The sequence below is a fragment of the Mesorhizobium sp. WSM4819 genome, from assembly GCF_055811215.1.
This window is the reverse complement of record NZ_JBVVQO010000017.1, coordinates 1-57,671: the sequence shown is the minus strand read 5'-3', so window position 1 is coordinate 57,671 and position 57,671 is coordinate 1. Positions and strand designations below refer to the sequence as shown.

The window sequence follows — 57,671 nt, the reverse complement described above, 5'->3', positions numbered from 1 at the left end:
CTGCTTCCGAACCGTGATGCAGAACATCGAGCGTCTTGGCTTCCATCAGCACCTTCTCGGTCTCTTCCACGTCTTCCGCCGCGCGCGGCCATGTTCCGGTTCGCAGGCAGACGACGCAGCGGAACACCTGGGCAATCCCCTGCACGAAGAGCAGGATGCCTGCCGCCACGATGACTGCCTTGAACTGAAAGATCGGAATCCCGGCCGGACTGTTCGAGCTTACCTCGAGATAGCGGAAGCTGCGCGCGGCATACTTCCAGCCGGCCAGAATCAGCGCCGTGACGCCTGGGAAGAAGAAGATGATGTAGAGGACAAGTTCGACCGCCGCTTGCACGCGCGGCCTCCACAGACGGTAGATGAAATCGCCGCGCACGTGCCCGTCCCGCGACAAGGTGTAGGCGCCGGCCATCATGAACATCGTGCCGTAGAGCATGTAGCTGAGGTCGAATGCCCATGCGGTCGGCGCGCTGAACAGGTATCGCACGACAACTTCATAGCTCACGCCGAGCGTCATGACGACGACGCTCCAGGCGAATACCTTGCCAAACCATGCCGAAAGTTCATCGGCGAATGCAATGTAACGGAGCATGTGCAGGGTTCCCGTCAGGTGCAATCCGGCGGTCCATAAGACCGCCGGATTGCCGAAGCGGAGGCGCGAATTAGAGCTTCAGCTTGCCGGGGAAGTGATGTTCGTAGGCCAGCGTCAAATCGGCTGAATTCATAAGCTCGTAGTAGACGACGCGTTCGACCCATTGGCGCTGGCTATCGAGCACCCGCTTCATGAACTCGTCCGCCTCCAGCGTCGGGATGATCTTGTCCCAGGCCTCGAGCTGCGCGTCGAGAATCTCCTTCGAGGTGCGGTGCACGGTGACACCGTGCTCGGTCTGCAGCTTCTGCAGGTCGGCCGAATAGCTGTCGAGGGCGAGCGCGGTGTTCGCGGTGCTGGCCGCCTCGACGCCATATTCGAGAATGGCCTTCAAATCGTCGTCGAGGTCGTCGAATACGTCCTTGTTGAACAGGAATTCGAACGACTCGCTCGCCTGATGGTAGGACGACAGGATGTAGTGCTTGGCGACGTCCTGCGAACCGAAGCGAAGGTCGGACGACGGATTGTTGAATTCGAAGGCGTCGATGACCCCACGTTCCATGGCCGGCACGATTTCACCGCCGGGCAGCTGTGCCACGCTGAGCCCAAGGTTCTGCATGAGATCGGCGGCAAGACCGACCGTCCGATACTTGAATCCCTGCAGTTCAGCCGTGGCCGTGACAGGATTCTTGAACCAGCCGAACGGCTGCGCCGGCATCGGGAAGCCATAGAAGCCGACCACGTTGAGGCCCATGATCTCCTGCGTCAGCTCGCGGTAGAGATCCTTGCCGCCGCCCTGGTGGAACCACGCGAGCATGGTGGTGGCGCTGCCGCCAAACACAGGTCCAGTTCCGAAAAGCGACGCGGCCTTGTGCTTGCCGTACCAGTAGACGGGGACGGTATGCGCGGCGTCGATGACGCCGTCATTGACGCCATCCAGCACCTGGAACGCGCCGACGACCGCACCCGCGGGCAGGAGCTCGAACTTCAGCCGGCCGCCCGACATCTTTTCGACGCGCTCTATGTACTGCCGCGCGAAATCCATCCAGATGTCCGAAGCAGGCCAGGAGGTCTGCATCTTGATGGTGACCGGCGCCTGCGCCAGCACGGCCGGGGCCGAGAGCGTCGTCGCTGCAGCCGCACCGGCGGTGATGGCGGTCGACTTTTCCAGGAACCCGCGACGCGAGATTTTCTTGTCGGACATTTACTCCTCCCATTGCTGTAAACGCTTCTGCCACAACCAGAATATGCGAACTCGCCCCTTGCGCAACCAGTTTCGCTGCCGGTGACATCGGGGCATCGGGCGCTCGGTCTGGCACAAGCGCCAATATGTTTCCGCATTCGACGATTTTTTGTAGTCGGCGCCTATCCTGTTCTGGCCTCCATAACGAATGTAGGACTGCTGCGCGGCATGCCAAGGCGGTCGGACCCTCTGGCCAATGTCCCCACCCTCACGCAGCCAGTACCGCCTCGTCCAGCCCGCGGATAATCTTGGCGAGTTCGACGCATTCGTCATGCCGGACTTTGTTGCGCCGCCAGGCGAGGCAGATCGTGCGCTGCGGCATCGGCTCCTGGAACGGAAGGATCTTCAAATCGCGCATGGCGCTGGCCGGCCCTGCCGCCATCTCCGGGATAAGCGTGACGCCGAGCCCGTGCGCCACCATCTGCAGCAGCGTCGTCAGGCTGGTCGCGCCATAGCTCGCCATTGCCACCGGCCGCACGCTGCCGCAGACGGCAAGCGCCTGTTCACGCAGGCAGTGGCCTTCCTCCAGCAGCATCAGCCTTTCCAATGCCGGGCTTTCCGGCGGCACCGGCGGCGAGGCGAAGGCTGAATCGCCGGCCGGCACGGCAAGGAAGAACCGGTCGGAGAAAAGCGGCTCGGTGATCAGTCCGGGCTGATCGAGGGGAAGGGCCGCAATGAAGGCGTCGAGCTTTCCCAGGGCGGTGTCCTCGACCAGCGAGGCGGTCATCGCTTCACGCAATTCGAGCTGCAAGGCCGGGAAATGCCGTTTTAGTTCCGGCAGCACATGCGGCAGCAGATAGGGCGCCACCGTCGGGATGATGCCGAGCCGGAAGCGCCCTTCCATGGCGGGGCGGCCGCGCCGGGCCGTGGTCTCGATCTCGCGGATGTCGGCAAGAATGCGATCGATACGTGGCAGCATGGCCAGTGCCTCGTCGGTCATCCGCACCGATTTGCCGCCGCGCTCGAACAGCCGGCAATTCAGCCGCAACTCCATTTCTGCAATCTGCGACGACAGCGCCGGCTGGCTGACGCCGGCGAGCTTCGCGGCACGGCCGAAATGCAGCGTCTGTGCTAGCGCCTCGAAATATTGCATCTGCCGGACGGTGAGACCTATCATAAGCAAAACCTATCGCAACAAACAGGAAAGGCAATTTGTTTTTATCGGCAAGGCGGCCTAGTCTGGAACCATTCCAGAATGGCGTGGCTCAGGGCCCGTCCGGAAAATCAACAATCCCGGAAATCAACAAATCCCGGAAATCAACAAGTCGGAGAGAACGATGGACGCAAAGACCGATGACACCAGCGCCGGCAAATGCCCGGTCGCGCATGGGTCGGCCGGCAGGACCAACCGTGACTGGTGGCCAAACCAGCTTGACCTTGCCGTTCTCCACCAGCAGTCGAGCGTCTCGGACCCGATGGGCGAGGACTTCGACTACGCCAAGGAGTTCAAGAGCCTCGATCTCGATGCGGTTATCAAGGACCTGCACCAGGTGATGACCGATTCGCAGGATTGGTGGCCGGCCGATTTCGGCCATTACGGCCCGCTCTTCATCCGCATGGCCTGGCACAGCGCCGGCACCTATCGTATCGGCGATGGCCGTGGCGGCGCCGGCGCCGGCCAGCAGCGTTTCGCGCCGCTCAACAGCTGGCCGGACAACGCCAATCTCGACAAGGCACGCCGGCTGCTGTGGCCAATCAAGCAGAAATACGGCAGGAAGATCTCCTGGGCCGACCTGTTGATCCTCACCGGCAACGTCGCGCTGGAATCGATGGGCTTCAAGACGTTCGGCTTCGCTGGCGGACGCGCCGATGTCTGGGAGCCCGAGCAGGACGTGGATTGGGGGTCGGAAACCAAGTGGCTCGGCGACGAGCGCTATTCCGGCGACCGCGAACTTCGGGGCCATCTCGGCGCCGTGCAGATGGGGCTGATCTACGTCAACCCGGAAGGGCCGAATGGCAAGCCCGACCCGTTGGCCTCTGCACGCGACATCCGTGAAACCTTCGCACGCATGGCCATGAACGACGAGGAAACCGTGGCGCTCATCGCCGGCGGTCACACCTTCGGCAAGACCCACGGCGCCGGCGATGCATCGCTGGTGGGGGCGGAGCCGGAAGGCGCCGGCATCGAGGCGCAGGGCCTCGGCTGGTCGAGCAAGCATGCCACCGGCATTGCCGGCGACGCCATCACCTCGGGCCTCGAGGTGACCTGGACCACGACGCCGACCAAGTGGAGCAACAACTTCTTCGATAATCTGTTCAACTACGAATGGGAACTGACCAAGAGCCCGGCCGGCGCCCATCAGTGGACGCCGAAGGGCGGCGCCGGTGCAGGCTCCGTGCCGGACGCGCACAATCCGTCGAAGCGCCGCGCGCCGGCGATGCTGACCACCGACCTCGCCCTGCGCGTCGACCCGGCCTATGAGAAGATCTCGCGGCGTTTCCATGAGAATCCGGATCACTTCGCCGATGCCTTCGCTCGCGCCTGGTTCAAGCTGACCCATCGCGACATGGGTCCGGTTGTCCGCTATCTCGGCCCGCTCGTGCCGAACGAAGAGCTGATCTGGCAGGACCCTGTCCCGGCCATCGATCACGAACTGATCAGCGAGCAGGACATCGCCTCGCTGAAGGCGAAGATCCTGGCCTCTGGCCTGTCTGTTTCCGAACTGGTCTCGACCGCCTGGGCCTCGGCCTCGACTTTCCGCGGCTCCGACAAGCGCGGCGGCTGCAACGGCGCACGCATCCGCCTGGCGCCGCAGAAGGACTGGGACGTCAATCAGCCGACCGAACTGTCGAAGGTGCTTGCACAGCTCGAAGGCGTCCAGAGCGAGTTCAACGCCGGGCAGACAGGCGACAAGAAGGTCTCGCTTGCCGACCTGATCGTTCTCGGCGGCGTCGCCGCGGTCGAGAAGGCAGCGAAGGACGGCGGCCATGACGTGGAGGTGCCTTTCACGCCAGGCCGCATGGACGCCTCGCAGGAACAGACGGATGTCCAGTCCTTCGCCGCGCTCGAGCCAAAAGTCGATGGCTTCCGCAATTATGTCCGGGGCAAGCAGCCGATGTCGGTCGAAGCGATGCTGGTCGATCGGGCGCAGCTGCTGACCTTGACGGCGCCGGAGATGACGGTGCTCGTCGGTGGGTTGCGGGTGCTCGGCGCCAACACCGGCAAGTCGAAGCACGGGGCGTTCACCGACAGGCCGGGCACGTTGACCAACGATTTTTTCGTCAACCTGCTCAGCATGGACACGGTCTGGGATCCGGCCGCCGGCTCCGATGAAGTCTACGAAGCGCGCGACCGCAAGAGCAAGGCGGTCAAGTGGACCGGCACCCGCGCAGATCTGATCTTCGGCTCGCACGCGCAGTTGCGTGCGCTTGCCGAGGTCTACGGGTCGGCGGACGCCGGGCAGAAGTTCGTTAGGGATTTCGTCGCTGCCTGGACCAAGGTGATGAACGCCGACCGCTTCGATCTTGCCCGATCCTGAGGCGGCAAGTGATTCTCTAACAAAAAGGCGCGGGCCGGGTCCCGCGCCTTTTTGTCAGACCAAAGCCTGTCAGTCCTTCTCGAAGATACGGGTCTTGGCGACCACGCCGGCGATGGCGCCGCCGATCAGGGGTGCGACGATGAACAGCCAGAGCTGGCCGATCGCCGCACTTCCCGAAAACAGCGCCGGGCCGATCGAGCGGGCCGGATTGAGCGATGTGCCGGTCACCGGAATGATGGCGAAGTGCAGTCCCGCCAGCGTCAGGCCGATGACGAGGCCAGCAAAGGCCGTCGCGTGGCTGCCGCTGGTGACGCCGAGGATCACCGTGACAAAGGTGAAGGTTCCGATCAGTTCCCACAGAAACGCCGAGCTGACACCCCATTTCGTCGCATCCCAGCCATTGGCGCCGAAGCCGCCGGTATGGCCGCCGACCTGCCCGGAGACGATGATCCACAGCGCCAGCGACGCAATGATGGCGCCGATGACCTGCGCGATCCAGTAGGGGATGACGTCCTTGGCCTCCATTCGGCCGGCGAGGAACACGCCGATCGTCACCGCCGGGTTGAGATGTGCGCCCGAGATCGGGCCGATGGCATAAGCCGCCGCGATCAGGCCGATGCCGAATGCCAGACCGATGCCTTCCTGGCCGAGCGGAAGCGCGCCGCCGAAGCCGCCCGTTACCACGGAAGCCGTGCCGATGAACACCAGTAGAAATGTGCCTAGAACTTCCGCCATGTAAGTCTTCATTGCCCTCTCCTTGTAATTTCCCGCCGATCCGCTTGCAGTTCTTGGCGAATCACGCAGCGGAAGACTATCGCAACTTCAAAAGTTTGAAAGCATAGCAATGCGAGGGTCGCTGAAATCAAGAGAGCTGCGTTTGATCTGGCGTTCTCACGGGGAGAGGGTCAGGGTGAGGGGGCAGCGCAAACCTGAAGCGAGCGCCCTCTGCCCGCAAGACTCTCCCCGCTTGTGTGCGCCGGTCGCGCGCTTTAGAGCAGGACCCCGGAATTGATTTGCTGAGTAACGGAATAACAAGATGCGACTGGGCGGACGGCTGGCAGCAGCCATCGAAGTGCTGGAGGACATCGGCCGGCGACACCGGCCGGTCGCCGATGCGCTGAAGGATTGGGGCCTGTCGCACCGCTTCGCCGGCGGCGGCGATCGCGCCGCGATCGGCAACATCGTCTACGACGCGCTGCGGCGAAAGCGCTCGGCCGGCTGGCCGTTGGGCGAAGATACGCCGCGCGCCATCGGTTTTGGCGCGCTGCTGCTCGAATGGAACCAGACGGCGCAGTCGTTGAACGAAGCGCTCGACGGTGACAAGTTTGCGCCGCCGCTGTTGAACGACGATGAGTTGAAGGCGGTTGCCGGCCGCCGGCTCGACGATGCGCCGCCGGCGGTGCGCGCCGATATTCCGGATTGGTGCGAACCGCTTTTCGAGCAGGCCTTCGGTGCCAGATGGGTCGATGAAGGTGCGGCGCTGGCGACCCGCCCGCCACTCGACCTCAGGGTCAACACGCTGAAGGCCGATCGCAACAAGGTGCTCGCCGAACTGGCCGAGACCGGCGCCAAGGCTGCACGAATTGCGCCGCACGGCATCCGCATCCCGCCGATCGCGGGCGACGGCAGGCACCCGAACGTGCAGGCCGAACCGGCCTTCCAGAAAGGCTGGTTCGAGGTTCAGGACGAAGGCTCGCAGATTGCCGCCACGCTGGCTGGCGCCGAGGCCGGGATGCAGGTTCTCGACTTTTGCGCCGGAGCCGGCGGCAAGACGCTGGCCTTGTCGGCGGCAATGGACAATCGCGGCCAGGTGTTTGCCCATGATTCCGAAAAAGCGCGGCTGGCGCCGATCTTCGACCGCATCCGCCGCTCGGAAAACCGCAACGTGCAAATCGTCACCAAGCCGACGGAACTAAGCCCCCTCGCGGGCCAAATCGACATCGTCGTGGTCGACGCGCCCTGCACCGGCAGCGGCACCTGGCGGCGCCGGCCCGATGCAAAATGGCGGCTGACGCAGAAGCAGCTTGATGCGCGCAAGGGCGAGCAATCGGCGATCCTCGATGTCGCCAAAACCTTCGTCAAACCGGGCGGGCTGCTGGTCTACATCACCTGCTCGGTGTTCGACGAGGAGAATGGCGAGCAGGTCGCTGCCTTCAGGGATCGTAACAGCGGCTTTGTCCCGGTCGATCACCGCCAGCTCTGGGACACCCGCTTTCCGGGCCACGAGGCAGCAGCGCGTATCGGCGCAGGCGGCATTTCGCTGTCGCCGGCGTTGAGCGGTACCGATGGGTTTTATGTCTGCGCACTGCGCAAGGATGGCTGAACCTTGCCGGCGGGCTGATTGCTGCAGTGCAGCAATAGCGATTGCCTGCCGCTCATACCTCTGCAATAAGCTTTTCTGACAGGAGCGTGACAAGCTATGGCAGCAGAGATCGTACCCGCCCCCAATTATGAGGATCGTGTCAGGACGTCCTTCGCGCGCCAGAACGCCATGATGACGATCGGCGCCGAGCTGACGTTGGTGACGCCGGGCATCATCGAGATCGAGATGCCCTATTCGGCGGCGCTGACTCAGCAGCATGGCTTCCTCCATGCCGGCGTCATTTCGACGGCCCTGGACTCGGCCTGCGGCTATGCCGCGTTTTCGCTGATGCCGGAAAGCTCCAGTGTGCTGACCATCGAGTTCAAGGTCAATCTGCTGGCGCCGGGCCGCGGCGAGCGTTTTCTGTTCCGCGGCTCGGTGACCAAGCCCGGCCGCACCATCATCGTTGCCGACGGCCAGGCCTATGCCTTCGCCGTCGACGGCGAGGCCAAGCTGATCGCCACCATGACTGGAACGATGATGACGGTGGTCGGTCGCGATGGCATCGAAGGCTGATCCGATGCGCAAGGCCGTCAGAATTGCCGGCAGGGGCGTCCTCTTCGTGATGGCGGCGCAGGCCGAATACGGGCCGCATCTGCAGCGGCTGTTCACCCCTGTCATGACAGGGGTGGGGCCGGTCGAAGCGGGTGTCAGGTTGGGCGCGGAACTGTCATGGCTCAAATCTGAAAAGGCGCTGCCGGATCTCGTCGTGTCGCTCGGTTCGGCCGGCAGCCGGACACTGGAACAAACGGAAATCTACCAGGCCGTTTCGGTCGCCTACCGCGACATCGACGCCTCGCCATTGGGCTTCGAGAAGGGCGCGACGCCGTTTCTCGACCTGCCGGTGACGGTGCCGCTGCCGTTCAGGATTCCAGGCATAGGCGAGGCGACGCTGTCGACGGGCGCGGCGATCATCTCCGGCAGCGCCTATGATGCGATTGGCGAGGACATGGTCGATATGGAGACCTTCGCCTGCCTGCGTGCCTGCCAATTGTTCGGCGTGCCGCTCGTCGGCCTGCGCGGCATTTCCGACGGGGCTGCCGATCTCAGGCATGTCGGCGACTGGAAGGAGTATCTCCATGTCATCGACGAGAGGCTGGCGGACGCGGTGACGCGGCTGGAACAGGCGATTGGCTCCGATGCGCTGCAGTTTGGACCATCGCATGACGCGGAAACGGAGTGAGGGAGACGCCTTCGCAACCCATTGCGCCGACTCGTTTCTTTCTCTAAACGCTCGCCATGAAGATAGCCAATCGTCCCGACACCGTCCTGCCCGACACCGTCCTGATTGTCGATTTCGGCAGCCAGTTCACGCAGCTCATCGCCAGGCGCATCCGCGAGGCCGGCGTCTTTTCCGAGATCGTGCCGTTCCAGTCGGCCGAAGCGGCGTTCAGGCGCATCAATCCGAAGGCGGTGATCCTCTCCGGCGGCCCGGCCTCGACCGGCGACATCGGCAGCCCGCGCGCGCCGCAGATTGTCTTCGACGCCGGCGTGCCGGTGCTCGGCATCTGCTATGGCCAGATGGCCATGTGCGTGCAGATGGGCGGCGTCGCCGAAAGCTCCGACCATCGCGAATTCGGCCGTGCCTTCGTCGAGATCCAGAAGGACAGCCCGCTGTTCGAGGGCCTGTGGGCGCCCGGTCAGCGCCATCAGGTGTGGATGAGCCATGGCGACCGCGTCATCTCGCTGCCCAAGGGATTCGAGGTGTTCGGCAAATCGGAAGGCTCGCCCTTCGCCATCTTCGGCAATGTCGAGCGCAAGATGTATGGCATCATGTTCCACCCCGAAGTGGTGCACACGCCGGACGGCGCCCGGCTGCTGCAAAACTTCGTCCACAAGATCGCCGGCATCGAAGGCGACTGGACGATGCGCGCCTACCGCGAGCACGCGGTCGAGACGATCCGCAAGCAGGTCGGCAAGGGCAAGGTCATCTGCGCTCTTTCGGGCGGCGTCGATTCCTCGGTCGCAGCACTCCTGATCCACGAGGCGGTCGGCGACCAGCTCACCTGCATCCTTGTCGACCACGGGCTGATGCGCAAGGACGAGGCATCAGGCGTGGTCGAGATGTTTCGCCAGCACTACAATCTGCCGCTCATCCTGGTCGACGCCTCGGATCGCTTTATCGGCGCGCTCGAGGGCGAGTCGGATCCGGAAAAGAAGCGCAAGACCATTGGCCGGCTGTTCATCGAGGTGTTCGAGGAAGAGGCCGAGAAACTCGGCGGCGCCGATTTCCTGGCGCAGGGCACGCTCTACCCCGACGTCATCGAAAGCGTCTCCTTCACCGGCGGCCCGTCGGTGACGATCAAGTCGCACCACAATGTCGGCGGCCTGCCCGAGCGCATGAACATGCAACTGGTCGAGCCGCTGCGCGAACTGTTCAAGGACGAGGTCAGGGTGCTCGGCAAGGAACTCGGCCTGCCCGACAGCTTCGTCGGCCGGCACCCGTTTCCCGGACCCGGTCTTGCCATCCGCTGCCCGGGCGGCATCACCCGCGAAAAGCTGGAGATCCTGCGCGAGGCCGATGCCATTTATCTCGACGAGATCCGCAAGGCCGGCCTCTATGACGCCATCTGGCAGGCCTTCGCCGTGCTGCTGCCGGTGCAGACCGTCGGCGTCATGGGCGACGGCCGCACCTATGAATTCGTCTGCGCGCTGCGCGCCGTCACCTCGGTCGACGGCATGACGGCGGATTTCTACCACTACGACATGGCGTTCCTGGGCGCCGCCGCCACCCGCATCATCAACGAGGTGCGCGGCATCAACCGCGTCGTCTACGACGTGACGAGCAAGCCGCCCGGCACAATCGAGTGGGAATAAAGGTGAACCATTCGCGAGCTTTCGGTAACCATCGAACAGAGTTGTATAAGCCTCTGAAACAACTTTAGTTTTCCTTACTCCATTTATCGCCATCTATCGCCTCGAAGCGGAATCAATTGGCGGTAAATTTGACGGCATGCGTTTCTGCCTTCTCTTTCATGCCATGCGATACCGTCGTCCCGCCGATTGCAAAGCGCACTCTCTTCTTGCCCATCAAAGCATTGAAATTCAAAGATTATTCCTAAACAGTTGACGGTAAAATCAATGACGGTAAAATTGGCGTCCGAGAAACCCAAGTTGTGATCCGATCCTCGTCATTATGTTAACAGATGTTGCCCTTAAGCGACTGAAACCAAAGCACAAAATGTACAAAGTTGCCGACCGTGACGGTATGTACGCGGCGGTGTCTCCGACTGGGCAGATTGCGTTTCGGTACGACTACCGGACGAATGGTCGGAGAGAGACTGTGACGCTGGGCCGATATGGGAACGGAGGCCTCACGCTGGCAGAGGCGCGCGACCGCTGCCTTGCCGCGCGAAAAATGGTGGCAGCCGGAAAGTCGCCGGCGCATGAAAAGCAGCGCGACAAGCGTCGCCTGTCAGCCACGGCGAGTTTCGGGGATGAAGGCAAGCGCTGGTTCAAGGAAGCGAAGATGGCGGATAGCACCCGCTCGATGCGCGAGGCCATTTTCGATCGCGACATTCTGCCGATTTGGGAGAAAAGACAATTAACCGAGATAACACCTGACGACTTGCGGGCGCTCTGCGCAAAGGTGAAGGACCGTGGTGCGCCGGCAACCGCTGTTCATATCCGCGATATCGTGAAGCAGATATATAGCTTTGCCATTCTGCACGGGGAGAAGATCGCCAACCCCGCGGACGAGGTGGGACCGGCCTCAATTGCCACGTTCGAGGCGAAAGACCGTGCTCTGTCGCCTACAGAAATCCGGATAATGCTGAAAGAGTTGGAAAGCGTGCCGACGCTGCCGACCATTCGGCTCGGCCTAAAGTTCATCCTGCTCACGATGGTCCGGAAGAGTGAACTACTCGAGGCGACTTGGGACGAGGTCGATTTCCAGAACGCCGTCTGGAGCATCCCAAAAGAGCGAATGAAACGGAAGAAGCCGCATAACGTCTACCTGTCACGCCAGTCCCTCGACATCATGATCGCGCTCAAGACTTGCGCGGCGAACTCCCGATATGTGCTGCCGTCCCGCTACGATGCCGACGAGCCCATGTCGCGCGCGACCTTCAATCGGGTAACCACGGCGATTGTCGAGCGGGCAAAGAAGCAAGACTTTCCGCTCGCGCATTTCACGGTGCACGACCTTCGGCGCACCGGTTCAACACTCCTGAATGAGATCGGATTTAATCGCGACTGGATTGAGAAATGCCTGGCCCACGACGACAGCCGGTCCTCTCGAGGTGTCTACAACAGAGCTGAATATGAGCTGCAGCGTCGTCATATGCTGCAGGAATGGGCGGACATGATCCATGCGTGGGCGGCAGGCAAAAAGCACACCCCCACACTTCAGCCCCCTGCGGAGGCAGCGATTATCCTTGATCCGACTTGACAGGTCGCGTCTTTCGGAGTCTTACGTCAGGAGCAGGGCTGGTCTCGATTTTTCCGGCAGATGACGCATTCCGCCGCTCCTCGATCCAAGCTTCGACTTCTGCCAAGTCCCAGACAACGCAGCGGGGAGTGAGATTGAAGCGTCGTGGGAACTCGCCACGCTGTTCCATCTCATAAACAGTCGTATCCGATAGCGGAACGATTTCTCGCAGCTGCGACCGGCGAACAGTTCGCACTACTCGACACGACCCGATGTGTGGCAGAACCGGAAGTGGGTCCGGCTGCCCAATTTCGATGCCCTTGAATTTATCGACTTCGGAAGACGGCTGCCGTTTGATCATTTGCGTGACCGGGATGGGTTGCCTTGCTGGCCAACAATCGCGCAACTTTTCGAGGTTTCGTACAGCCCTCAATTGCGACCACGTATCCTTGCCTACTGACGTGAAGACTCAAGGGCATTCCACTGCGGATTATGTCGGGACCGCACCACCAATGGGATCCATCGAGCAGGCTCTCCATAAGATCCGACAGGCGATCCTCGCTGCCGGCTTGTCGAGGCCCGAATATCTCAAGCTGCGCGCTTACAATGACCTTGCGCCAATTGACGCGTTAATCGGCCGGCGCGGATAGATCGCAGCGGAGGGGAAGCGCCGCGAGATTACGCTCACAGCCGCGAGAACGCGAAGGCCGCCGGCTTCGCAGTTATGCCGTCGCCGATCTCACCAATAATGAGAGATGCCGACATGGACAGCGAGACTTGGTCGTTGGTTCAACGGCAGCAGGCTCGGCGGTCGCAACGGCTACCTTGGCAAATGCTGGGATGAGAAACGTTGCATCGCCAACATCTTCATCGAAGATGTGCGCGCATACTTCGAATTCCTGCGTGCCAGGCGTGGCTGATCGCGGAGAACTACAGAACAGCCGATGCCGACCGCCAAAAGGAAAGACAATGAAGGCGAGCATAGTTCCCGCTCCGCTTGGTTGTCTGCGGAACCGGACCGAGTGTTGGAAAATGAAAGTTGGGGACAGTGCTCTCCGGCAGTTGATTGCAGACGTATCACAATGCGTATTACGCCAACTCAACCACGCGGGGAAAATCGATGGCAAAGAAACCTAATGAGACTACGAGCAAGAAAATTGCTTCTACGGCATCCAAGTTGCTTCGTTCTAAGAGCTCCTCAAAGGCAGTCAAATCGGTCGCGGGATCCGCTCTTACGCAAAGGGTGAAAAAGAAGAAATAGCGCCGGTTTGACAGACATGAAGCAGTTCTTTGGCCTCATTCAGAAGCGCGCCAACTGTCAGACGCCCGTCGCCTGAAGGCGCTGAAGGACGAGAACGCGCGGCTCAAGAAGCTGCTGGCGGAGCAGATGCTCGACAATGGGATTCTGAAGGATGCCGCCGCAAAAATGTTTGGGCCCGTCCGGGCAAGGTGTCGCGAGATCGCGAATGACCTATGAAAGGGCCGATACGTGGCCAGCGCATTGCGCCGATCATCATCTTCGCCGCCAGCATCGAACATCACCTGGGGAGCGGGGGTTGTGGAAGTTCAACGGCGTCAATCCAAAGGGCATTCGACCCGAGACCGACGCGAAGATCTCTGATTTGATCGGGATGCTTGAAACATTCGCGTCAACCCCGTCAGCGGGAGACGAGCGCACCCTTCTTCAGACATGGTGCAATGCGGCCGTTTTGCATTGCGATCAGGAATGACATCGCTCACGGCGTGCCACCAACTTGGGAGATACGCTGAAATTTATGAACAATCCTCGCTGGCATGGCGAGACGCGCAAGAGACCGTCCAGCGACTATGGGCCGACACTCTGTCGATCTCTTTCGCCACGCGTTCGCCGTTCTTCTGCGCGTCACTATTGGCGTTTCGACAGAGAAGATGGCGGTGATCGAGCTTGCGAACCCATCTCTGCTACGTGCCCTGCGCCGCGAATTATTCTGAGCGAGATGGCCTGCAAAGACTATAATCCGACCTTCGAGAAATACTAAATCCGCAGCGATGGCTTCCTATTTCCCCGCGAGCGCTACACTGGTCACCTTAAGAGCGACTCGGAAGGCGTGCAAGCAGGAAGGCATGGGGCCCGGCGACGGCCTGGTACAATGGCGATGAGATTAATTCCTATGCAGCAAGCTTGAGCGCTGGCGTCCCTATGTGAAAAAAGGAACGCCCGAGTCGGGCAGTACGGCAAAAGTCTGGTTCGATAATGTTTTCCACGACCTTGTTGTCGAACTGGAAAACGGTGATTCGTTGCAAAGCACCTTCGGCGTCATTTTGAAAGATGCCGCTTTTCAGGTCGAGAAGGATGCGCGCGGACGTTGCGATGCGTCGTGACCAGGGATCGTGGCCGAGCGTTGTCGGCGAGCAAACCGATCAGATCTCCGGCGCCGATTTGGACTGTGAGAATGTCGATGAATAAAGGGCTCGTCCGTTCCTACACACAAGCCGAAAATTTCACTTGGCTTGTCGACACCTACGATTTCCAGCCCACTTCGCCCGCGAGGTGCACGGGGTAAGCCAGCGTCGGGCGTGCCAGGCTCTGAACATCGACCGTTCGACGGGGCGCTACACCAGCACCCGTGCGGACGATCGCTACCGCAGGATCCACGTCATGCTGGACCGTCAGGGCATTGTGAAAAACCAGAAGAAGCTCCGGCGCCTCTACCGCGAGTGACCTGCAGGTGCGCCGGCGCGGCGGCCGCAAACGACCGCTAGGCAAACGCGCAGGCCCATGCTCGTTCCGGATCGCGCCAACACTAGGTGGGGCCTGAATTTCGTCTCCGCCAATTTCACCGACGGCCGCCGCTTCCGGGTGCTTGCCCTCATCGACGACTACACGCGGGAATGCCCGGCGCTCGCCACCGATACCTCGCTGTCCGGCCTGTGCGTGGTGCGCGAGCTGGATGCCATCATCCGCTGGCGCGGACGTCCGGCCACAATCGTCTCCGACAACGGCACCGAGCTGACCTCGATGGCGGTTCTGCGATGGTGCCTGCAGACGTTGAGTGGCATACATCGCACCCGGGCCCCCCCAGAATGCATTCGTCGAGAGCTTCAACGGGCGCTTCAGGGACGAGTGCCTCAATGGGGCGAGAACAAGAACTGTTCCTGGTGACACGCTATGGAGGACGGCCTGCTGCTCCTGGAACTTGCCCGTGATGCCAGCCGACTATTAGCGAAACAGGCGGCAAACGAGAAAAAACGCCTCCTGAATTTAGTGCTGTCGAACTGCGAATGGGATCGCGGTGAAGTTCGCGCAAACTTCAGGCAACCTTGACTTGCTTGAGAATCAGCGGCTGCAGCGGCGTCGAGCGATGCCACCAAGACGAAATTGTCCACAGGGCATCCAGTTTGGCTGGGGTTCCTGGAAGCTTTTCGAACTTTTTGGGTCGTGCCTCAGCCCGAATTGCGGTTGCTTATGGACAAAGTGGGGTACTAGATTCGGTGTTTGGATAGGTTTGAAGGCATCGACTTCTGGGACGTTCGCCCCTTGGCACTTCAGCACGACCTTACAACTGTGCAACATTTTGAACGGCAGCTTTGCGCCCTCATGTCGGACGTAGAGACCAACTGTGCCGGTGCCGGAAAGCAGACATCACTGGCGACCAGCCCATTTCCATTCAACGGCTCTTACCCCATATATGCTATGGAAACTCTTCACCAACCGTGGCAATTTGAATCGCTGGGGGATTGATTCTGTGCCGAATTCGCTGCCGAATAAGCTCAAGTTCGACGCTATTCTAGAAGCTGTTTTTGAAATTCGCTTTGAGCCTGACCCCAACCTTGTAGCCGAGATCTTGTTCGGACGCTTCGCTGACGTCCCGGAGTGGCGGGAGTTCAAGCAAGTTCGCCTTCCCACCGCAGATATTCCCGCACCCATCCGGCGCGCCGATCCCGGTCTGAGGTATCAGCCGTCGATCGAGCTTGTTTCCGCCGATGGCGGCATGTCCGTTCGCGTCGGCCCTCAGGTCATTGCCTACAGCCGCCGCGGTAATTACCCGGGCTGGGAAGTGTTCGGCGTCGAACTCGCCAGGGTGGTCGACACCCTCTATCGCATACTTCCGAACGCCCACGTAAGCAGGCTCGGGCTACGCTACATCAACGCCCTTCGTTCCAATGCTCATGGCATCAGCAACGTCTCCGACATGGACATCGCGATTGCCGTCGCCGGCAGCGATGTTACGTCGAGCCTCAATCTCAACTTCAAGACCGATGTGAACAGCAACCACGAGGCAATGTCTCGCATCGCCACCGTTGATCTGGCTGAGGGCTTCATCCCTGAGAACGCCTCGATCATCGTTGATATCGACGTCTACACCGGAGGGTCTTACTCCACCCGGAACATCGACGAGGTAAAGTCCTGGGTAGTCGCGGCGCACCAGAAAGAGAAGGAGAGCTTCTTCAAGGTTCTCGGAGAAAAAGCCACACAACGGCTCAGGGAGGATTAAATGTCTTCGCAAGCTACACTGCCAAGCCGGCGCGTTCTAATGGAGCGCCGTCAGACCGTCGATCGTCATATCGAGAAGCTGGAAAAGCGGCTGCTCGAATGGGCGGCTCGTAAGGCGATGCAGCAGTATGAGACGCAATCGGTTCGCATCGAGGATTATAGGCCCTACCTGGCTGCGCCGAACAACTGGCTATCCGTGGTCGAATCCCGGATCAGGGACTCGATCAAGCCTGACGAATACGAGATCGAGAATTCGGCCGAGTGGCTGACCGCCGACGCGGCACATGCAGCCATCGCCTTCTTCAGATCAGGGGCCGAAGCGCTCCCGACCGAGCCGCATATCTACGCAACCAACAATGGGGATTTGGTCGCGGAGTTCGAGACACCTCAGGGCACTATGACCAGCGTGATCTCGGACGACGAGACGATACTGTTTGCTGTTCTAGCACGGGATCCCCAAGAGCCGATTCAGAAGGTTATTCGCCGCGGGAGCAACACCTTTAAGGAGGAGTTGCGCTCGGTGAGCAAGAAATTATCCGCTGGGCAGCATGGCAAGGTGGAATCCGCCAAGTAGTGTCGGTCAAAATGAGCAGATAGGCCGTCGGCTCTACGAAGAGCCGATGTTGAGGGGTACGGCCGGCCAGCCGAACTTCTCCGGCCTTCGGCTCAATCACTTTGAGGAGTCGCGCGGCAGCGAGGTATCGCTCGATCGCCTTGGCGCTTCCGGCATCGATCGCAAGGTTTCAAGCTATCTGGTCCCTCGCGCTCAAGCGGCCGGCGAAACCTTCGGCAAGCCGAAGACGTTTGACGGATGGGCCATCGTGGCGGCCAAGAAACTCGTCCAGGCAAAGAAAGAGCCCAAGCTTCCGGTCCACGCCTCACCGGTCGATGATGAAGAGCCCAAGGACAACGTCTATCACGCTCACGTTGTACGGCCCGACGCGCTGAACTCCTACCTTATGGCGCTCCACTTGAAGCACATCTTCACGAGCTACGGGAAAGTCCACTCGGTCGACGCGCCAGACGAGGATTGGCTGGGATATCTGTCCAAACTACCAATGATTGGCAAAATCTTCGCAAAGCTCGGCAGAGCCTTTGGCAAAGGTAACTCAGACACACGCCGGTAGCGTCCAGCCGTTGGTGAGATTTTGCCTGTGTACATCAGCAAGACACCTCAGTTCGCTGCTTCGCAGTGGGGCATCGCCTTTTGGACGCAAAGAGCTGCCGGTCCGCTGTCGGCCCGCTGTAGACAGACAGCAAGGCGCCGCACGTCGGCCGTCGGGTGGCACCAAACCGTTCCCAACAGCTGCCACACGTTCGTGCGGCAAACATCGCCAGTGAATGGCGCTGCTAAACAGAATCCCCTTGCCTTTGACGTCGAACCTGCTCTTCGCGAGCTTGCCTTTCGGCCTCCCGGTCTGCGGCGTCGTACGTCTCTACGCGCATGCGTTGAGACCCGGTGAAGCCCTGCAGTGCATCCACGATGTCCTTGAGGCGCCGAGCCACGTCGTCGATGCTGTAGATACGCCAGTGAGAGTGGCCTTCGACACTTTCCACGCGCAATGCATCCTCGAAGGAGAATGGTCGGCCGTCGATGCCCGCGAATCGTATCGACGTCCTGAACTCGGCGGGAACATTTTCGCGAAAGAGGTCCGGTCCTATGCCGAGATCGAACTTCAACACCTCATGAGGCCGCATGAACGATAAATCGCGCAGGATTTTTGAGTCCTGTAGGTCGAATCTTTCTGGCCATTCTGTTGTCTTCTTGATTGAGGCAGAGACTTCAGTCGCAGCTGCCCCGGAAAGATTGGCCACGTGCAGCTGCACGATGTTCGAGTGCACCTCGTTGACCCGTAGGTAAGCGACGACGCGCGGTCGGTTTGCAGATAGCCGTGACTGCTTGGTCTCGCCGAGCAGCTGGTAAGTAACCCAGGCGTAAAATGCGGTCACCATCAGCAGTGCAACAGTCGCAAGACCGGTGACTGCTCCAGCATTCTGATTCAGTGCTTCAATCAAGATGCCGCTCCGTCATTACTTTTGTGGTCAAAGGAGATGACTAGGTCAGTGTCGACTAAGCAGCTACTATACCGAAGCTAGGTCATGTTGTCTTGGCAGTTGCTGCCGAGCAGCTAAGCGCCTACTTTCTGCAATCTAGGGCGCGTTCAGCGTTAACTGAAAGCTGACGTTGCCGGCGGATGTCCGGAAAGTCGCATTCGCGCGGTTGGCGTCCACTATGTGAGGGCCTCCTGTGGGGTGTGTCAACATTTGTTCTGGCGTTGGCGTTGATGTAGGTCCACGAGTTGCATAGCATCTAAACCACAAGTCATGAACCGACCGCGAATGAAATCGGATCAGTTTCTGTACCATTACTGTTCCAGCCCGACCGCCTTTGCGATCCTGCAGTCTCGGGCATTTCGCTTGTCGGCGTTGTCAGCGGCCAACGATACGCTGGAAGGACGCGTCCTGGGCAAAGTCTTCTCTGAGATGCTCTCCTCCACCACGCTCGCGAAAGGGGTGGTGGATGTTGCATCGGTGATTGCAGAAGGTTTCCCGGACTCCACAGAAGGATTCGCATTGTGTCTTTCCGAGGATGGCGACCTGCTCAGCCAATGGCGGGCATACGCTCGTGATGGCACGGGGGTATCGATCGGTTTCGCTACCGACGATCTGACTGCGGATTATGGAGCCGTCAATTTCGGGGCCCAGTACTTCGAGCTGACGAAGGTGGAGTATGGCGAAGAAGGTCTCCGCGAAAGCCTGCTCCCTGTTGTGGAAGCCGTTCAGGAATCGTTCTCTGAATACGGCGAGTTCGTCACCCTGAGCGAAGGCATCACGAAGGAACGCGCTTTGGCCGCTTTAGCGGATCGCGATGGCAACGTTCAGGGCCTGTTCAGGGGGCGGGAGAACAGCGCGGAACTTGTGTCGCAATTGATGGCGCTTCTTACGCCCCTGCACTTCCGTATCTACTCAACCAAGCCTCGGTCCTTTCATGAGGAAAGGGAATGGCGTCTCTTGCGCTATCGCCATTGCGTCCCGCTCACCGACGTGGAGTATTTCGCTGACGATTTCTCAGTCCGTCCGTACATTTCTTGCCTGATCGCTGATCCTGCGAAGAATGCCGTTCGAGAGGTCGTACTGGGACCGAAGCACAGGTCGAACATTAACTGGATGCGCGCCTTCTTGGCATCGGCAGACCTCTCTCATGTGCATGTCCGCCGATCCACAATCGCAAGCTATCGCTAGCCGATGGTTGAGCCGAGTGTGGGCGCCGCTCAGGCCCGTGCCATCGGATTGATCGCATGCCGGACGGTCGAGGCCGGTAGGCCCTCACGAGTGCTTGTCACCAGGATGGACGCAAGGATTTAGAAGGCTCTAGCAGGCCCTTGGACAGCCGACGGATAGCTCTTCTTCCTGACGGTGCATCCGGGATGTAAGGAGAACTCATACAACTATCCCCAGCCACCTCCGGTTGACGTCGAATCTCAGGAAAAGCTCTGCTTCTGGCTTGATTAGGAACTCCACCCATTTTCGCCTTGTATCGAAGACGTTTGCTCCATCACCGCCATTCTTGACGATGAATTTTGCAAACTTCCCCGACATATCAAAAATCAGAGACACTTCATCATTCGCGCGAACAACAAACCCTTCTTGGTTTAGCTTCGTGTCATATACGAACGGACCGCCATAGTACCGATTCCGTCTTGGGTCGATCATCATGTTTCTACGAGGATCGATCGACATATTCCGGTTTGGATCGATCATCATGTTCCGATTTGGATCGATCATCATGTTCCGGTTGGGGTCGATCATCATGTTCCGGTTGGGGTCGATCATCATGTTCCGGTTGGGGTCGATCATCATGTTCCGGTTTGGATCGATCATCATGTTCCGGCGGGGATCGATCGACATGTTCCTATCGGGGTCGAGCATCATGTTTCGTCTTGGATCATTGGTGGTGGGAAAGGTGGTCGCTCGGCCTGACTCGGATTCCTCGGACGAAAGGTCGAGCAGGAGAAGGTATTCCCCTTGCTGGTCGCTTTCGAGGCTCGTGAAAACCGTATACTCGCCCACCTCGAAGGTTATAAATCGCTCGCTTAGGGTGCGAACACTGACGCTATCAGATCCAACAAGAACGTCCGATTTTTCCTTCGTCTCGATGAGCTCTATTGCAGCTCCGAGTTCCCGAAGCCCACTAGCGGAAACTTGGGTAAGTTTCGTGGTAAACTCGGGGGTTACGACAAACCTCACTTCATGATCCTCTCGAATTCTTCCATAGCGCTCGTGAGCTCGCCTACGTTCCCGCTACGAATGAGCTCTCTATACCTGTCGGCAGCCTCAGGGAGACACTTACTCCTCATATACGCCCGACAATAATCATCACTCAAAAACATCTCAATTTTGCGCTCATGGATGTAAAGAGCGCGGTGATAGAGGAACGTAATTGCCGCCAAGAACAGAAGACCATAGAAGCTCTTGGATTGGTAAAATTGTGACCAGAGAAAGTCTCCTACAGAGGAGATTTCCGCTACAAATGTTCCTGATAAAACTCCGGCGGCGATAGGAACTACTACTCCGAAGAGCGTCTTCCAGCCGGGAGATTCTAATATCTTTTCGAGCGTCTTGGAGCTCAAACTGGAGTTTCCTCGGTCCACCTACGCAATCCGCAGACGGCATCCAAACCTGTATATTGTCAACGGGCGCTTTGACAGAAGTGCCGAAAACAAACGATCGCTCGAACGAGCGCGGAGCTTTCCCGAACCAAGACTGGCCCGCTAGCGCATTCGAATGTCCACTATCACTTCCGGGAAGCCGTCAACGGACCGTCTGCTGTCGGCCTAGCTGCCGACTAGTCCCCTTTCGCTTCCCTTCCGGCCAATGGTGCCCGAAGGAGAAGCACGATGGGACATTTTCCAGCACGATCCTGCGATGCCGGAGCGCAAAGCTTCGAATGCTAGCCGGAACGGCGCTCGCGCGATCGAGCGCTCTTTTTCGTCATCCAACGCATCTCTTCGCAACGAACCTCAGGTTCAGGTCCCACAACAGGTTCAGGTCCCACAAAAGGTCTTATAGACGCGGCCATCGCGCGGTGGTGGCTCGGCATAGCTCGCGAAGCCTGGCTGGACTTCGTATGGCTTGCCGAGCACGGTCAGAAGGTCCTCGAACGGTCCGAACTCCTGTTTCTCCACGGCGGCCTCGATGACCGCCTCAACGCGGTGGTTGCGGGGGATAACGGCCGGATTGACGCGCTGCATGGAAGCCCGGCGCGCTGAACCTTCCTGCGGCTCTTGCCCGAGCCGTTTGCGCCAGCGCTCGGCCCAGTCGTCATATGGGGCAGGGTCTTCGAAGAGGCTGCGCACCGCGACGTCGCCTTCGGGTCCCATAGCGGCCTCGCTCAGGCGTCGGAAAGTCAGGGTGAAGTCCGCCTTGCCAGCGACCATCCGATCGAGAAGATCCTGCGTCAGCGCAAGATCGCCCTCCCGCTCCGACAAAAGTCCCAACTTGCTACGCAAGCCACTATTATACGCGTCGCTGAACCGTGCTGCGAAGGCAGAAAGCGCATCTTGTGCCTGCTCCACGGATTTGTCCTGATCCTCAGCCATGAGGGGCAGCAGACACTCCGCCAGCCGCGTCAGGTTCCACTGGGCGATCGCAGGCTGATTGGCATAAGCGTAGCGACCTAACTGGTCGATCGAGCTGAATACGGTCTTGGGATTGTAGATGTCCAGAAAAGCGCAGGGGCCATAGTCAATCGTCTCGCCGGCGATAGACATGTTGTCGGTGTTCATAACCCCGTGAATGAAGCCGACGAGCAGCCACTGCGCTATGAGGTTCGCTTGGCGCGCAATCACACTTTCCAGCAGTACCAGGTAGGGGCGAGCAGCACCCGCGGCATCCGGGTAGTGCCGGGCGATCGCGTGATCAGCGAGAGCCCTCACCGCATCCACGTCCCCGCGCGCCGCGAAGAATTCGAAGGTTCCGATCCGCATGTGGCTGGATGCGACCCGTGTCAGCACTGCGCCTGGGAGGTAGGTTTCTCGTATCACCTCATCACCCGTCATGACCGCAGCAAGCGCCCGAGTGGTCGGAATGCCAAGAGCCCCCATGGCCTCGCTGACAATGTACTCGCGCAGAACGGGGCCAAGCGCCGCCCGCCCGTCGCCGCCGCGGGAAAACGGTGTTCGGCCGGAGCCCTTTAGCTGGATATCCCGGCGCACTCCTTCCTGATCGACGATCTCGCCTAGCAGGATTGCCCTTCCGTCGCCGAGCTGCGGCACGAACTGGCCGAACTGGTGTCCGGCATAGGCGGTAGCGATCGGCTCGGCACCTTCGGGAATCCGTTTGCCGGCAAGAATCTCAACACCCGCCTGCGTGGCGAGTTCTACCGGGTTGAGCCCGAGCTGGACGGCCAGCTCCTGGTTAAGCTTGAGGAGGTGCGGTGCGGAGACCGGGGTCGGGGAAACACGCGCATAAAACGAGCTCGGCAGCCGAGCATAGCTGTTGTCAAATGCAAAGCGTACCGTCATTCACACTCCTCAAACATCAACGGCAGTCGCGAGACGCTTCGTCGGTCGCAAAGATTGTTATCAATGACAATAGTGCCATCAGACTGCCGGTCCGTATGCTGATGTGGCGATGCTCAAACTTCATTTCCAGCTACGTGCCAGAAATGGATATGTCAGTGCCTTCGGGCAAGTAGCCTCTTCGAGCGGAACGGCTACGAAGCTTCTCGCGCCAGCGAACGTCTGGTCTTCGCGAATCGGTAGCCTTAAGCCGCCTGACTGCTTTTGATGCGGTGGACGGCTCTCCTCCCTTCCTGCGGTATGATCGCGGGATTAGAGCTGGAGGAGCGCTATGATAAGCAACGTTACGACAATCGGTCTGGATATTGCGAAGTCCGTGTTTCAAGTCCACGGCGTGGATGCGGCTGGTGAGGTTGCAGTTCGCAGGAAGTTGACGCGTGGGCGTGTGCTGCCGTTCTTTGAGAGTTTGCAGCGATGCCTTGTCGGGATCGAGGCGTGCAGTTCGTCGCATTATTGGGCTCGCGAGCTAATCGCGCGTGGCCACGATGTGCGGCTGCTGCCGGCACAGTATGTGAAGCCGTATCTGAAGCGGCAGAAGAATGATGCTGCAGATGCAGAGGCGATCTGCGAGGCCGTGACACGACCGACGATGCGCTTCGTGCCGGTGAAGTCGCCTGAGCAACAGAGTGTGATGATGCTGCACCGGGTTCGATTGATGCTCAACCGCCAGCGCACACAGATATCGAACGCGTTGCGGGCGCACCTATCCGAGTTCGGGGTCGTGGCGCCGATCGGGCGTAATGGAATTGAGCAACTTCTCGTGGTCATCAACGACGAGAACGATGCTAGGATACCGGCCGACGCACGGCTTTGCCTGAGGATGCTTGAAGCACAGCTTCGTGTCGTGAAGGAACAGATCCTCGAAAACGATCGCCGGGTCCGTGCGAGTGCGCGAGAGACCGAACTGGGTCGCAGGTTGATGGAGATTCCGGGCGTTGGCCCGCTGCTGGCGAGCGCGTTCGTTGCGACTGTCGCCGATCCGCACGCATTCAAGTCGGGGCGATGCCTCTCGGCTTGGATCGGGCTCGTGCCGAAGCAAAACTCGAGCGGGGGAAAGGAGAAGCTCGGCAGCATCTCCAAGGCAGGTAATCGCTACCTGCGCCAGCTGCTCGTCGTCGGGGCGATGGCAGTCATCCGCTATGCCGAGCGGAACGGGACCAGGCGCCCATGGCTCGTGCAGTTGATGGCACGACGAACGACCAAGGTCGCGGCGGTTGCGCTGGCTAACAAGACAGCCCGCATGGTCTGGGCATTGATGACCGGCGGCGAGCGCTACAGGGAACCGGTAATCGCATAAACTCAGACAAGGCGAGCGGTCGCCGACGAGGTTGGAAAGGGCGGACAGGAGCTAATGCACAAAGCCGGTTGAAACCGCCGGATCGGGAAAACCCACTGGGGCCGTGCACTATAAGTGCGAGCTTTCGATCGGGACCTGAGACGCGCGAATGGCATTAGGGCCAGCGGCACATGAAAGGCCGCACCTACAGGTCGGATACATGGCCGCACCAACCAGCAACTGCAAAAGCTCACAAATCCCTTGCCAACGGAGAGCCGTCCATACACGGCCCCAAAGCGGTCAGCGCACGGTTCTACAAGTAGGAATCCACTGGGGTTCCTGGAAGCTTTTCGAACTTTCTGGGTCGCGCCTCCAGCCGAATTGCGCGGGCTTATGAAGGACGTTGGGGCGGCTGAACTAGCTGCGGTGCAAACTTGATCGGGATGCTCATCTGGGGTTCGTGTCGGTAGAGGATACCGCCAGTACGGTGCTGCGATGAATTCGTTTGCTAAATCGATTCTTTTGCAGGTTATAGGGCAGTTGCAGCCTTAAATCGTGTCCCCGCAACCAATTCTATCATAAATCAAATACTGTCCTGGTTTAACCGAGGCGGTTTTTTGCGTTTCGGGCAACGCAGCGCAGCCTCTATTGCTTATTTGGGAAGCGCCGACCAAACATTGCCTCTATCGATCGGCCGGACAGTTGGAGCGCACTGCACAGCGGCTCGGACCGCCAGCTACCCAGGATATCTACAAACGCGGGGCACATGAGTTTCCCCACTACGGGAATGGCCGCACCTCTCCAACCCACTTCGATATCAGGCGATGCGAATAGACTCCTCGATACCCGCAAAGCCTGAGCAGCATCACCTCAATATACCATTGTGCGAGGTGCCAAGCCTCCGGAATGGCGGATGGCAATTTCCCAGGAAGCATACGCTTGGGATGCACGAGTTCATTGCGAAGTTTCGTTATTGCCTCCGGGGCGTCGGCGAATGCGCCGTTTCTTTTCCAACGGCGCATCGCTTGCTCGAGGGCGGAATGGCAGTCCGAATCTTCAAGTGCTGGCAGGCTGCCCGAATTTTGTCTGCTGCATTTGCAGCCCTTGGAAGGGTGATGCCAGCGTTGGTCAGCACCGACATTGATAGGCCTTCGAGAGCGGCTTGTGAAAGTACCAGCCCCCCATCTACGCCGGCGCCTTCGCCTGCACGGTTGCTCCGAAGATACCAATGGAGGCCGGTATAGCCTGCTCTTGAGAGAGACGGGTCATGAAGTAGCTCCACAAAGCCGGGAAAGGCCGCTGCCAGACATTCGCCGTGGTGGATGTCAAACCAGCTTGGGCAAGATTGCCAAGGAGCAGCGATGCGTTGCCCCCAATTCTGATAGTGTTCCTGACCGTTCCGGTCATAACCGACGATCCCGAAGAGCGACGTCCATGCGCCGCGCGCAAAGGACAGGAAACGGTGCAGATCGTGAACTATCGCTTCGAGCTGCCCGCATGTGAATGACTGGCGATCTGCGTGCACTATGCGCGCAACATGGGTGATCGCATTGCCTCCTTCAGCCTTTAGCTGCTCGATGATCTTGCGAGTTGAGGGAAGCGCCTGAAGCTCTATCTCCCAATCCAGGGTTCGCAGGACGACGCACCCCAGCCGTTGATTTGATTGGCGAAGGTCGCTCTGGGCACCAAGGCAAAAGAACTCGGGAAAGTTAAGAACATGAACGATGGCGGATGAGAGGCGTACGCGCCGGTCGCGAACCTGCGTGAATGCTGAACCGTTCGCCATCAACCAAAGCTTTGCACCTGCAGTGCCTATTTGCGATTGAGTCACAAGCACCGGAAAGAACCGACCATGCGGCCCGAATCTTAGCTGAAGACGCGGATCTTGACTAAGTCGATACCATCGAGGCTCGTGTTAACTTCGACGAGCACAGGTTCTTTGTCGGCCAATTCAAGCCGAGCGTTACCGGAGCTGGCAACGGTTATCCCTCCGGCTCGGAGCTCGAGAGGTGCGCTGCCCAAATCAATTGCAGTATTAGCAGTTGCAGCAGCGTATTTCGGAGCAATCAAATCTACCATCTAACAACATAGCTGGTGGGCACGATCGTCGTCTAGGGAGGGTCAGGCAAACCGGGATTGTCGGACCGCAGATGAAGCAGCGCCAGATGCATCTCCATGCCCGCCGGAACAATCATAGTGGCAAAGAGATCATCACTCATTCGTTGCAAGCGCGTTACACAGGGATAGTTGCCTTAGACTGCATCCACGTCGGTCGCCGTTCGGCGAACAGCACGTCGATCCAACATCGGTCCTCGTCCGGAGCGATCGCCCTGCGCCGCTGTGGTGACGGTTGGCACAAGGCGCGCTCGACGCGTGCCAAGGTTCTTGGTTACGAACAGCGCTGAGACCGGGGAACGGCTAAAAATCTCGCGCTCGGCATTCTGCACCATTGCTCTATTGAACGCACGAACTGTGCGCCGCAGACAGCGGAAGACAGCGATCCTGTCAGAAAACGGAGCGCGAAACCCATTTATGACCAGCAATGCCCTCCTTGGTGAGATGGGACACATGGCCTCTGCTTCGCCAAACCCCAGAGCGGCCGGTGTCACCGGTGTGTCACCGATAACAAACTCCTCTTCATCCGGCGCATCGATCAGGATGAGGGCGCATTTGTGAATACGGCCCGCATAGTCCTCAAGATGCTCGCGTATAATCCCGACATGAAGAACATCTGTCTCAAATCTCGCTTCGTCGCTCTTTAGGCCCAGCACTGCGGCAATATTCTGCACCATGTGGTTGGAATTGAGCGCGTCCTTGTAGCTCGGGATTCTCACCATGAGGGATGCGATATAGCGCGACAATGCCCAGCGATCGCCTGGTGAAAGGACGGCCGAGAAAGCCCGCGCATCCGGAACAAAGCCGTCCCGCTTGATATTCTTACCCTCCGCTCGGAGAAACGACTTGTCATACTTCTGTTCGAGCTGAAAATCTCGTCTCTTCTGCGTTGCAAGCCGGCCAAGTACCGGACCAGCTGGTCCCTCGACCTCGTTCGCGAAGAAGGTCTCTAGCGTCGAGTCGCGTGTACCGTCTGCCCGCCAGATTGAATTGTAGTGGCCGATGACGGCTGTGTTCAAAGGCTGCGTGCGTCTTATCTCACCCGCCGCATTGGTCATCGTGATGCAGCCCTCACCATCGACCCATAGCTCGGAATGACAAGTTGGCCACCAATGGTGTCGTTTCGGAGTGCTCTTCATTGTCTTGTGCGACTGGTCAGGGTGCTGAGTTGAATGTTTTCTCGGCTGCTTCAAAAGCCGTAATCGCTTCGGTCTGCTCATTCACAAGCGTTCGGAAAGCGTCGAATGCTTGATAGCAAATGTCACGCTCCTTCTGAAGCAGGTTTCCCATCTCGCCAAGATCAAGCGCCGGGCTGCCGCCGATGCCGTATAGAATGCGCCCCGATTTCTCGACCTTCCGGCCCACAAGCCGGGTCACGCCAAGCACGAATCTGGCTGAGAAACCGTGGTTGTAAGTGTTGCGAAAATCATCAGTTTGTTCTTTGAAAACGCTTCCGGCGATCGGCTCGATCTTCAGCTTGAACCTGCGGTACTTCCTCCATCCGCGGCAATAGGGTTCGATATCGTTCAGATAGAGATTTGCGGTGGGAAAATCATCTTTCCAATCAGAGATCTTCGTCATATTAGCCTGGTGGCATAGGTGCCCCGCAGCGAAGGTAAAACGGGATTTGAGCGCGTATGGGAGCCCCAGCGCGACGGTCCCAAGCATGTCAATGAGCTCGTGCGTCAAATCGTGCTTGTCTTCATTGGAGAGCGGAGCAAGAACCGCGGCCCAGGTCCGCAGGCGATGCGCATAATGTGTCAGGTCGTTGATCTTGTTCGCTAGCTCGCCTGAATATTCAGCCAGCATTTCGTTATAGGCCATCCATCTCACACTCAGCGGATCAGGTAGGCTCCACCAACGGTAGGGCATCCAGCGCCCGCCGATCGGAGTCACGTCGAGTTGCGCACGATATTGCGTGTAGAACCGGATGAGTTTTTCAGAGCGCTTTAAGGTGAATTCGTCCGGCACAGCCATCAACCCTTCTCAATATCAGCGCAAATGCCCCTGCAAACGAAAGGACGAGCGACGCCGCCGCGCTCTGGCTCTGAAAGAGGTCGCAGCCGAGCTTTCGGCGACTGGCGATGGCCTGATCCGTTCGGCGCTAGGCTAGTAGCGGGTCAGGAGCAAGTGCGAGGCTTTAGCGAATAGCTTTGCTATCCTCGCGCAACCTCCGCTGAGTCGTCCAATGTCACGCTTGATTGTACCGTCGCCGAAGACGCTGACGAAAACAGTTGCAGCCTGTGTCGAGAATGCCGAGCGTCTGCTTGCTGACGCTGACATGTTCGAGTTCGAGAAGCTGAAATCGACACGACTCTATCTGATCCTAATTGCACAGGAAGAGCTCGCGAAAGCCTTCATGCTCATTCTGGTATCGATCGGCATCTTTCCGCTTTCGCGGCCGATCCTGAGGGCGATGAACGACCACTCGTGCAAGCAGTTGGTCGGCATGCTCATGGACTACATGATCATGCATTGGGAAGACATCGAAGACGCCCGGCGAATGATCGCAGAGGACTTCGACATGGGCGATGATCATTTCCCGATCGACATCGCCAGCGCACTCGAATTGCTACGATATGAGAAAGTCGCTCGATGGGAAACCGGAATGGGCGGCTACGCGGACTGAGACCTAAATTACAGCCAGGCGGCTCGCAAAGTGGCATCTGGCAAGCACGATCGACGGAAACAGGATGCGCTATACGTGCGCGTTAATCCTGACGGTTCGACCAGTAGCACGCCCCACAAGGTTATGGATGCTGAGGTCAAGGACGAAGCCGAGCGCGCCAGTCGGTATTGCTACTTCGTCAAAGAGTCGATGGCTGGCAAAGCGTCCGGCATGCGGTATGAAAAGACCGTCGCGGCGCTAAGAATGCTCTTCGGCCATCGCCCACCGATCTAGACACGGCTGAATACCCAGATGGCAACACGCGACGAACTCTACGCGAAATTCGGGATAGCAGCGGAAGCGGCGCAGCTATTCGAGACCGAACTTGGTTCGCTTCTCCTATGCGCCCGTGGCCTTGAACGCGGTTGGCACCATGAGGTTGACCCCGAAGATGCGCGAAAGCTCCTTGACCACATTGACCGCAGCACACTGGGCCAGCTGTTAGGCACATTGAAGAATTGTGTCAGTCTTGACTATGGTTTGGTGGATCGCTTCGCGTCTGCACTCAAAGCTCGAAACAGGCTGTTCCATCGGTTCTATGAGTCCCATGGCTTCAAAATTCAGACCGATGAAGGCCGCGATGCGATGGTGGCTGATCTTGAAGTTTTACACGGCGAACTTTTCAACGCATGGCAGGCCGCTAGCAAAATGACCGCTGTGGCGACAGCATTCCTTTTGGAGGCGAAGCGAGAACAGGAATAGGCTCGGCGTTCGTCAGGCAGCATTGCCGAGCATCCTGGCTCTTCAACGGTGCAAACCGGAGGCGAGGTGGACGACCACGAAAATGCGAGAATATCTTTCGGCACCGATCGTGCACAGCTTGTCTATGGGCTGAGGCCGGACCGCACGTTGGCGCATATCAGCGAGGTTCAGCGCGGCATTGCTTGCGGATGCAATTGCCCTGCCTGCGGCGGTCGGTTGGTGGCTCGCAAGGGTGATGAGAACGTGCCGCACTTCGGGCACGACGGTGGCGACGGGTGCGGGGGCGGTCCTGAAACCGTTCTACATCTCCTTGCCAAGGAGGTGTTTCGAGCAGACCCGTCGCTACTCCTGCCGAAACGCCTTGGGCTCAATAAGGGCAACGTCGTGACGAAGCCGGGTCAGCAGGTCACGACGCAATTCCTTCGAATCGAGTTCACTGACCCGAAGACGGTTATCCCGGACCTCTATGTTCGGGCGCTAGGGTATGACCTCTTTGTTGAAGTCGCGGTCACCCATGCGAGCGACGAAACAAAGATTCAACGCCTTCGGGAACACGGCGTCATGGCTGTGGAGATCGACCTGTCAAAGTTGCCCCGAGACTCGACACGTGAACAGATCGCGGATGCGGTGCTTCGATCCGCGCCACGGTGTTGGCTCTATCATCCCGATATCGACAAAGCGTTGGCGAAGACCCGCGCCGACGAAGAGACATGGCAGGCTGCACAGGGAAAGCGGTTCGCCGACTATCAGGCCAGGCATGAGAAGCGGGCAAATGAATTGGCGCGCGCCTATGTCGACGGGCTGAAACAACTGGCCGGAAAGAAGATTGCTGTTCCGCGTGATGCAGAACTCAAAGCAATCGGACTCGCCGAACATGTTGGTATCGAGGTCGCCGGCTATGCGTGTTTCACTGTCCCGCCTGCGGTATGGCAGGCGACAATCTTAGCGGAGGTCTTTCACGACCAATGCCTTGGTAGCGCAGCTGCCAAGGCAGTGCCGATCGCCAAGCATTTGGAAAAGAGCGCGCTGATACGGCCGCAATTTCAGCGTGTCACTACCGAAGTAGCGAACGGTGTCGCTGTCGCCGAACCTCGCTTCGCGCCCGCTTGGAAGGCGATCGACAACTATTTGCAAAACCTGCTCGGAAAGGGCGTTCTCGTTCAGCAAGGCTACGGAGTGACGCTGGAGAGGTCCCTTGCGGACAAGTGGACCGCGCGCACGCTGGCAGAGACACAGAGAACCGCTGTCGTGCATGCCGCAGTGCAAGCAGTCGATTGGATCTTAGCCGAGCTTCCCGCCGAAGAGCGAGGGGACATGACCGGCGAGTCGTGGCTGGATTCTATCCACACGGAGACGAACATGACATATCGGGCCGCGATCGAGTCTGATGTCGAAGCGCCGAAGATCGCCGCCGAAATAGACGCCGTTGTCGCGATGTTCGGAAAGAGCGGCGCGATCCCACATGCGGCGTTGGGTTTGCCTATTCGAGGCGCAATCGAGCGCTGCGAGGCTCAGAGATCAAAGCAGGCCGAAGGGCTACGGCAGAAACAGATTCAGGAAGCCAACCGACTTAGGCAATCGCGTCGGGACCGGCTATGCGTTGACGCTGAAACGGAACTGAGCGGCCCTAATCTTGGGGCCTTTCTGAACGCGAAACGCGACGATCTGAGCGGCATGTCGCCGTTGGAAGCGGCGGAGGATAGCGAGTCGGGATTGACCAAGGCTCGAGGCGTGCTCTCCGCCGATGTCAAGCGCAAGCGATATCAGGAGAAAATCACTGCCGATACCAAGCAGTCTTTGTCAGCGAAGCATGTCGATGCTTTCCTGAACGGCCGGGATGACGACTTAGAGCGGACAACGCCGCTCTTGTACGTCCGAGATGACGCCACCTATCGGAAGGCGCTCGGGAAGCTAGCTGAATGGCAGAGGGGGTTCGGCGGACCGTTTTGATCATAGGAGCACCACCGTAAAAAATCATGGCCGGGAGGAGTCTCGGTCACTTTTCTGCGCTCATTTCACCTGGGGCCAGTGACCTGCGTTAGGATTGAGCAGTCCGTCCTCGTAGACTGCCGTAAAGCGGCGTAAATCAGCGTCATCGGCGTGACCTATCTCACGCCGTTTCTCAGACACGCCGCATTGATTTCACTGAAGAGTCTAGTGGCAGTGGGAGACCGCCACATAGTGAGACCCACTATTGAAGGGGCATTCTTTTGCTATCGGCGATGCTCAGCATAGATCGTAAACGTCGCCGAAGATCGCTCGGAATTAGGATGGCTTGGGCCATAACACGAGGCTCAAACGATCCGGCTGGTGTATTGAGAGCTATGGCTGCAAGAGACCGTATTTCGTCATGAGCGCAGACACGCGGTCAATATGCGGCTGGATATTCGATCTAAGCGGAGCGACATAGCCAGCTTGAGTGTGGTGCGCGGGATCACAAAACTGATCGTGTCCCGCATTCCAGCGTGTTCGAAAGGAAGGGTGTTTGGGGTTGAGCGAAACAGGTCGGCAAGCTGGCCGGAGTTAGCGGTGTCGTAACTTGACGGTACAGGCTGACCAGTTTGCCTTAGGTACAACTCCCGAACGAATTCCTCGACTAGCACTCGGAGGCGATCAACGGCGTATGTGCGGTTGCCTTCATTGCTACTGGCTGCGCCTCTAATGTCCGCGAGCATTTGCTGGAGCCGCAATTGCCGGACAATGACAGGGCCGCCGAGTTCAAAATTCTCGTAGTGATAGTGGCGAATGTCCCTTGCCATGTTCAGGCTTCGGAGTTTGTCGATGACGCCTTTGACGTGAGAGAGGACCAGGATTTGTTTGCCGCTCTGGTCCAGAAGGTGCGGGACCACATTGGCGATAAATGCCTCCGCGTGATCATCGTCCATCGCTTGAACGGGGTCATCGAGAAGAATGAAGCCGAAGGGTGATGACGGCGTTGTCGCCCGCATCAGCCAAACCGCCAACCCGAGGCAATTAAGCTGGCATTCGCTAAGGTTTGCCGCAGCCGACATGCGTGTGCCGAAGCTGGTCGCGTGCAGTTTCATAGAGTCGTTGGCCGGTTCCATCATATCGAAACCGACAGAAACTCCCGGATTGAGGAGGGCGTAGAGTTCTTTCACCTCCTTGCCCCGCGTTTCTAGGAGGAGCGTTTGTTTGGTCTGCGCCATGGCTTCGACCGAACGGATTAGTTCCTGTGTTTCCTCCAATATCGCTGCATAGCGGGCTAACAGGTGCACGTCAGCGATGCCCTTAAGACCCTTGCCTACTGCGTCGATGAGGGCGACAGCCTCGTTCGCTGCTATTTTGCTACTGACTGTCTCAGCAATCGTGTCCCATGCCCGTTCGTAAGCCAACAGAGAACCAATGAAGGCATCCACCGCCCGAGCCAATGAATGGCGCGAAGCGTGTCGATCCTCAATCAAAGCGGCAAGCTTCTCGGCCTGCGAAGCTCGATCCTTTGTTGTGGTTGTCAGTTCCCTGTCGGCTCGAAGTGCGGTGCCAAGTTCCGGTTGAGCCTTTATGTACGCGTCGTGGGCTTCAAGATAGTTGGGGAGTTCTGCGTTTGGGCCGAGAAGGCTAGAAAGCGAGACTCTCTCCTCATCGTTCAGACCTGTGATGCCAAGGGCAGACACGGCATTTGATGCCGATGTTCTGGCCGTTTGAGAGAGTTCAATCTTGCCGTCGAGCAAGTTCGCGGCTTCGACTGTGCCGCTGGCCTCCTCCAATCGCTTTCTCAACACTGCTCGCTGTTGCGGGACCAATGTCGGCTGCTCGCACATGGGACAGTCATCCCCATGAAGTTCTAGGGCTAGGCCGTTTGTCCAGAATATAAGCAAGGCTCTTGAGTAGTGCGCGGCGGTAATGCCGGCGAGTACGCCCACAGCGTCGTCTATGGCTCCGACGGCACGCTGAAACTCTTTCAAGTCTTCGACGGCATGATCGCGGAGGAGCGAATGCCCTTCGTTCAACTCGATAGACGTTACGTCTAAAACCGCTTTCCCCGCCTTCGCCCGCTCGGCTCGCAGTGCAGTGAGCGCGTCGTCGATGCTTGAAATCTCGTAACCACTGATCTCGGCAGCAGCAGTCTTAAGAGCCGCTTCGTCTTTTTCGTCAACAACGAGGGGGCTGGCACTCCACCTCGCGGCAAGCGACGCCGTAGACGGTATCTTCGCAAGGTTTGCCGCAAGCCCTGCCAGTCGTTTGCGGGCGTCAACGATAGCCAACGGAGGCGAACGCTGAAATGATCCGCGAGAGCTCTCAAGGGCTGACTTGAGTGCCGTGAGTTCATCAAGCCCGAGCGCTGCGCAAATGGCATCACGGCGGTCCTTCGGCTTCGAATGAACGAAGGTTTGCAAACCGTGCTGTGCCACCACGGGATAGAAGGCCTCAAGCGCCATGACACCCAAGGTTGAGAAATCCGCAGGTTGACCGTCGACAAAAGTTGTGGACGTTTCCTTATCCCCAAGGCGGCGCATAAGAGTCAGGTCGCGGCCCCTGAACCGAGCCATTAGGGACACTTCGGTGGGCGTGCCACCATGAGCATTGGCAAACGTATTGGTATATTCTGCTTTGCTAAAGTTTTCGCCCCGAAGCCGCCGTTTGGTTGTCCCATAGAACAGCCACTCAATGGCTTCGGCTAAACTTGTCTTGCCGTGGCCGTTCGGTCCGTAAAATGGGACAAGGTCTCCATCCAGATTGATGGTATCGACCGATGGCCCAAAACCTCGAAAATTACTAGCGGTTAGGTTGAGAAGCCGCATCGGCGTCCTCGCTCAAGGCGATTCCATCTGCTCCTTGAGCCTCGTAACTATGTCTTCCGGCTTGACTGACGGATCTCGGTGACAATCAATAAAAGTGTTAATGAGAGTCTTTGACAGCGCCTTTGATACGCCGCCCTCGAACTCTTCCAAATGTGTTTTGTCAGTCATGAAGACTCTTGCAAATAAATGTGAATTTACTCGCGAACTTAGCGACGCGAAAGCTAATTTATCACCGGTCGAATTCGACCAGCTATGTCATTTCCCGGGCGGAACGCTGTCATGCTTATAGCCTCAGACGAAGAGAAGGCGGATGTCGTCCGCTACTTCCTCTCGCAATCACCGCCCGGCACCGAGGTGGCGTTCTTGCAGAAAGTCTATGCCGAAGTTCTCATGGGCCATCGCCACGATGTTTGGGACGTGCATGGCAATCACGGTCGGTGGTGGGTGGTCACAAACCCGACGAACCTATATTCGCAAGACCAGTTTCCGAACATGGACCTCGCGGTCACTTTCCACATGGGACTTTGCCTTCGCGTCCCACGAACTCACCAGCAACGGCAGGCGGACCGACGAGTGGCTCAGTTCGGCGTCGTTTTCACCAAGCTGCGAGAGGCAACTGACGCGCTCAGCCAAGCGCAGAACGTGTCGGACTATCAGGCTATCGGAGTGCGGAGCCGGGAAGCGCTTCTGGCCTACGCATCGGCCGCCCAGGACCTAGCGATTTGGACACCCTTGAGCCCACCGAAACGGGCGGATTTCAAAGGTTGGAATGAGTTGATCTGCGATGCTGCCCTGGCTGGAAGCGCCCAATAAGAGCGGCGGCACCTGTTCAAATCATTGGGGGCTGATAGTTGGGTGTTTGCCAACTGGCTGACGCATTCCCACTCAGTCACATGGCACGATGCGGAAGCTGCTCTCACAACTGTCGAACATTTTCTCGGCCTCGCCACTTCAATGGTGCTGCGGCACATCCGTTTCGTTCCCGAGGAGTGCCCCGAGTGCGGGTCTCCGCACCTGTCCCCGGGAGAGGGATTGCGTGAAGATATGCCTGAAATCGCTTGGGAGCGCCCTGTATGTGCAGACTGTGGCTGGACGGGAACTCCCGTGCCCAGCCGAGAACGAGAGCCCGAGGAATTAGCTGAACTATTCGAGCGGGAGGGCGGGGATGACAGCGACGAATGCATCATTCCAACGGTGCCGTTGAGGGAACTGCGCGGACCAAATGGTCGCAAAGGTGGGTAGGCGTCATCCGCCTCTGCCGGCTCGACCTCGCCGTCCGCACCAGCAATGGCTCATCCGGTGAGAAAGGTCGGGCCGGAGTTTGCGACAACATCAAATGCCTTTGCAACGTCATCCTCGGTGAGGAAGACAGCGGCGTACCAGTCTGTCCGTCCCGGACGTGATAAAAAGCTGGGGGACAAAACAGAACCCCAACTTTGTTGAAGTGCGGCCCCCCTTTTGGCGTTGTCGTGTTTCAACAGGTTGACCAAATCGCGGACCGCACCGAGGTCCGGATGAATGGCGATGCCCTTGGCGACTGCAAGAACCACCAGTTCGTCGTGCTTCGCCTTGTCATTCCCTCCGAGCGCGAGGCGGGTTGCTCGCTCCCAATAGTGATAGGCGGCGATCACGAACGCCTTCCTCAAGGCCGAAAGAGCTTCGTCACAGGTTTCGATCTGCAATTCCAGCGCTTGCTCTTTGGTATAAAGCAAATGGCCCTCTTCATCCCGTTCTTCAATCCATTCTCCGCCGTTTTCAATGTCCTGCGCATATTCCGCTGCCTGGGCTCTGGCCCGCTCGACATCGCTGCGAAGCGCTCGTGACGCCGAGAGGTAGCCATCGCGCAAAATCCGCGTACTTTGCTGAAACCGGTAGCCATTAAGATTAAAAAAGAACGACATTCAGGCCCCCTTAGAAGGCGTCTCAGGGAGAGTAGTCGATCCGCCACCGGTCCGCGCTCCCCGCCACCAAATTTGTATCACCATTTTGGATGTTCCCGACCGAGACGGGTTAAATGGCCGATTTCAAAATCACCAAAAAATCTGAGAGGCGGACCTCGACCTGTGCGGAACCGCGAGGCCCCCGTTGGGGGTCTGGACCACCGCGTGGCTGCGCATGGGCGCACCTTTGGCCGCACGGTGCCGCTGTCCTGTCCGTCCTGTCCGTCCCACCGATCACTTATGCGCACCGGCGCAATCTGAAGGCCAAGTTCCTCGACTTGGAGAACGCCATACGCCATTCGCTGAAGGCGTTCGGCATCCGCCTTGGCAAGGTCGGCCGAGGAGCCTTCGATCAGGCGGTGCGCGCTGCGGTATCGGAAGACCCACTGTCGTCCGAGCTGATGGACGCCATGCTGTCGGCGCGCGCAGCGCTGTGGAGGCAGTATTGCCGCCTGCACGATCTCGTCGTCAAAATGGTGGCACGCAGCGAACTGTGCCGACGCTTCATGGCAATCCCCGGCGTCGGTCCGGTGACGGCGCTCTCGTTCATGACGGCGATCGATGATCCGTCGCGCTTCCGTCACTCACGCGGTGTCGCGGCCTACTTCGGGCGGACCTCGCGGCGCTGGCAGTCGGGCACCTCGATCGACGTTCAGGCTCGCATATCAAAAGCCGGCGATGCTGATGTACGACGCTCGCTTTACGAGGCGGCGTCGGGGTTGATGACGCGCTTCAAGGGCTCCGACAAGGTCAAGAGCTGGGGCCAGGCGATCGCCAAACGTTCCTGCCACCGCAAGGCCTGTGTCGCCGTGGCGCGCAAGCTGGCAGTGATCATGCACGCGATGTGGAGCGATGGCACGTTCTATGTCGGCGATCCGGCGGCAAGCCAGGCGGGTGCCGGCCGGCGTACCCATGACAAGGCCCGCAAGCTGCTCGGAGCGCATCGATGAGAAGAAGACCGACAGTTGAAACGCATGGCGCCGGCACGCTGACAGGCGCCATCTGACACAAAAGATCCGCTCCGGCGGATGAGGACCGATGCAGACCAGGAACGACGGAACGCACGTTATCTTGCCTGCGGCCGCGCCGATCGCGAGACGGCCGGACCGCGCCGGATTGCCTGTGGCGCTGCTCCGTCACTCCGATGGAAAAGTGCGCCACGACGGTTCCCGTGCTGCAAATAAGCAGCGCTGCTACCCCGTCGCAGAGCGCGGAAGACTGCACGGCGCATCGGAACTCGACGCAAGAGTACGGAATCGTAGCATCGAGTATAGAATATTGTATTATCGTAGACTTGAGGAGCAGCGACGACGGAAATCAAGTCTATCAAAATACGACCGATTAAGATGGCAGGATAAAAGGGGCCACGTTTCGCTGCGGTTGGGGCTTTGTTTTTCAATGGGTTACATGGTGATTTCGCAATGTGTGCATAACGACTGCACATTGCGAGTATCTCATTTTCGCAGCGATTTCCGCAGCTTGACGCAGTGTGCGGCGGCTCGGCCGACCGTTGAGGAGACTTGGGCCGGGAAGGAGGCGCAGTCAGAGACGGAAGCGAGACGCTCGACAGAAACCCCAGTTCTCGGAGGGCGCACGGGTCCCTTCGGTGGCCTCTGGTCGGCACGGCTGCCTGTCAGTCGTTGTTGCGGCTCGGCGAGAGCCGACATCGCCAGCGTCGGCCGTAGGATGGCGGCCGAGCGCAGGCTTGTCAGCCAGCCGCCCAGCCTGTCGGCTGCCATGGGACCTTCCATCCTGACACGAATGCGCAAACCGTCGTGTTACGGTTCGATCGTGCTACGTCACCAGTTCGATAGCCCTCGAAGCAAATGGGAGAGTTCGCCACGTCCAGGATCAACCGCCGCGCCTTGCTTTTCCACTCCTGCAGCGCAGTCGTCGCCTCGACGGGTCCGGCGACTGCGATGGGCACAGAGCCGCCGGGCCAGGCCCTATTACCATCCAATGAACTGCGAACGCTGATCGACGTGCACAAGAGAGCATACTCGTCCTTCGGCGAAGCCTTGCACAAAGTGGGCGGTGGCAGAAATCAGTCCGCCGGAGCCAGCCGGGAGGAGGAGAAGGCGCTGCTCGCCATCTGCAGCTATGCTGCGGTTGGCGAAGCGGATCGCCTGGCCAAGGCCCGATATCTTTTAGAGATCGAGGCGCGCGGTGAACTCGACCTCGCAGAGCATATGCAGGCTGTTCTCCAATCGACGGTGTGGAAGCGATGATACGACTGGCATGCGGGCGGTCGGCTGCTGAATGGCAAACTATGCGCCTCATTTCAGACGTTGAGCCGAAATCTTGTCAACTGAAAGCCGGGCGGCGAGACCAGCAAGGGGAGCGGCTGGGAAAAGTGGCGGCGAAAGTCGACGCCGAACAAGTTCGCTAAATACCGGGTGACTGGCTAGTTCGACAGCGGGTGCTTGAAGAAGTGCTGGTCTATGGCGTCGGTGATGGTTTTCTCTTTCAGTCCCGTGCCTACCCCTCGAACAGCTTTGCCATTCTTCCAGTCGATGCGGACGTTGGTGCGTCTGGCTTTCTCATACGCCAGCATAACTAGTGCGTCGGCATCAAATTCCCCTGAAGTCCATACCTCGCAACGGATTTCAGCTTCCCGCAAAAACGTATTCGCCCGCACATACTCCACAAAGGTCGGAATTCGCCTCAGCCATTCCTCTATCTCCGCTTGTGTGACCACGTGGCCAGGCTCACCAGCTTTGCATTCGTAAAGCACGCACTCGGCTTTGCCGCGCACGCACATAATGTCGATGTCGTAGAACTTACCCACCTTCGGGTCGTAAGCCTTCTTTCCCAAGTCGATTGAATTGCCGTCGTTGCGAATGAGATAGGCGCACACCAGCTCGAACAGAACGCCGCGAAGGTTCCCTGCGCGCCCGGCAATGTCTTTGAGGCTGCTCAAGAGAGTTATTAGCCTGCTCGGGTTTTTTGAGACGATTGCGGCGGCGTTCTGCAGCGTCTCTACCAGGCTGGTGAACGCGGACCCGGCGTAGCTTCCGAACAGCGATTCCGGCGTTGCCATCATCAGCCCGTTTCGATGGCCGAGCGTGTATGCCTTGCCCGTGAAGCCATCGGCCACGATAATAGGGAGTACCGAGCCTATTCGTGTTGCTAGGAGACCTCTCGCCTTCCGGATGAAATAGCGGATTTGGTACTCATCGAGAACCGTCCCCACGAACACATCGGCCACAGTGAAACCTTGCTGGTCCTTCCCCACGTTCGACTTTTTCAACGGCAGGAGGTAGCTCGGGCCAGTCAAGTCCCACTTGTATGGGCCAACCGTCCTCGGATGTTCATCGCCTCGAATGGCGATTGAATTGTAGCTGGCAACTCCGAGACGCCGTGCCCACTCCCGAATTCCATCCAGCAGGACACCTTCGGCCATCTGGCGCACATTGTACAGCGTGGGACCGTGGGAGCTCAGCGCTGGGATGCGGAGTGCGATGACACTGCCATAGTTTTGAATGTCGATAGTATGCGTCATCCCGGCGTCCTGAAGACGCTGCGCAACTTTCGCGGCCGGCACTTGCTTCTTCTGCAGGATTGGGGCGCCACTGATTACAGAGAACTCATCGACGGACACGATGCCCCCGCGTGCAGCCAATCCATCGATAGCCGCGCCATAAACTGACTCTGTTTCTCTTAGGTCGCGGTGGAAGTTGTGCCAGAACCGTTCGGTCTGCCTATCCTTGACGTGGTAGACGAAGGCTTCCTGTTTGGGCAGGAGCGGAATCGGGAAGGAATAGATGGGCGGTTTGCTACGGGAGAGGCGCTTGCGAGCTGCTTCAGCTGACAGGCCGTGCTCGGAGATAAGCAGCTCGGCCAGACGCGAGGAGCGGCTCGGGCCGTGCAGGTCTATAAGCGACGTTAGGGGGTCGGGCATGACCTGTCACACTGCGCAATTTATTAAAAGAACTACCTATTGCGGGTCTGTTTTTCGATTTCTCGTCAATGCCATTATAAAAAACAATAACTTAGCAGGCGTTTTGACGCGCTGTCAATTTCTTGCTTGTCCTCTGGCCCAATGACATACCCCATGTGGCTGCCATTCGGAAGTACTTGGCCGGTCGGTCGGCCCTTGCCGTGTCCTCATCGGTAGCGGAGCGCACTTTCGGTATCTCCGTCGGTTGTGGGAGGCGCGGTGCCAAGCCGTCCAACCGACAAACCGGCATGCTGCAGGTGCGGCGCAACACCTCATGTTGGGCAGTTGTATTCCTGCTTCCATCTTCTCAATCGCCGTCGGTCCACGCGCGGTGGTCACCTTATGAGGGTCGTTCATGTGGGCTCCGCCGTAGAGCTGCGCCTGCGTCACATGGAAACCCTGGGCTTGGAGACGAAACGGATGATGGTGAAAGGGCGCTCTTTGGAGCGCCTGTTTTAGTTTCCCAAGTGAATTGCGTTTTCGAACGCGTGCAAGCAATCTCCTCCCGCTATGGTCACGGTGCATCTGATTCCCGAAGGTAACCGCGAAACGTACGAGGTCCACGAGTGGCGCAACGCCGCTGGCGTGATTTCGACCGCGCATCCGAACGAGTGGGCAGATATTATTGGGGTGCCTGACGATAGCTACAAGCCGACGTGGGCGACCTACGCGAACCACAGCGCTTCGCGGTTGCATGCTGCGGAGTAGCCAATGGCGAGCGTCGTCGGTTCCGCCCTAACGGAGCGAGAAGGCGTTATCGCCGCCGATACCATCTTTACGAAGCAATTCCGCTGGCTCTTTCGAGAGCAAAAGGTTCTGGATTTCGGGGTCGATGCCGAAGTCGAGATTACTGAAAACGATATGCCTACGGGCAAACTTATCGCGCTCCAAATCAAGAGCGGCACCTCGTTCTTTAAGCGGGAAACTCGTGAAGGGTACGTATTTTACGGAGAAACGCGCCACTAAAATATTGGACGAACCACGTCCTACCCATGTTTCTTATTCTCCATAACCCGGAAACCGACGTTACCCTTTACCAGCGAATTGAAGAGCGCCTTTGCAGGGTAACGGCTAGAGGGTGGAGCATTGTCGTTCCCCGCGAAAACGTGCTCGATGCCAGCGCCGCAGGCGACCTTGCATCTGGTCCCGACCTGGACGAAGAAGGCCAACTGCGTCTCCGCTTTAGCCTGGACGCTCCTCTGATGGAGCGCTTTGTCGACGCCGACGCCAAGATGATTTGGGAATACTGGTTCAATAAAAGCCTGAGCCTCCGCAACGCCCGCTTCATATTTGAGGGCGAAGCGCCGATAGAAGTGGGCGGTTGGTATCCCACTAGCGATATCGGTCTCGCCATGCAGAATCTCTTCCCATGGCTCACCTATGAGTACGAGGACGATTCCACCAAATGGGATATCGCTGGCGAAGCTGACATCTTTACCCTCCTGGTATCTTTGAGGCCGGAAGCTAAAGCCTATCTGGAAGCCGAGAGGTTCTTTCGAGAGGGCCTCACCGAGGAACCGCCTGACCAGCCGGTCCGCGACGATGACCAGGATGAGGACGGTTGGTATTATCGCATCCGCGACGACGACGACTGACTAGCCCTTTTGCGCCTGCTCCCAAAATTTGCGCATGACGTCGTCGGCGGTCGGCGGAAGTTCTAATCGGCTTTTGACCGTGGCTTTCTTCACAAGGACTTCCATTTGAGGCCTGTCGGCTCTCGGTGTGCCTTCCCAATACGTGTCATCTTGGTCGAGAAGACCGATCGCCTCTACCGCAACCTCAAGGATTGGGTGACGCTCGACGAGTTGGATGTCGAGATCCACCTTGCCAAGGAAGGCGTCGTGCTGTCGAACGACTCACGCTCCTCGGAAAAGTTCATGCACGGCATCAAGGTGCTGATGGCCAAGAACTACATCGACAACCTTTCCGAGGAAGCGCGTAAGGGGCAGATGGAGAAGGCCGAGCAGGGGCTCTGGCCGTCCAAGGCACCGCTGGGCTACCTAAACGTGACGGGCAAGGACGGCAGGAAGGTCATCGAGCCGGACCCGGCCTTGGCTCCCGTCGTCACGAAGCTGTTCGAGCGTTACGCCACCGGCCAATATTCGCTCAAGGCGCTTACGAAAGCGGCCCATGGTGAAGGACTGATCTACCCCAAGAGCGGCAACCCGGCCCCGGTGAGGACCGTGCATTCGATGCTGCGCAAACGGCTCTACACCGGAATGTTTCAGTGGAATGGCAAGATGCATCAGGGCCAGCACGAGCCGCTGGTATCGATCGAGCTGTGGGAGCGTGTCCAAGGCGTTCTGACCGGCCGGAACGCGACCCCGATCCATTCCTTTGGCTATGAATTTGCGTTCACGGGGCTCATGACCTGCATCGAGTGCAACTGCGCGGTCGTGGCCGAGGTCAAGAGAGGGAAATATGTCTACTACCACTGTACCGGGCATGCCGACAAAGGGCGTGGCGGCTATGCAGACTGTCGGCGCAAATATGTGCGGGAGGAGGTACTGGACAAGACGTTTGCCGCTTTGCTCGACAGGCTTCATTTCGATGAGGAAGTGCTGACTTGGATGCGCGACGCGCTAAAGGCAAGCCATGCTGATGAGCGGCGTGAGCAGGAACAGGCCATCGAACGCTGCCAGACGCAGTACAAACGCGTCGAAGACCGCTTGCAGGCTATGTATCTGGATAAGCTCGACGGACGTATCGACAATGCTTTCTATGACCGCATGTCGGCGCAATGGCGAGTGGAACAGACGCGACTGCTACGCGAGATCGAGCGGCACAGCGAGGCGCAAGAATCATACATGGAGGACGGCCTGCGGCTCCTGGAGCTGGCCCGGGATGCCAGCCGACTATTTGCGAAACAGGCCGCAAACGAGAAAAAACGGCTCCTGAATCTAGTGCTGTCGAACTGCGAATGGGATCGCGGCGAAGTTCGCGCAAACTTCAGGCAACCTTTTGACTTACTTGCAGAATCAGCGGCTGCAGCGGCGTTGAGCGATGCCACCGGGGCGAAATTGTCCACAGGGCATCCAGTTTGGCTGGGCTTCCTGGAAGCTTTTCGAACTTTCTGACTCGCGCCTCAGCCCGAATTGCGTGTGCTTATGGGTGATATTGGGATACGAGAATCGGTTTTGGGAAAGATTTGACGAGGCATCGACTCTCTGGCCCCCGTCCCACCGGGAAGTGAACGGCAGCACGATACCTCCGCCAGGTTCGTCATGCTGAACGGCGGCTATGCTGAAGGGTTTCGGGTGCCGCCAGGCGTACGAAAGCCTCTCATGCAGGAACCCGCGGGCAGCCGGGGCGGTGAGCTGCGGCAATTGTTCAGAAGCACGCTGGTTCCGACAAGCAATGCCGACTACATGTCGTGCTGTTGTCGCATCGTCGATATGCTACGTGTGGTATTGAACTTCAATTCTGAGTTTCGGAGTCTCGCCATGCCCGCCGGACCCAAAGCGACATCTCAGACCAAAGGGACGAGGACCGGGCTCTACGCCGCCCGGCGCTACCTGACGCGGGACGCGCAAAAGGAGCTGAAGCTCCGCATTCCGTTCGACGCCTACTTCCAGGATCCCACGGTCCGCGTGCGGAATCCGGTGCTCGAGTATGATGAGTCGTTCGAGGTCCCGTGGGAGCCCGGTATCGGGGATGGCCCCACCAGCGCCTACTTCGCCGTCGTCGACTACGACGCCTCCACCGAGATCCTCACACCGCCTGCCGAGTGGAATGCCGATAAGAATGCCTTCGTAGGCCCAGGCGGTGCGACGCTGGATCAGGCAAATGTCGACTCGCCGCAGTACCGGCAGGTCAATGTCTGGGCCACCCTGCAGAACGCTCTCGAGTTCTACGAGAACGGCTTCGGTCTCGGCAGGCCCATTCCGTTCGCCTTCGAGGGCAACCGGCTGATCGTCGTCCCCACGGCCGGCTATGGGGAGAACGCCTATTACGATCGCCAGAGCAAGTCGCTGCAGTTCTACTATTTCGACAGCGGCGAAAAGCGGATCTACACATGCCTCTCGGCCGATATCATCAACCATGAGTTTGGCCATGCCGTTCTCGACGGCCTTCGTCCTCTGCTTTCGGAATCGATCCGCGCCGAGACGGCCGCTTTCCACGAATTCGTCGGCGACCTTTCGGCAATCCTCATTGCCTTCCGAAACAACAAGCTTCGCCAGTGGCTGGCCGAAGCCACCGGCGGCAACCTGGACACCGACAGCGCCCTCTCGAGCCTCGCCGAAGAGTTCGGCAAGGCCGTCGCGGACCAGCCCTATCTGCGCAGCGCGTTGAACACGCTCCACTACGATAAGATTAAGGACGACCAGCGCCAGCACTACATGTCGCAAGTGCTGACTGGCGCCATGTTCGACATCGTCCGCAAACTGGCACCTCGATACAGGGACGGCGGTCGCTCAATCTTGCAGGCGTTCTGGTATACCGTTAGCAATATGCAGTGCATGGCGGTGCAGCCCCTCGACCTCCTGCCGCCGGTCGACGTGACCTTCGAGGACTACGCCATCGCGGTGCTGCGCAACGAGGAGATCGTCAACCCCACCGACTCCCGTGGCACGCGGCAGCTGATGATCGACGTCTTCCAGGAGCGCGGCATACTGAGCTCGGAAGTAGCTGAGCAATTCCGGCGGCCACACGACATTTTCCAGCGGCTGCGCACCGAGGTCTATCACGATCCTGCCGATATCGCCGGTTCCCGGTCCGCGGCCTACCGCTTCCTCGACGACAATCGCCGCAACCTGTTCATCCCCTACAGTGCCGATGTCGCGGTGCAGGGTCTGGCAAACGCTTCAAAATTTACTAGCGACGCGCGGCGGCAGCCGCAACAGGTGCTGCTGCAATACACTTGGCGCGAGCCCGTGCTGCTCGATGACGAACGCTTCGGGCGTTTCGCGGGCGAGACGACCAGCATGCTCTGCGGCGGCACCCTGGCGTTCGACATCGACGGCAATCTGCTCTCGTGGATGCGCAAGCCCGGCACCCAGACTTTGATCGGCGAGGACGAGGAAGACGGTGCGAATACGCCGGCCGAAGAACTGACGGCGGTGCAGACCGAGATACGGGCCGAAAGAAAGGCTGGTCGACGGCGCAAACAATCGTTCCTTGATGCGCTGGCCGCCCGCATAAAGACCGGCCGCATCGGCGAGATCGCCGGCGGCCAGCTCGGCATCCTCGAGAAGACCGTGGCGCCGCTGACCGCCGAGGCCGTAGACGGCATCCTGCGGTTCTCGCTTTCGCCGCATGTGGGCATCCACTCGGACGAGCACGAGAAAATGGGAGAGAGCCAATGGCAGATAAGCTCCTGATCCGTGCCTACAGCGTGCGTTGTGGTGATTGCATCTATGTCCGCATTCCCGACGCGCGGATAAAGGACGGCAACGTCGACGATTTCCACATTCTCATCGACTGCGGCACCAAGGCAGCCGGCGATGATTTCTTGAAGCCGGCGCTCGACCTGCTGAAGCCCGAGCTTCCGCTTGAAGACGGCAAACACCGTCTCGACCTCGTCGTCGTCAGCCACGGCCATGACGATCATATGAAGGGTTTCGACCCCGACTGGTTCGAAGACGTTGCGATCGAGAACCTGTGGTTGAGCGCGGCCATGAACCCCGAACACCCCCAGGCGGAGCTCGCCCACGCCTTTCACGACTTGGCAGACCGGGCGATGGTCAATGTCGCCGCGCGCGGCGTCGCCCTCAGCCCGGCCCTGCAGGACATCGTCGATCGCTACGGCATCAACCCCAAGGGCGCCATCAAGGCTCTCACCGAAACCCTGCCACAGCAGAACGGCATTGAACCCGTATATCTTCACACCGAAAGCACCGCCGCCGATCTCGAGCTTGAGACGCTGCAAGGCGACGTGGCGTTCCATGTCCTGGGGCCGGATATCAATATCGACTTCTACTATGGCGGCGACGAGTTGGCGGCCGACTTCCAGACATTCTCAAAGGCGGCAGCCGGCGTGATCGGCGCGCCCCAGTCGCCGAGCGCACGGCCCGAAAACATTAGCGCCCTCGACTTTCTCCGCCTCCAGTCGCGGATGATGTCCAATGCCTTTGCCTACTCCGAGGAAAACGACAGGCTGATCAACAACACCAGCATCATGCTGCTGATCGAGTGGCGCGGGCGCCGACTCCTGTTCGTGGGCGACGCCGAGTGGGACGATCGGTTCGAAGAAGGCACAAAGGCGAACGGCGCCTGGAACGTCGCCTGGAACAAGCAAAGGGCCAAGCTCGATGGGCGGCTGGACTTCCTGAAGGTCGGCCATCACGGCAGTACCAATTCCACGCCGTGGAACGAGGACGAGGACGGCACCCAGACCGAGTCGAGCACCATCCTGGACGCGATCCTGCCGCTTCCCGCCGGCAACATGCCGGCGTCCGGCCCTAAGGCCGTCGTCTCTACCGCCCGCACGCCCTACAAACCCATTCCGAGCTCCGCCCTGATGGTGGAACTCGGCAAGCGCGTCGCCAACACCGAAACCTATGGTCCACTTCTCACGCCCGCACAGATCGCGGGGCTGCCCAACTACGCCGGCCACGAGAAGGCGCTGCTCGGCCAGCCGCAGCCACAGCGCACCGACATGGAGGCCCTGGTCACGGGCACGCCCTACGTGGACATCGAGATCAAACCAGTTGCAGGGCACTAGAGCGCGGTCGTGGGCAGTCGCTCGCCCAAGCGTCGAGGGCTACTCGGCTTGGGTCAGTTCCACAAACGACGTCAGCAACTCGCCAATCTGACAGGCGGCGTAGCCATTTCGACGGGTGGACGCGTCTCTGGCGCAGGTCTCCGGCGTAAGAGGGTCCAACTGAGTATGCAGGTCGTCGATCGCCCGTTGAGAAAGAAGCCAGGCTAACGGGATTGTCACGCCGCGATCGCGCATTTGGATGCTGTAGTACCTATCGAGAGTGCTCGGCTGGTTGGCAATCGCCTCTTCAGCCATCGCGATCAATTCTTCGTCCGTCTTACCTCGTGGATCGAGCGTCACGCGCATCTCGGAAGTGGCCAAGACCAAATCTTCGAGCTCACTCAAGCCATAGTCCACTCGCGCGCTACGTACTCGGTCCACCGCCTCAAGGGCGATGCTTGCTTCGGCAAGAACGCTCGAGTAGCCGCCTGAATCTTTGGGTTCCGAGCACGGTGTTTCGTCGGCGCTCGCCTGAGCAGCGTCGCAGAGAGGTTCGTTACCGACATGCACCACCAGGATAGAAAACTTCGGTGCATCGGCTCCTCTGTCCTCCCGGTATTTATCGAGCTCCCGGTAGACTCCCATAAGTGTCGGCGCCCCCGAGTTATCGAAATAGCCCCCGTCAACGTATTGGTCTTTGATCCCCTTGAAGTCTGGGTCCTCGACCCAAACCTCACCTTCTTGTTCCACGGTAAGGGATGTGAATGACCCCGGCGGCGAAATGAACGGAAACCGCGCACTTGTACCCGCCGCCGCGCTGAGTGGCGGGCCATTGAGATAGTCCACGGCATGCCAGTCGTCCCCGCCGCCTTTCGCGTCAGTTCTGAGATAGATCGGGCTCATGCTGACCCGCCGACCGTCGCGAACTCTCGTCGAATTCAGGATGAGGTACGGAACGCTAGCGGCCTCTTCAGTCGGGACGAGGCCATAAAGCGGATTAGACAGGACGTCCTCCCCGAAAACACGTGCAAAGGAACGCTCCAAGCTCCACTCGAGCCCAAGTTGACGATCGAAAGCTGGAACGGGGACAGGCCAGAATTGCTGGAAGATCTCAGTAAAAAAGTAGCGACTGAGCAACGGTGAAAGGTGGTCGTCAGCCAACACCTCCATTGCAGCATCCTGATACGTCGAGGAACTCACGTCCTCTAGATCGCATCGGCTCGCCTCGGTTTCGGGCGGCTTGGCTTTCATTGCTGCCGCATAGATAGCGGCACCGATCGAGCCACCAGAAACCCCGCTAACTACGAATATGTGGTGGGCCAGCCGCGGGCATCTGTCGACAAGCCGAGAAAGGACCGTGGCCGTGAACACTGCGGCCCTGATGCCTCCACCTTCAGCGGCAACCAAGATCACCGGATAGGTATCAAAGTCGGCGCGGTCGGGTCGGGAGGCGAGCCAACTGCCGAAAGCATTCTCGAGTTCTATCGATGGAGTAAAATGTCCGATCCGGCGGATCTGGTGATTGTCGTTCACGTTCAGCGCGATTAGGCCGACCGCCAGCACGACCAGAAACCCAACGGCAGGTAGCCTGGTACGCCGGCCGAAACGCACCAGCCACGATGTAACGATCGTCCAAAAGCAGCAGGCCAAGAGGAGTATGTTGAGGGGACCGAGTGCCTGTGAGATCGAAATCATGCTGATGGGAAGACCAAAGGTTTCATCCCTTGTCGAAGCCGCGAATGCGCTCAGCAGCAGAATGGGCAACAGGTAAGCCAAGAGCACCGTCGGCAGGCGGTGTCCGCGTCGCGTCGTGGACGAGTGCGCCGATAGGCGCGAGTCGAGCGCAGCCCTTCGCGCCGAATGAACGTACGCGATGATCAGGACGCTCAGTAGGGCAAGAAGCCCGTAGCTCGCCGGTGCCAATTCGTCCCTGAGGCGAACCAACAAGACCGCCAGAAGGATCAGCGCAAGGCTTCCAACGATCCCGCTGATCCAAACGCGATAGCTAAACGGAACCGTCGATCGTGAAATCAAGACAGCGGATTGACGGCGCAATATGGCTGAGAGTGCTGCGGCCGACAGAAACGTGATCGCGAACTTGGTCCATTGAATATCGACCGCCTCGCTGTGACGGACGTAGCCAAGCATCGCTTCGACCACCTGATCTGACGCCGTTCCCGGAAACAAGAAGCACGCGAGCAGGAGGATCGCCGTAATGCTGACTGGCCACATGCTGAGCAGTGCGATGGGGATGGGTTGAAGCGCTCTCCGCACCCTCCAACGCCATAGACGCAAGCGGGCGTATGCGTAGGTTGCTTCGGGCATCTCAGCTCCGTTCTTCCGTCGGCAGTATCGGCGACTAAACTGGCAACCACACAGTAGTCAGGCGGACGGTGCCGTCTAGATGCTCCATCGACACTAAGCCGTCTGAGCACGAACCTTTCCAGTGGAGGTTACCCGCGCAAATCACGACTTGCGTAATTAGATCAACGCTTTGCCGTTTGTGGACGGCCACGGCTACTCCAGGTCGACTTCCACCCAAAGGCTCTGTTTGTGGCGGATGCCCTTGATCGAACCCGAGGGCTGTAGCGCGGCAGCGCCCAATCGCTGAGTCCTTGACCTGTACTGCCTTCAGCGCACGCTCGGTAGCGATGGAATAGTCCTCGGCGACTTCGAGGTGGAGAACTTCGTGGTCTGCGAGTTCGATCAGCGCAACGGCGCCTGCGTAGATCTGATAGATGTAGCCGCGCAGCGAAGCGGTCGCCTGACGTGCACGATCGCTCCTGGTCGTGCTGCAAGCGAGGGGCCCGCTCTAAATAACTGTGAATCAGACATGCCGAAGCCTACTACGATCACCGTACTAGCAATGGATCAGCGGACGTTCGTAAGCGTGAAGCTCACCCCATCTGGCGCGACTTGAGGTGATGAGCGAGAGATAGTGACACTGAAGCAAGGAGCCGAGGAGCTTGCAGTGTCAATTTCTATGTCTGCGCCTATGCCTGATGATAGAAGTTTCCATGTTCTTGAGGCAGTCCCGAACCGGCTGGAGGCAAGCCCGCAGCGTCCGCGGCGGCGCTGGTCGGCGGAAGCGAAGTCGCGGCTGATCGAGGCGACACTGAAGCCTGGCGCGAATGTATCGGCCATTGCCAGACAAGCGGGGATGGCGCCCGCCCAGCTGTTCGGCTGGCGGAGCAAGGCGATCAAGAGCGGTGCGGTCACACGGCAGCGAGATGCGGATCGGCTTGGCTTTGTCGAGGTCACCCAAGCGGCGTCTTCGACAGTGGAGATCTGCTTGGGCGATGTGGTCATTCGGGCCAGCGCCGACGTCGGCCAGGATCATTTGGCCAGGATTATCCGGGCGGTCCGCCAGGCATGATCCCGGCCGGCGTGAAGGTGTTGGTAGCCAGCCATCCCGTTGATTTTAGAAAAGGTCCCGACGGCCTTCTGGCACTGGTGCGCGATGCCGGCTCGGATCCGTTCAACGGCGCGCTTTATGTCTTCCGCCAAAAGAGCGGACAGGATCAAGATCGTCTGGTGGGACGGCAGCGGCGTGTGTCTTTATGCCAAGCGACTTGACGACGCGAAGTTCTGCTGGCCGCGGATCGGCCACCACCGGGTCCAGCTCAATCATGCTCAGCTCATAGCTTTGGTCGACGGAATGGACTGGAAACGGGTTCGGACGGAGACCGTCAGGCGGCCGCAATCGGAGGTAAAACCCTGCGGCATGATGAATCAGGGGGCTGAAAAAGCGGGAAAACTGGCCGCGAATATGCTCTGATTTTGGCCATGTCGGCACCCGAATTCGCGCTCCCGGACGACGTTGACGCGCTCAAGGCGATGGTTATTGCCATGGCCGAGAAAGCCGCCGGTCTGGAGGAGCGCAATGCCGATCTCGAAGCCCACAACACGCATCTCGAGTTGGTCAACAAGAGCGCCGAGGAGCGGATCGCACGACTGACGGCGGTCGTGAAGATGCTGGAGCGGTCGCGCTTCGGTAGCCGCTGCGAAAGGTTACGGACCGGTGCGCTGAGCGAAGAGCAGTACGCACTCGTCTTCGACGAAATCGAAACCGGCGTGGCAGCCATCGAAGCGCAGATGGAAAAGGCTGCGGGTGGGTTGAAAGCGAAGCGCGCGCCGCGCCCGCGCAAAGGCTTTGCGGCCCATCTCGAACGGGTCGAGGTGGTGATCGAGCCCGAAACGCCAGCCGGCTGCGCGGGATTGGAAAGAATCCTGATCGGTGAGGACGTCTCCGAACGGCTCGATGTCACTCCGGCGAAGTTCCGGGTGATCGTCACCCGCCGCCCCAAATATGCCTACAAGGGCTGGGACGGCGTCATCCAGGCAGCTGCACCCGCCCGCATCATCGAAAGCGGCATTCCGACCGAAGCGCTGTTGGCGCAGATCGCGGTGTCGAAATACGCTGACGGCCTGCCGCTCTACCGGCAGGAAGCGATCTATGCCCGCGACCGGGTCGAGATCGACCGGTCGCAGATGGCGCAATGGATGGGCAAGGTCGGCTTCGAGCTTGAGCCGATCGCCGATTACGCACTGGCCCGCATCAAGCAGGGCGAGCGCATCTTTGCCGATGAGACCACGCTGCCAACGCTGGCGCCGGGATCGGGCAAGGCCAAGACAGCCTATTTGTGGACTTATGTCCGCGACGACCGGCCGTTCGGGGGCAGCGGACCGCCCATCGTCGCCTACCGCTTCGAGGACAGTCGCGCCGGCGAATGCGTCGCCCGCCATCTGGAAGGCTATTGCGGCATCCTGCAGGTTGATGGCTATGCCGCCTATAACCGGCTGGCCAAGCCCGATCGGGCCAACGACGGCGTGACGCTAGCCGGATGTTGGAGCCACGTGCGGAGGAAGTTCTACGAACTGCATGTCGCGGGCTCGTCCGTCGTCGCCTCGCAAACGGTGGCGCAGATGGCTCCGCTCTGGGCGACTGAGGAAACCGTCCGCGGCCACGACCCCGCAGCCCGGGTGACGGCGCGTCAGGAGAAAACCGCCGCCATCGTCGCCGCTCTCTTTGCGCTGTGGGAAAAGGAGCTGCCGAAGCTGTCGGGAAAATCGAAGCCCGCCGAGGCGATCCGCTATGCGCTCGGCCGCCGCACTGCGCTCGAGTGCTTCCTCGCCGACGGCCGCATCGAGCTGGACTCCAACACGGTCGAACGTGCGATCAGGCCTCAAACAATTACGAGAAAGAACTCGTTGTTCGCCGGCAGTGACGGTGGTGGACGGACATGGGCAACCATAGCCACGCTTCTGGCCACCGCCAAAATGAACAATGTCGATCCGCATGCCTGGCTCACCCAAACCCTCGAGCGCATCGCCAATGGCTGGCCAAACAGCTACATCGAGGCGCTCATGCCCTGGAACTACCAGCGCTAAACGGCATCAGCTACGCGCTTTCGGACGTTCCATTCCTCAAGACGCACGTTCGTGCCTCCTCCGGCAACGCACGCGCATAGCGCCCTCGAATTTGATGGTTATCGGCAGTGGATTTAAACTAGCGGACCGGAGTATTGACCAGACTATCAAAGTCAATCGACTGCAGTTGTTCGAAGGCGTCCGCTGCTGCGTCAGGCGCCAGGGCTGGTCCACCGGAATTGAGCGGCGGCAAGCAAATTGCTGGGACGCCTTCGACATCGAACGGTGCGCGGCCGGCCTTCGCCTCGCTGCACATGTTCTCGAGCCCACGCTGCAGCTGCAGCGAATAGTCCACGGAAGCCGCGTCGACAATGACCGGCGTTCCGAAGAACTTGGTCTTGAGGTCGAAGACCTCGCCCGCCTTGACGTTTCGGAAGTAGTCGGTAAGCCGCTTAGGCACGTTGGTCACCGCACCCGCCGGCGGCACATTGCCGAAGTCGTCGCTGCGCGGGAATTGCGCACTACCGTGGCAAGACAGGCAAGAGCTCAGAAGGTTGTCTGCCGGTCCATTGGCGCGCCCACCCCAGCCCAGTTCTTCGCGTCCGGCCCATCCGAACAGGATGGATTGCAGCGTTGGGTCGGTCACGCTTTCGAGCAGCGGTTGCCCGGGCGCTGCGGCTGGATCGTTGCCCCAGGCCAGCCCCACGGGCCGCAGGCGACGCCATGGGTCAGGATCGGCGACGGCGTTGTTGTAGACGAAGGTGCCAAAGACCCAGCCGGTGGCGCTGTCCCGCGGGTCGCGCACCGCGATGTCGACCTGGAGCAGGCGCATCGACCGCTCGCTGCGGCCGTTCGGACCGTTGCCGCTACCGGTGTGGGTTTGCCAGCTGGGCGCGCCGGCGAGGTAGGGCAATTGTTGTTCGGTAGCCGATGTGAAGAGCAGTTTGAACGACACCGTTCCGACCGGAAACAGGATGTTGTCAATGACCGGATTGCAAGGATCGGCATAGACCTTGGCATAGGTCGTCGCGCCGAAACTGTTATAGTACCCCACCGCCCAGGTGAAAAAGGTCGTGCTGGTATTCTCTTTAAGCTGATTGGGCCGCGTCGGGCGTTCCTGCGTGAGCCCATGGAAGAACTCTCTTCCATCTTCTCCAACCTGCATCCAAAGGGCATGGTACCAGCCCCTGTCGGTGTTCTTAGTGACGTCGAAATCGACCGTATCGTTACCTTCGTAGGCGTAGTTAAGGACTGCCCAGAGGTACGCTTTCCAGTCTGCATGGTAGTCGATCGACAGGAAACCTGGCAGCGGCTCGCTCGTCGCCGCCGGATAGTCGAACTTTCCCTTGAAAGCCTCGGCCGCGGTGTGATTAGCAGGGATCGTATAGAACGTATTGTAGCTTGGAACAGTGCATGTTGCGGCCGCGGCTGCGGCCGTGGAGAGCAAAACCGCGAGAACAGCGAACACGCGCATCAGCATGACTGAATTCACCCCAAGTTCATGGAGACTAAGCGCACAAATATACCCTGGCAAGAGGCACGCTACTCGCCGTCACACTGCCGTCAACCGCCGCTAGTGGAAAGAGTTTACACCGGTCGCTTAGCCATGCGCGCGCTCCTGGATGGCGCGTCGTCAGTAGGAGGGCTCCGCCTCTATAGCGCTACGCGAACCGCGTTGCGTTTTATGATGACAAGATCCTGTCATTCGACGATAAGCGCGAGGACAGAAGGCCAGTACGCGCAACAACTACAACGCAATTATCGCGAACGCTACGCTCGAAGTTTGTTGTCGTTGACCTGACGACTATCGCCGCGTACGCGTAAACAGTGATCCGCAATTGCAAGCGAACCCTATCGACAGCACTGGACACGCAATCGCCGAAACACTGATTGGACAATTCGACGATCACTACGGCGACTAAGGACGAGGAATTAACGAGGACAAGTGCGCTAATAGTCAACGCGGCGTTGACTGTCCAAATTACAATCTGTATATCCGGAAACACGAAAGCGCCGAGGTTTGGACCCTCGACGCTCCCGTACAGTCTGCGAATATGAGGCCTTTAGACGTGTCGGCGTCTGGGTCTCGTTTGCGTTGCTGTGGACGCACCGCGAACGCTTCGGAAATAGCAGGCTTTTATTGAAAAGCCAACACATTCCGAAATTGTGTACAGCTTTCCCGCCCGCCATATTTTCCTCACCCAGCGCAGGAGGCGCTACCGTTTGCGGTAGTGGGCCTCCCATGCCAGCCCAATATCGGCGAATGTCCATTCACTTCGTCTGCCGTAAGCGGGGCTCTGGCGGGTAAAACATTCGTTCAAGCCGGTTTCCCTCGGGAATTTCATGGACCACGCCGTGGATTTTGGCTTGCCGCGTGCCGTTGGCTGAATCCGACGGATGAGCCCGCTGTCCGCTCAATGGTCATTCGGATTGGGAAGGGAAGCGGGGTCAGCCAGGTAGCCGCGAAGCTTTTGTAAAGTGGCGTCTTCTGGCGACTGGTGAAGGTCGGCGCGAAGTTCTTGAACGGCGAGGGCGCCCCTTGTCTGGCAGCTTCCGTCAGCATGTCGCGGCGGCTCAATTGGCTGACCGTCCCGGAAGACAGTCGCTGTAAAAGGTGGCATATCGATTTGGGTTGACCAAAGCCACAAGGCTGCTGCCAGCAAGGCCGTGATCACTGAGGCCGCTTGCAGAGCCGTCAACACTCAACTACCCATTTTGTAAGGACGCGCACCATTCGCCTCTCGGTTTTTTCCGTATCTATAAGCGCTTGGGATGGCCGTTCATAGAACCTTTGCCTCGCCGTCTTTCAAATGCACCAGTCTTGCCGCCTTGAGTACCTCTTCGCCGCTTGCGATTAAGCGAAGTCCTTGCTCCGGTAGAATATCTCCGGCCAGTTCCCTGGCTTCTTCAAGGGACTGTGCAACTGCGATTATTTGCATCCTGAGCATGCCATTCGGCATGTTCATGTCCTTGCGGCTGTGTTCAAAACGGAACCCAGTGTACGGTGCGTCTGTCATGCCACTCATACCCTTCTGTCATCTGACATTTATTTCGCCAAGCGAGCGGGTTCAAACCCGATCGAAGTGGTTATTTTCTCCAGGTTTATAGGCTTGTTTGCAAGTGCAGTAACGTTCCCTGTACAACTTGAAGGCCCCAAATTCACTTTGCCCCAGGATCGGCAGGTGTGGTAATATGGGTCCATGAAGAAGACCACCACCACCGTCCGGTCAACCAAAACAGGCCAGTTCATCCTCGGCAGCCGCAAGGGCGAGAAAATCAGCGCAGTCGAGGGCATGAAGCTATCGCCGCGCATGGGCGCAATACTGGGCGAAAGCCGCGAGCGCGGATTGAGTGGCGATGAGCGGCGCACGCTCGTCAAGAAGCAGATTGCCAAGAAGTAAGCATGCCCTGTGGTCTATGCCGCCGAAGCCGACCCGCTCTGCTATCCCGGCACGACAGTTCTCCGCAACAAGCTTGATGTCCATGACCAGGGCGAACTCGATGAAGCCGAGTTGGCCTTCTTCCTGATCCGAGCCGACGAGCCGATTCCGAGCGGTGCGCTCGATTATGCCCACTATCGAGCCATTCACCATCACCTGTTCCAGGATGTCTACGATTGGGCCGGCGAGGTGAGGGCGATCCGCATCGGCAAAGGCGGCAACTGGTTCTGTTACCCCGAATATATCGATGGGGAAATGAACCGGATTTTTAACGAACTCGCAGCGGCTAACTACTTGATGGGGCTGTCAGCGCAAGACTTTGCGACGCGTGCGGCCCACGCACTCGCGGAAATCAATGCCGTGCATCCGTTTCGGGAGGGGAATGGGCGAACCCAGCTCACGTTCCTGGCGATGCTCACCGAGCATGCCGGCTTCGCGTTTAACGACGACGTGCTGGACCGTGAGCGTGTGATGGACGCCACGATTGGCAGTTTTGCCGGCGACGAACGACCGCTGGCCGATCTTATCGCCGACATCGTTGCCTGAGGAACGGCCAGATAATTGGAACGCAGAGATCTTTACCCAAGATGCGCCGTAACCGCGTTTTCTTTTGGGGGCACTGGGTCTTATTTCTAAATGCCGAGAAGGGCGCCGAGCTTTTCAGTGACCGGGCGCATGGGGTTAACGCGTCCGAGATCATAGATCATGGTCGTTTCGAGATTTCCCTTGTGGTCGACGTAGTGTGATATGGCCTCATGCGACACCCGTTGACCCGCCAGCATCAGCGAGATCGCGATGCGCTTGAGGTCGTAGAGCTGGAAGTAGTCGGGCACACCCTCAGGGCTTTGAACCTGTCCAGCCCCTTGCGGAAGTTTCCGCGGGGCAGGGTGTTGTCCGTATGTGACGGGAACAGCAGCTTGCTATCAGGCCAGCGGAGGCGTTGGGCCTGCACCATCCCCGCAACCCTGGAATGGATCGGCACCGAACGGTAGGCGTACTCATAGCGAGCGCGACAGCTTGATACCTTTGGTGTTGTGCTTGTGCCAGACGAGCTTGTTTGCGACGGACTTGAACACGCCAGGAGCCGGACGAGAGTTTTGTGTAGGTGGCCATTTTTTCGTGTGCGCTCCGTGTGGACCGAGAGATCGAAACGTGGCGAAAAGGGTCGTATTCTGGCGTAAATTCGTGTGCACTCGGCAGGTTCTAACGATGATGTTAGAGAGAAAATGCTGAAATCAAGATCATAGAGTGGCCGTGGCGCCCATGATGGACTGGACGGATAGGAATTAGAAACAAGTGGTTAGAGGGTGACATGCACGCGCCGTGCACACGAAGTTTTCTCTTTTCTTATGTTCAGTTTGTTCGAGCTCCCGGCGTCGAGTCCTTCCTCACGGCGTAGGCTTGACCCTCATGTATGCCTCCCTCGATCATCGAACCGACCAACGGCGCGGTTGGCAACTTCGGCGGTAGGTGAGGGCAGAGCCACATCAGGGACCGAAAAAAACCGCCCTGGTCGTCGGCGACAATCTATCGTATCCGTGGACCGGATGCGACTGCTCGAAGCCCAGTTCGCCTCCGTCTCGGCAGTAGACTGTTCGAGCAATTGCCGCGTCATCCGATCGTGAGTGTTGCCTCGGCCATAAAGTGTCGACCGTGAACAATCTTGATCGCTAAGCGGCAAGCTGCTTCGGCCGGTTCAGGAACGCGGCGATCAAGAGCCACA

At 59.0% G+C, this 57,671-nt stretch carries 47 protein-coding genes and 4 pseudogenes (1 of these 51 running past the window's edge); 32 read left to right on the top strand and 19 right to left on the bottom strand.

Annotated elements, in window-relative coordinates; translation table 11 throughout:
- The 3 genes from AC0L18_RS17180 to AC0L18_RS17170 form a co-directional block, all read right to left on the bottom strand.
- A protein-coding gene (locus AC0L18_RS17180) for a TRAP transporter small permease subunit (protein ID WP_027152428.1) crosses the window boundary here: on the bottom strand, positions 1–589 show its 5' portion. It extends 59 nt beyond the left edge of the window; the window shows 589 of its 648 coding nt (coding positions 1–589); it begins with the start codon at positions 587–589; the stop codon falls past the left edge of the window.
- Between the two features lie 70 nt (positions 590–659).
- Complete coding sequence (locus AC0L18_RS17175) at positions 660–1,790, bottom strand: TRAP transporter substrate-binding protein (RefSeq protein ID WP_473493429.1); 1,131 nt, start codon at positions 1,788–1,790, stop codon at positions 660–662.
- A gap of 247 nt (positions 1,791–2,037) precedes the next feature.
- Entirely contained in the window at positions 2,038–2,946 is a 909-nt protein-coding gene (locus AC0L18_RS17170) for a hydrogen peroxide-inducible genes activator (protein ID WP_473493428.1), read from the bottom strand.
- Between the two features lie 160 nt (positions 2,947–3,106).
- Here AC0L18_RS17170 and katG point away from each other — a divergent pair, with 160 nt between their 5' ends.
- On the top strand, positions 3,107–5,308 hold the full coding sequence (gene katG, locus AC0L18_RS17165; protein ID WP_473493426.1) for a catalase/peroxidase HPI: 2,202 nt from the start codon (positions 3,107–3,109) through the stop codon (positions 5,306–5,308).
- A 69-nt stretch (positions 5,309–5,377) separates the two neighbouring features.
- On the opposite strand, the gene AC0L18_RS17160 is transcribed toward katG, so the two are convergent.
- Positions 5,378–6,055, bottom strand: a complete 678-nt coding sequence (locus AC0L18_RS17160) for an MIP/aquaporin family protein (RefSeq protein ID WP_473493425.1) — start codon at positions 6,053–6,055, stop codon at positions 5,378–5,380.
- 289 nt (positions 6,056–6,344) lie between these two features.
- On the opposite strand from AC0L18_RS17160, the gene AC0L18_RS17155 reads away from it, so the two are divergent.
- The 5 genes from AC0L18_RS17155 to AC0L18_RS17135 all read left to right on the top strand — a co-directional run bounded on the left by AC0L18_RS17155 (position 6,345) and on the right by AC0L18_RS17135 (position 12,060).
- On the top strand, positions 6,345–7,631 hold the full coding sequence (locus tag AC0L18_RS17155) for an RsmB/NOP family class I SAM-dependent RNA methyltransferase (protein WP_473493424.1): 1,287 nt from the start codon (positions 6,345–6,347) through the stop codon (positions 7,629–7,631).
- Between the two features lie 96 nt (positions 7,632–7,727).
- A complete protein-coding gene (locus tag AC0L18_RS17150) occupies positions 7,728–8,186 on the top strand; it encodes a PaaI family thioesterase (RefSeq protein WP_023800372.1) in 459 nt (152 codons plus the stop codon).
- A 4-nt stretch (positions 8,187–8,190) separates the two neighbouring features.
- The gene (locus tag AC0L18_RS17145) at positions 8,191–8,853 is read left to right on the top strand and encodes a 5'-methylthioadenosine/S-adenosylhomocysteine nucleosidase (RefSeq protein ID WP_473493422.1); all 663 of its coding nucleotides are present in this window, start codon (positions 8,191–8,193) and stop codon (positions 8,851–8,853) included.
- Positions 8,854–8,909: 56 nt separating this feature from the next.
- Positions 8,910–10,487 carry a glutamine-hydrolyzing GMP synthase gene (gene guaA / locus AC0L18_RS17140; RefSeq protein ID WP_287219789.1) on the top strand — a complete coding sequence of 526 codons (1,578 nt, stop codon included), beginning with the start codon at positions 8,910–8,912 and terminating at the stop codon, positions 10,485–10,487.
- Between the two features lie 319 nt (positions 10,488–10,806).
- Positions 10,807–12,060, top strand: coding sequence for a tyrosine-type recombinase/integrase (locus AC0L18_RS17135; RefSeq protein ID WP_473493421.1), 1,254 nt, complete (start codon positions 10,807–10,809; stop codon positions 12,058–12,060).
- On the opposite strand, the gene AC0L18_RS17130 is transcribed toward AC0L18_RS17135, so the two are convergent.
- Positions 12,041–12,400, bottom strand: coding sequence for a helix-turn-helix transcriptional regulator (locus AC0L18_RS17130; RefSeq protein WP_473493420.1), 360 nt, complete (start codon positions 12,398–12,400; stop codon positions 12,041–12,043). The genes AC0L18_RS17135 and AC0L18_RS17130 overlap by 20 nt on opposite strands.
- A gap of 951 nt (positions 12,401–13,351) precedes the next feature.
- Between AC0L18_RS17130 and AC0L18_RS17125 the strand changes: the two are divergent.
- The 8 genes and pseudogenes from AC0L18_RS17125 to AC0L18_RS17090 all read left to right on the top strand — a co-directional run.
- Positions 13,352–13,465 (top strand): annotated as a pseudogene (locus AC0L18_RS17125) (IS3 family transposase); the annotation flags it as partial.
- 40 nt (positions 13,466–13,505) lie between these two features.
- Positions 13,506–13,769 carry a hypothetical protein gene (locus tag AC0L18_RS17120; protein ID WP_473493419.1) on the top strand — a complete coding sequence of 88 codons (264 nt, stop codon included), beginning with the start codon at positions 13,506–13,508 and terminating at the stop codon, positions 13,767–13,769.
- 451 nt (positions 13,770–14,220) lie between these two features.
- The gene (locus tag AC0L18_RS17115) at positions 14,221–14,400 is read left to right on the top strand and encodes a hypothetical protein (protein WP_473493417.1); all 180 of its coding nucleotides are present in this window, start codon (positions 14,221–14,223) and stop codon (positions 14,398–14,400) included.
- Positions 14,401–14,563: 163 nt separating this feature from the next.
- Positions 14,564–15,152 (top strand): annotated as a pseudogene (locus AC0L18_RS17110) (DDE-type integrase/transposase/recombinase); the annotation flags it as partial.
- A gap of 35 nt (positions 15,153–15,187) precedes the next feature.
- Positions 15,188–15,343, top strand: coding sequence for a hypothetical protein (locus AC0L18_RS17105; protein WP_473493503.1), 156 nt, complete (start codon positions 15,188–15,190; stop codon positions 15,341–15,343).
- A gap of 295 nt (positions 15,344–15,638) precedes the next feature.
- On the top strand, positions 15,639–16,514 hold the full coding sequence (locus tag AC0L18_RS17100; protein ID WP_473493415.1) for a TIGR04255 family protein: 876 nt from the start codon (positions 15,639–15,641) through the stop codon (positions 16,512–16,514).
- Positions 16,515–16,553: 39 nt separating this feature from the next.
- On the top strand, positions 16,554–17,087 hold the full coding sequence (locus tag AC0L18_RS17095; RefSeq protein ID WP_473493414.1) for a hypothetical protein: 534 nt from the start codon (positions 16,554–16,556) through the stop codon (positions 17,085–17,087).
- 46 nt (positions 17,088–17,133) lie between these two features.
- Positions 17,134–17,640: a hypothetical protein gene (locus tag AC0L18_RS17090; protein ID WP_473493413.1), complete on the top strand. Its 507-nt coding sequence runs from the start codon at positions 17,134–17,136 to the stop codon at positions 17,638–17,640.
- Between the two features lie 223 nt (positions 17,641–17,863).
- Here AC0L18_RS17090 and AC0L18_RS17085 read toward each other — a convergent pair whose 3' ends face one another.
- Positions 17,864–18,529, bottom strand: coding sequence for a hypothetical protein (locus AC0L18_RS17085; protein ID WP_473493411.1), 666 nt, complete (start codon positions 18,527–18,529; stop codon positions 17,864–17,866).
- A gap of 324 nt (positions 18,530–18,853) precedes the next feature.
- Between AC0L18_RS17085 and AC0L18_RS17080 the strand changes: the two genes are divergently transcribed.
- Entirely contained in the window at positions 18,854–19,756 is a 903-nt protein-coding gene (locus AC0L18_RS17080) for a DUF2971 domain-containing protein (protein ID WP_473493410.1), read from the top strand.
- Between the two features lie 198 nt (positions 19,757–19,954).
- Here AC0L18_RS17080 and AC0L18_RS17075 read toward each other — a convergent pair whose 3' ends face one another.
- From AC0L18_RS17075 to AC0L18_RS17065, 3 genes are all read right to left on the bottom strand, one after another.
- Positions 19,955–20,761 (bottom strand): hypothetical protein, encoded by an 807-nt coding sequence (locus AC0L18_RS17075; RefSeq protein WP_473493409.1) that lies wholly within the window; start codon positions 20,759–20,761, stop codon positions 19,955–19,957.
- Positions 20,758–21,144 (bottom strand): hypothetical protein, encoded by a 387-nt coding sequence (locus AC0L18_RS17070; protein WP_473493408.1) that lies wholly within the window; start codon positions 21,142–21,144, stop codon positions 20,758–20,760. The genes AC0L18_RS17075 and AC0L18_RS17070 overlap by 4 nt, the downstream gene beginning before the upstream one ends.
- Positions 21,145–21,558: 414 nt before the next feature.
- Positions 21,559–23,037, bottom strand: a complete 1,479-nt coding sequence (locus AC0L18_RS17065; RefSeq protein WP_473493407.1) for a protein adenylyltransferase SelO — start codon at positions 23,035–23,037, stop codon at positions 21,559–21,561.
- A 331-nt stretch (positions 23,038–23,368) separates the two neighbouring features.
- On the opposite strand from AC0L18_RS17065, the gene AC0L18_RS17060 reads away from it, so the two are divergent.
- A complete protein-coding gene (locus tag AC0L18_RS17060) occupies positions 23,369–24,391 on the top strand; it encodes an IS110 family RNA-guided transposase (RefSeq protein ID WP_473493493.1) in 1,023 nt (340 codons plus the stop codon).
- Between the two features lie 949 nt (positions 24,392–25,340).
- On the opposite strand, the gene AC0L18_RS17055 is transcribed toward AC0L18_RS17060, so the two are convergent.
- From AC0L18_RS17055 to AC0L18_RS17045, 3 genes are all read right to left on the bottom strand, one after another.
- Positions 25,341–26,156: a YopA family protein gene (locus AC0L18_RS17055; protein ID WP_473493406.1), complete on the bottom strand. Its 816-nt coding sequence runs from the start codon at positions 26,154–26,156 to the stop codon at positions 25,341–25,343.
- Positions 26,157–26,622: 466 nt separating this feature from the next.
- Positions 26,623–27,624: a DUF4238 domain-containing protein gene (locus AC0L18_RS17050; RefSeq protein WP_473493405.1), complete on the bottom strand. Its 1,002-nt coding sequence runs from the start codon at positions 27,622–27,624 to the stop codon at positions 26,623–26,625.
- Positions 27,625–27,640: 16 nt separating this feature from the next.
- Complete coding sequence (locus AC0L18_RS17045; protein ID WP_473493404.1) at positions 27,641–28,462, bottom strand: integrase; 822 nt, start codon at positions 28,460–28,462, stop codon at positions 27,641–27,643.
- Between the two features lie 211 nt (positions 28,463–28,673).
- Between AC0L18_RS17045 and AC0L18_RS17040 the strand changes: the two genes are divergently transcribed.
- The 4 genes from AC0L18_RS17040 (at position 28,674) to AC0L18_RS17025 (ending at position 31,805) form a co-directional block, all read left to right on the top strand.
- Positions 28,674–29,114, top strand: a complete 441-nt coding sequence (locus AC0L18_RS17040) for a hypothetical protein (RefSeq protein WP_473493403.1) — start codon at positions 28,674–28,676, stop codon at positions 29,112–29,114.
- A gap of 30 nt (positions 29,115–29,144) precedes the next feature.
- Positions 29,145–29,387, top strand: coding sequence for a hypothetical protein (locus AC0L18_RS17035; RefSeq protein ID WP_473493402.1), 243 nt, complete (start codon positions 29,145–29,147; stop codon positions 29,385–29,387).
- An 18-nt stretch (positions 29,388–29,405) separates the two neighbouring features.
- Entirely contained in the window at positions 29,406–29,855 is a 450-nt protein-coding gene (locus tag AC0L18_RS17030) for a hypothetical protein (protein ID WP_473493401.1), read from the top strand.
- Positions 29,856–29,921: 66 nt separating this feature from the next.
- Positions 29,922–31,805: a competence protein CoiA family protein gene (locus AC0L18_RS17025; RefSeq protein WP_473493400.1), complete on the top strand. Its 1,884-nt coding sequence runs from the start codon at positions 29,922–29,924 to the stop codon at positions 31,803–31,805.
- Positions 31,806–32,203: 398 nt separating this feature from the next.
- Here the strand turns inward: AC0L18_RS17025 and AC0L18_RS17020 are convergent, their stop codons facing one another.
- Positions 32,204–34,615, bottom strand: a complete 2,412-nt coding sequence (locus AC0L18_RS17020) for an AAA family ATPase (RefSeq protein WP_473493399.1) — start codon at positions 34,613–34,615, stop codon at positions 32,204–32,206.
- A 279-nt stretch (positions 34,616–34,894) separates the two neighbouring features.
- On the opposite strand from AC0L18_RS17020, the gene AC0L18_RS17015 reads away from it, so the two are divergent.
- Positions 34,895–35,428: a hypothetical protein gene (locus AC0L18_RS17015; protein ID WP_473493398.1), complete on the top strand. Its 534-nt coding sequence runs from the start codon at positions 34,895–34,897 to the stop codon at positions 35,426–35,428.
- Between the two features lie 479 nt (positions 35,429–35,907).
- On the opposite strand, the gene AC0L18_RS17010 is transcribed toward AC0L18_RS17015, so the two are convergent.
- The gene (locus AC0L18_RS17010) at positions 35,908–36,516 is read right to left on the bottom strand and encodes a hypothetical protein (RefSeq protein ID WP_473493397.1); all 609 of its coding nucleotides are present in this window, start codon (positions 36,514–36,516) and stop codon (positions 35,908–35,910) included.
- 287 nt (positions 36,517–36,803) lie between these two features.
- Between AC0L18_RS17010 and AC0L18_RS17005 the strand changes: the two are divergent.
- Positions 36,804–37,505 (top strand): annotated as a pseudogene (locus AC0L18_RS17005) (IS110 family RNA-guided transposase); the annotation flags it as partial.
- Between the two features lie 969 nt (positions 37,506–38,474).
- Positions 38,475–38,783, top strand: coding sequence for a hypothetical protein (locus AC0L18_RS17000; RefSeq protein ID WP_473493396.1), 309 nt, complete (start codon positions 38,475–38,477; stop codon positions 38,781–38,783).
- Positions 38,784–38,959: 176 nt separating this feature from the next.
- Here the strand turns inward: AC0L18_RS17000 and AC0L18_RS16995 are convergent, their stop codons facing one another.
- Positions 38,960–40,456, bottom strand: a complete 1,497-nt coding sequence (locus tag AC0L18_RS16995) for a hypothetical protein (RefSeq protein WP_473493395.1) — start codon at positions 40,454–40,456, stop codon at positions 38,960–38,962.
- Between the two features lie 750 nt (positions 40,457–41,206).
- Here AC0L18_RS16995 and AC0L18_RS16990 point away from each other — a divergent pair.
- From AC0L18_RS16990 to AC0L18_RS16975, 4 genes and pseudogenes are all read left to right on the top strand, one after another.
- Positions 41,207–42,090, top strand: a pseudogene (locus AC0L18_RS16990) (DUF4365 domain-containing protein).
- A gap of 150 nt (positions 42,091–42,240) precedes the next feature.
- Positions 42,241–43,572, top strand: a complete 1,332-nt coding sequence (locus tag AC0L18_RS16985) for a recombinase family protein (protein WP_473493394.1) — start codon at positions 42,241–42,243, stop codon at positions 43,570–43,572.
- A gap of 207 nt (positions 43,573–43,779) precedes the next feature.
- Positions 43,780–45,816 (top strand): gluzincin family metallopeptidase, encoded by a 2,037-nt coding sequence (locus AC0L18_RS16980; protein WP_473493393.1) that lies wholly within the window; start codon positions 43,780–43,782, stop codon positions 45,814–45,816.
- Positions 45,798–47,159 carry a ComEC/Rec2 family competence protein gene (locus tag AC0L18_RS16975; RefSeq protein ID WP_473493392.1) on the top strand — a complete coding sequence of 454 codons (1,362 nt, stop codon included), beginning with the start codon at positions 45,798–45,800 and terminating at the stop codon, positions 47,157–47,159. Before AC0L18_RS16980 ends, AC0L18_RS16975 begins: the two co-directional genes overlap by 19 nt.
- Before the next feature lie 39 nt (positions 47,160–47,198).
- Here AC0L18_RS16975 and AC0L18_RS16970 read toward each other — a convergent pair whose 3' ends face one another.
- Positions 47,199–49,370, bottom strand: coding sequence for a patatin-like phospholipase family protein (locus AC0L18_RS16970; RefSeq protein ID WP_473493391.1), 2,172 nt, complete (start codon positions 49,368–49,370; stop codon positions 47,199–47,201).
- A gap of 763 nt (positions 49,371–50,133) precedes the next feature.
- Between AC0L18_RS16970 and AC0L18_RS16965 the strand changes: the two genes are divergently transcribed.
- The 3 genes from AC0L18_RS16965 (at position 50,134) to tnpC (ending at position 52,529) form a co-directional block, all read left to right on the top strand.
- Positions 50,134–50,514, top strand: coding sequence for a transposase (locus AC0L18_RS16965; RefSeq protein WP_473493390.1), 381 nt, complete (start codon positions 50,134–50,136; stop codon positions 50,512–50,514).
- Between the two features lie 84 nt (positions 50,515–50,598).
- Complete coding sequence (gene tnpB, locus AC0L18_RS16960; RefSeq protein WP_473493491.1) at positions 50,599–50,916, top strand: IS66 family insertion sequence element accessory protein TnpB; 318 nt, start codon at positions 50,599–50,601, stop codon at positions 50,914–50,916.
- An 8-nt stretch (positions 50,917–50,924) separates the two neighbouring features.
- Positions 50,925–52,529 (top strand): IS66 family transposase, encoded by a 1,605-nt coding sequence (gene tnpC, locus AC0L18_RS16955; protein WP_473493389.1) that lies wholly within the window; start codon positions 50,925–50,927, stop codon positions 52,527–52,529.
- Positions 52,530–52,647: 118 nt separating this feature from the next.
- Here the strand turns inward: tnpC and AC0L18_RS16950 are convergent, their stop codons facing one another.
- Complete coding sequence (locus tag AC0L18_RS16950) at positions 52,648–53,988, bottom strand: hypothetical protein (protein ID WP_473493388.1); 1,341 nt, start codon at positions 53,986–53,988, stop codon at positions 52,648–52,650.
- A gap of 1,300 nt (positions 53,989–55,288) precedes the next feature.
- Positions 55,289–55,525: a hypothetical protein gene (locus tag AC0L18_RS16945; protein WP_473493387.1), complete on the bottom strand. Its 237-nt coding sequence runs from the start codon at positions 55,523–55,525 to the stop codon at positions 55,289–55,291.
- A gap of 183 nt (positions 55,526–55,708) precedes the next feature.
- On the opposite strand from AC0L18_RS16945, the gene AC0L18_RS16940 reads away from it, so the two are divergent.
- Both AC0L18_RS16940 and AC0L18_RS16935 read left to right on the top strand, forming a co-directional pair.
- A complete protein-coding gene (locus tag AC0L18_RS16940; RefSeq protein WP_473493386.1) occupies positions 55,709–55,909 on the top strand; it encodes a hypothetical protein in 201 nt (66 codons plus the stop codon).
- A gap of 9 nt (positions 55,910–55,918) precedes the next feature.
- Positions 55,919–56,494 (top strand): Fic/DOC family protein, encoded by a 576-nt coding sequence (locus AC0L18_RS16935; RefSeq protein WP_473493385.1) that lies wholly within the window; start codon positions 55,919–55,921, stop codon positions 56,492–56,494.
- An 86-nt stretch (positions 56,495–56,580) separates the two neighbouring features.
- On the opposite strand, the gene AC0L18_RS16930 is transcribed toward AC0L18_RS16935, so the two are convergent.
- The gene (locus tag AC0L18_RS16930) at positions 56,581–56,781 is read right to left on the bottom strand and encodes a hypothetical protein (RefSeq protein ID WP_473493384.1); all 201 of its coding nucleotides are present in this window, start codon (positions 56,779–56,781) and stop codon (positions 56,581–56,583) included.
- Positions 56,782–57,671: the final 890 nt, after the last annotated feature.

What these genes read in the sequence shown, in the direction of transcription:
- AC0L18_RS16970 (WP_473493391.1), bottom strand. Translation starts at nt 49,370, where the DNA reads ATGTGGCCAGTCAGCATTACGGCGATCCTCCTGCTCGCGTGCTTCTTG.
- AC0L18_RS17080 (WP_473493410.1), top strand. Translation starts at nt 18,854, where the DNA reads ATGAAATCGGATCAGTTTCTGTACCATTACTGTTCCAGCCCGACCGCC.
- AC0L18_RS17145 (WP_473493422.1), top strand. Translation starts at nt 8,191, where the DNA reads ATGCGCAAGGCCGTCAGAATTGCCGGCAGGGGCGTCCTCTTCGTGATG.
- AC0L18_RS17030 (WP_473493401.1), top strand. Translation starts at nt 29,406, where the DNA reads ATGGCAACACGCGACGAACTCTACGCGAAATTCGGGATAGCAGCGGAA.
- AC0L18_RS16980 (WP_473493393.1), top strand. Translation starts at nt 43,780, where the DNA reads ATGCAGGAACCCGCGGGCAGCCGGGGCGGTGAGCTGCGGCAATTGTTC.
- AC0L18_RS16965 (WP_473493390.1), top strand. Translation starts at nt 50,134, where the DNA reads ATGCCTGATGATAGAAGTTTCCATGTTCTTGAGGCAGTCCCGAACCGG.
- katG (WP_473493426.1), top strand. Translation starts at nt 3,107, where the DNA reads ATGGACGCAAAGACCGATGACACCAGCGCCGGCAAATGCCCGGTCGCG.
- AC0L18_RS17170 (WP_473493428.1), bottom strand. Translation starts at nt 2,946, where the DNA reads ATGATAGGTCTCACCGTCCGGCAGATGCAATATTTCGAGGCGCTAGCA.
- AC0L18_RS17175 (WP_473493429.1), bottom strand. Translation starts at nt 1,790, where the DNA reads ATGTCCGACAAGAAAATCTCGCGTCGCGGGTTCCTGGAAAAGTCGACC.
- AC0L18_RS17090 (WP_473493413.1), top strand. Translation starts at nt 17,134, where the DNA reads ATGTTGAGGGGTACGGCCGGCCAGCCGAACTTCTCCGGCCTTCGGCTC.
- AC0L18_RS16995 (WP_473493395.1), bottom strand. Translation starts at nt 40,456, where the DNA reads ATGCCCGACCCCCTAACGTCGCTTATAGACCTGCACGGCCCGAGCCGC.
- tnpC (WP_473493389.1), top strand. Translation starts at nt 50,925, where the DNA reads ATGTCGGCACCCGAATTCGCGCTCCCGGACGACGTTGACGCGCTCAAG.
- AC0L18_RS17040 (WP_473493403.1), top strand. Translation starts at nt 28,674, where the DNA reads ATGTCACGCTTGATTGTACCGTCGCCGAAGACGCTGACGAAAACAGTT.
- AC0L18_RS17095 (WP_473493414.1), top strand. Translation starts at nt 16,554, where the DNA reads ATGGAGCGCCGTCAGACCGTCGATCGTCATATCGAGAAGCTGGAAAAG.
- AC0L18_RS17010 (WP_473493397.1), bottom strand. Translation starts at nt 36,516, where the DNA reads ATGTCGTTCTTTTTTAATCTTAATGGCTACCGGTTTCAGCAAAGTACG.
- AC0L18_RS17050 (WP_473493405.1), bottom strand. Translation starts at nt 27,624, where the DNA reads ATGAAGAGCACTCCGAAACGACACCATTGGTGGCCAACTTGTCATTCC.
- AC0L18_RS17045 (WP_473493404.1), bottom strand. Translation starts at nt 28,462, where the DNA reads ATGGCTGTGCCGGACGAATTCACCTTAAAGCGCTCTGAAAAACTCATC.
- AC0L18_RS17130 (WP_473493420.1), bottom strand. Translation starts at nt 12,400, where the DNA reads ATGATCAAACGGCAGCCGTCTTCCGAAGTCGATAAATTCAAGGGCATC.
- AC0L18_RS17120 (WP_473493419.1), top strand. Translation starts at nt 13,506, where the DNA reads ATGACCTATGAAAGGGCCGATACGTGGCCAGCGCATTGCGCCGATCAT.
- AC0L18_RS17020 (WP_473493399.1), bottom strand. Translation starts at nt 34,615, where the DNA reads ATGCGGCTTCTCAACCTAACCGCTAGTAATTTTCGAGGTTTTGGGCCA.
- AC0L18_RS16940 (WP_473493386.1), top strand. Translation starts at nt 55,709, where the DNA reads ATGAAGAAGACCACCACCACCGTCCGGTCAACCAAAACAGGCCAGTTC.
- AC0L18_RS17160 (WP_473493425.1), bottom strand. Translation starts at nt 6,055, where the DNA reads ATGAAGACTTACATGGCGGAAGTTCTAGGCACATTTCTACTGGTGTTC.
- AC0L18_RS16950 (WP_473493388.1), bottom strand. Translation starts at nt 53,988, where the DNA reads ATGCTGATGCGCGTGTTCGCTGTTCTCGCGGTTTTGCTCTCCACGGCC.
- AC0L18_RS17055 (WP_473493406.1), bottom strand. Translation starts at nt 26,156, where the DNA reads ATGGCGAACGGTTCAGCATTCACGCAGGTTCGCGACCGGCGCGTACGC.
- AC0L18_RS16945 (WP_473493387.1), bottom strand. Translation starts at nt 55,525, where the DNA reads ATGACAGACGCACCGTACACTGGGTTCCGTTTTGAACACAGCCGCAAG.
- guaA (WP_287219789.1), top strand. Translation starts at nt 8,910, where the DNA reads ATGAAGATAGCCAATCGTCCCGACACCGTCCTGCCCGACACCGTCCTG.
- AC0L18_RS17105 (WP_473493503.1), top strand. Translation starts at nt 15,188, where the DNA reads ATGGAGGACGGCCTGCTGCTCCTGGAACTTGCCCGTGATGCCAGCCGA.
- AC0L18_RS17065 (WP_473493407.1), bottom strand. Translation starts at nt 23,037, where the DNA reads ATGACGGTACGCTTTGCATTTGACAACAGCTATGCTCGGCTGCCGAGC.
- AC0L18_RS17150 (WP_023800372.1), top strand. Translation starts at nt 7,728, where the DNA reads ATGGCAGCAGAGATCGTACCCGCCCCCAATTATGAGGATCGTGTCAGG.
- AC0L18_RS17155 (WP_473493424.1), top strand. Translation starts at nt 6,345, where the DNA reads ATGCGACTGGGCGGACGGCTGGCAGCAGCCATCGAAGTGCTGGAGGAC.
- AC0L18_RS17135 (WP_473493421.1), top strand. Translation starts at nt 10,807, where the DNA reads ATGTTAACAGATGTTGCCCTTAAGCGACTGAAACCAAAGCACAAAATG.
- AC0L18_RS16975 (WP_473493392.1), top strand. Translation starts at nt 45,798, where the DNA reads ATGGCAGATAAGCTCCTGATCCGTGCCTACAGCGTGCGTTGTGGTGAT.
- tnpB (WP_473493491.1), top strand. Translation starts at nt 50,599, where the DNA reads ATGCCGGCTCGGATCCGTTCAACGGCGCGCTTTATGTCTTCCGCCAAA.
- AC0L18_RS17015 (WP_473493398.1), top strand. Translation starts at nt 34,895, where the DNA reads ATGCTTATAGCCTCAGACGAAGAGAAGGCGGATGTCGTCCGCTACTTC.
- AC0L18_RS17000 (WP_473493396.1), top strand. Translation starts at nt 38,475, where the DNA reads ATGGGCACAGAGCCGCCGGGCCAGGCCCTATTACCATCCAATGAACTG.